Origin of the sequence: Desulfobotulus alkaliphilus (assembly GCF_007830435.1) — a bacterium.
Lineage (GTDB): Bacteria > Desulfobacterota > Desulfobacteria > Desulfobacterales > ASO4-4 > Desulfobotulus > Desulfobotulus alkaliphilus.
This window is the reverse complement of record NZ_VLLC01000005.1, coordinates 83862-140821: the sequence shown is the minus strand read 5'-3', so window position 1 is coordinate 140821 and position 56960 is coordinate 83862. Positions and strand designations below refer to the sequence as shown.

The following is a 56960-nucleotide window of genomic DNA, read 5'->3' as shown; positions in this document are numbered from 1 at the left end:
TTTGTGTTTATTGACAGCCTTTCTCTGTCTGGGATAAGGTTCCAGCTTGTTTTTTACGCCAAGCAGGGAGAATGTCCATGGTGGTTTCACTGGAAAAAAACGGGCGGTCATTTTTAAAAGATCAGGCCTTTGCCTTTGATTTTGACGGGGTTGTGGCAGATACCATGAGCCTCTTTGCCTCCATCGGCAGGGAGGAATTCGGGTTGACGGATCTTTATCCTGAAAAAATAACGGATTATGATCTGACCCGATGCCTGGATGTGGAGCTGGATACCCTGATACAGATCATCACACGGGTGGTCAGTGCGGACTACAATCACCGCCTTGCCCCCCTGCCCGGTGCGAAAGACATCCTTCAGAAGCTGGCAGACAAAAGCGGCCCTTTGCTTTTTGTGACAGCCCGGCCCGATGGTGAATCCGTGAAGCACTGGCTGAAGGATACCTTACATATGGGTGAGGATATCTGTGAAGTCATCGCTACGGGAAGTTTTGATGCCAAAGCGGAAATTCTGCAAAACCGGGGAAAGAAGCTTTTTGTGGAAGACAGGCTGGAAACCTGTTTTCATCTGAAGGAGGCGGGCATTGAGCCGGTCCTTTTTATTCAGCCCTGGAACCGCAGGCCCCATGGCTTCCATGAGGTCAGGGGCTGGTCGGATCTGGCGGAATTTTTCGGTGTATGACCATGGCATTTGGAATTTTAAGGGAAATACTGCCTGTTTTTCTGGAAAGCCTGAAGGCTGAACGCAATGCAAGCAAGCATACCCTCAGTGCCTATGAAGGGGATATTTCGGATTTTCTGGATGTTCTGGAAAATAAAAGAAAAGCGCCCCTTGCCATTGCTGAGCTGGATAAAGACATGGTACGGCTCTGGCTGGCGGATCTGTTCCGTAGAAAAATGGCCAGAACCACCATCGGCAGAAGGCTTTCGGCACTGCGCAGTTTCTGTGCCTGGCTGATCCGGCAGAATCTGCGTGAAACGGATCCCACCGCAGGGATTTCTACCCCGAAAACGGAAAAGCATCTGCCCCGCTGGCTCACGGTGGATGAGACCTTTCAGCTGCTGGAGGGGCTTCCTGCCTCGGACTGGAAGGATCTCAGGAACCGGGCCCTCTTTGAAACCCTTTACAGCACAGGATTGAGGGTTTCGGAACTGGCGGGTCTGGATGCTCCGGATATTGATGAAGAGCGGCAACTGGTTCGGGTCCGCTCCGGTAAGGGGGAAAAGGACAGGCTGGTTCCCCTTGGTCTTCCTGCTTTGAAGGCCCTTGCAGATTACAGGGAAGCCCTTTCGGGCATGGCGGTTTTCCGCCTTCTTAATGATGAAAATGGGGCTTTATTCCGGAATACCCGCATGAAACGGCTTGGTGTCCGCAGCATCCGCAGCATTCTGGAAAAGGCGGCCCGAAGTGCGGGACTGGCTTCACGGGTGTCTCCCCATGACATCCGGCACAGTTTTGCCACACACATGCTGGACGGCGGGGCGGATCTCCGTTCCGTACAGGAGCTTTTAGGCCATGAAAGCCTTTCCACAACCCAGCGCTATACCCACATGACCTTGGACAGGATGATGGCGGTGTATGACAAGGCCCATCCGAGAAGCGGTGCAAAGGAGTGAATATGGAAAATTTTCACGGCACAACCATTATTGCCGTATGTCGGGACAATAAAACCGTTGTGGCCGGAGACGGTCAGGTCACCCTTGGCAGCGCAGTGGTGAAACACGGTGCCCGCAAGGTCCGAAGAATCTATAAAAATAAAATTGTTGTGGGCTTTGCCGGTGCCACTGCCGATGCCCTTACCCTTTCTGAAAAACTGGAGGCCAAACTGGAGGCCTTTGGCGGCAACCTCACACGGGCGGCCGTTGAGCTGGCCCGGGACTGGCGCACAGACCGTATGCTGCGCCGTCTGGAAGCCATGATGATTGCCGCTTCCGATGAAAGCATCTACCTTCTTTCCGGTACAGGGGATATCATTGAGCCGGACAGCGGCGTCATTGCCATCGGTTCCGGGTCCGTAGCGGCTCAGGCAGCCGGAGAAGCCCTTTTCAGGCATACGGAAAAAAGTGCCAGAGAGATTGCCGAAGGAGCCATGGAGATTGCATCCGGCCTTTGCGTCTATACCAACTCCCAGTTCACCATAGAGGAGATCGGATGAACGAGATTGCCCTCACAGAAGAAAAAAAAACTGCCATCACCGACACAGACAACCTGACACCGGCACGCATCGTTGAGGCGCTGGATGCCTATATCATTGGCCAGAAGGCAGCCAAGCGTTCCGTGGCCATTGCCATGCGCAACCGCTGGCGCAGGCAGCAGGTTCCCGAACACTTAAGGGATGAGATCGCACCTAAAAATATCATTCTCATTGGTCCTACGGGTGTGGGTAAAACAGAAATTTCCCGCAGATTGGCAAAACTTGCGGATGCCCCTTTTATCAAGGTGGAGGCCTCCAAGTTCACGGAGGTGGGCTATGTGGGCCGGGATGTGGAGTCCATGATCCGGGATCTGACGGAAATTGCCGTTGCCATGGTTAAGGCAAGGGAAGAAGAAGCGGTAGGGGAAAAGGCCCTGAGCCTTGCCGAAGAACGGGTGCTGGATGCCCTGCTGCCGCCGGGGCGGACCTCCAGTCCGGTGCTGGACGGCAGCATTGACATGGTGGGCTCCGGTGATGCGGGCAGTACGCGGGAAAAACTGCGTACCCTTCTGCGGAAAGGCAAGCTCGATAAGCGGGAAGTGGAAATAGAAATTACTGAAAAGCCCAAGGGCATGGTCATGGATATGTTTTCCGGCACCGGCATGGAGGATGTGGGCAATAATTTCAGGGATATGATGGCAGCCTTCATTCCCAAGCAGACCCGACGCAGGAAGATGACTGTGAAAGAAGCCCTTGAAACCATGGCCACGGAAGAGGCCCAGCGCCTTGTGGATATGGAAAGGGTGGGGCGTTCAGCGGTGAGCCTTGTGGAAAATTCAGGTATTGTCTTTCTGGATGAAATCGATAAAGTAGCTGCCCGCAGTGGCGGAAAGGGACCGGATGTGTCCCGTGAAGGGGTGCAGCGGGATCTCCTTCCCATTGTGGAGGGAAGCACGGTGAATACCAAGTACGGTCCGGTCAAAACCGACCATATTCTTTTCATCGCAGCGGGTGCTTTTCATATCTGCAGGCCTTCGGATCTCATTCCCGAGCTGCAGGGGCGTTTCCCCATACGGGTTACCCTGGACAGTCTTGAGAAAGAGGATTTTATCCGTATCCTGACGGAACCCCAGAACCGGCTTCCTTTGCAGTATGCGGCCCTTCTGGAGACGGAAGGCCTTTCCCTTGAGTTTACGGAAGATGCCATAGAAGAAATTGCTGCCATCGCAGAGGACGTGAACCGCAGAACGGAGAATATCGGAGCCCGAAGGCTGCATACCCTGATGGAACGCCTCCTTGAAGATCCCCTTTTTGATGGTCCCGATGTCAAGGAAAAGAATATTTTTGTAGATGCTGCCTATGTGCGGGAAAAACTGTCGGAGCTGAAATCCGATGAGGATCTGAGCCGTTTTATTCTCTGATTCTTCTGTTCCCTGGGGCAGATTTTTATCCGATACCTTATAATAAGCGAAAAAAACACCATGCCATCACAGAACGTAGCCGACATTCTCATTGAGGCCCTACCCTATATCCGCCAGTTTGCTGGAAGCACCATTGTTGTGAAATATGGTGGCCATGCCATGGTGGATGAGCAGCTTAAAATGGATTTTGCCAGAGACATCACCCTGCTCAAGTACATAGGCATCAACCCTGTGGTGGTGCATGGCGGTGGTCCCCAGATCAATGAGGTCATGGATCGCATGGGTATAAAAACCCAGTTTGTAAGGGGCATGCGCCTGACGGATGCAGAGACCATGGATGTGGTGGAAATGGTTCTGGGGGGCAAGGTCAATAAATCCATTGTGGCCCAGATAGCCCAGGCAGGTGGCCGGGCCGTGGGGATTACGGGCAAGGACGGAGGCATGGTCTCTGCACGGAAAATGACCATCATGAAGGAGGGGGCAGGGGACGCACCGCCTGAAATCATTGATCCGGGCCTTGTGGGAGAAGTGACCCATGTCAATCCGGATATCCTGAAAACCCTCACGGACAGGGGCTTCATTCCTGTGGTGGCACCCGTTGGCGTTGGAGAAAACGGAGAAACCTATAACATCAATGCCGATGTGGTGGCCTGTCGCATTGCAGCGGCTCTGGGGGCTTTCCGGCTGATTCTTCTCACCGATGTGGATGGTGTGCTGGACAGGGATAAAAAGCTCATCCATTCCATAGATACGGGTGAGGTACGGCGTATGATCAGTGATGAAAGCATTGTGGGAGGGATGATTCCCAAGCTTGAGTATGCCCTTTCCGCCCTTTCCGGTGGTGTGGGTAAATGTCATATCATCAATGGAACCCGGCGGCACTCCCTGCTGCTGGAACTCTTTACGGACCAGGGAATTGGAACGGAAGTGCTTCTATGACGGATAATCTGCAACAAAGGGCCGATGCGGTCATGGCCCATACCTATGCCCGCTACCCCCTGACCCTTGTGAAGGGGGAGGGAACAAGGCTCTGGGATGAAACGGGCCGTGAGTATATTGATTTCATCAGTGGCATTGCCGTCTGCAGCCTTGGGCACAGCCATCCTGCTCTGGCAAAGGCTATGGCAGCCCAGGCCGCAGAACTTGTGCATGTGTCCAACCTTTTTTATACGGAGCCTCAGGTAAAGCTGGCCGAATGGCTGACCGCCAGAAGCTTTGCAGACAAGGTCTTTTTCTGCAACTCCGGTGCCGAGGCCAATGAGGCGGCCATCAAGCTGGCCCGCAGATATGGTCACCAGCACAAAGGGGCAGACTGCCACCGCATCATCGCCATGGAAAAGTCCTTCCATGGCCGCACCATGGCCACCCTTTCAGCCACAGGTCAGGAAAAAATCCGGGAGGGTTTTGCCCCTGTCCTTGAAGGTTTTGACCATGTGCCCTATGGCGACCTCACAACCCTTAAAAAGGTGATCACGGATCAGACCTGTGCCATCATGCTGGAACCTGTTCAGGGAGAAGGCGGGGTACGTGTTCCGGAGGCGGGTTACCTTGAGGCTGTTCGCCGTATCTGTGATGAAATGGGGCTTCTTCTGATATTTGATGAAATCCAGACGGGTATCGGCCGCACGGGAACCCTTTTTGCCTATGAGCACAGCGGTGTCAGACCCCATATCATGACCCTTGCCAAAGCCCTTGGCAACGGCTTGCCCATTGGTGCCATGCTGGCCGAAGACAGGGTAATGGCAAGTTTCACGCCCGGCTCCCATGCCAGTACCTTCGGGGGAACCCCCCTTGTGACTGCCGGTGCGCTGGCCGTACTGGAGACGCTGGAAAAGGAGAATCTGGTACAGCGTTGTTTTGAGACGGGGCAGTATTTTAAGAAAAAACTGGAAGGCCTGCTTTCTTTGCCCGTGGCAAAGGAGGTCCGGGGGCTGGGTCTTCTTCTGGGCATTGAGCTTGCGTGTGAGGGAACGCCTCTGGTGAAAGCCATGATGGAAAAAGGTTTTATCATCAATTGCGTACAGGGGAACACCCTTCGCTTTGCCCCCCCCTTTATCATTACAAGGGAAGAAATTGATGAAATGACAGAAACTCTGGCGGCGCTGCTGTCCGGGCTTTGATATTTCAATATTTTTGTAACTGTTCAGCACAGTTTTCCAAGTACCATACCTGTAAAACAGATGCACAGGCCCCAGGCTATTTGCCCGTGACGCACTCCGGCACTCAAGCCTGAAAAGGCTGCATCGTTTACATAATGAGCTTTGGTTTTAGAGCTTGAGTGCCGGACAAAGCTCTGATCCGAAACGATTGCAATGTCACTTGCAAATAGCCTCGCAGCCTTGCAACAGTACGAAACTGCTGCAATTACAGGATTGGCAGTTCGAAATAAATTGTTCTGAATAATTACCTTATTTTTTAATATTCGGCAGCACGCATCATCACTGTGCTGCTTTTCTGGGGAGGAAGAGAGCTGGTGAAAAAGGATCTGCTGCATCTTGGAGAACTGAGCCGGGAAGATTTCCGCATGCTCATGGACAGGGCACTGGCAATGAAGGCCCGCAGGCGTCTGGGAATCGTGGACAGGCCCTTTGCGGGTAAGGTAATGGGGATGGTCTTTGACAAGGCTTCCACCCGGACAAGGGTTTCCTTTGAATCTGCCTGGGCCCGTCTGGGGGGGCATCCCATGTTCCTGTCCACTGGAGCTACACAGATGAGCAGGTCTGAACCGGTAAAGGATACGGCACGGGTTCTGTCCCGATATATTGATGTTCTGGTGATCCGGACCTATGCCCAGGATCTCATTGAAGAGTTTGCCAAATGGTCTTCCATTCCCGTGATCAACGCCCTGAGCGACCGGTTCCATCCCTGCCAGATTTTAAGCGATCTGCTGACGGTGGTGGAGATGAAGGGGGGCTTTGATAAACTTAACGATCTGAAATTTGCCTGGGTGGGTGACGGCAACAACGTGGCCCAGTCCTGGATCAATGCCGCAGGGGTTTTGGGGTTTTCTCTGATGCTTGCCTGCCCTGAGGGCTATGATCCGGATGGCGATGTGCTTGCACTGGCGGAAGAAAGATCCCCCGGCCGGGTGAAGGTGGTGCGGAGCCCGGAGGAGGCCATGGCGGATGCGGATGTGGTTTACACGGATGTCTGGGCCAGCATGGGGCAGGAAGAAGAGCAGAAAAAACGGGAAAAGGATTTTAAGGGCTTCTGTGTGGATGAGGCAGGCATGAAACTGGCGGCAAAGGATGCCCTTGTACTGCATTGTCTGCCTGCCCACAGGGGGGAGGAAATTACGGACGGGGTGATGGAATCCCATCCTGAACTCTGGGATCAGGCGGAAAACAAGATGCACATGCATGCGGCTCTGCTGGATTGCTTAGTAAATAAATAAGTAACTGTTCAGCACAGCTTTCCAGGTACCATAGCTACCATACAGATGCACAGGCCCCAGGCTATTTGCCCGTGACGCAATCTTATTCGGGAGCTTCTTGCCCTGTGCGGAAGCGGCAAAAACTCCCCGCCACAGGCAGGATAAGCTTTTTGATTACCATGGCAGGCTTAAGCACGCTGCCTTTGTGGCGGCTCAGACAGTTTGCCGCTTCTTATTAGCACTCCGGCACTCAAGCCTGAAAAAGCTTATTGCTATTTATTGTAGGCATTGAGTTTATGGCTTGAGTGCCGGACAAAGCTCTGATCCGAAACGATTGCAATGTCACTTGCAAATAGCCACGGAGCCTTGCAACAGTACGAAGCTGCTGCAACTACAGCATTGGCAGTTCGGAATAAACCGTGCTGAATAATTACATAAATAAGGCCATTTTAAGAAAAAATTTCTTTTCTCCCCCTCTCCCTCCGGGAGAGGGCCGGGGTGAGGGATCTGTTTTCGGTTGTTTGAATACCAAAAGTGGCCCAATGATAACTTAATGAACCATCAGGCATCCAAGGGGCCTGTATCCGATGGGGGGAAACAATTGATGAGCGATGTTAAGAAGGTGGTGCTTGCCTATTCCGGTGGTCTGGATACTTCCGTTATCCTCAAATGGCTGATTGAAAGCTATGGATGTGAGGTCATCGCATTTTCTGCGGATGTGGGGCAGGAGGAAGAACTGGATTTCATTGAGCCGAAGGCGCTGAAAACCGGTGCATCCAAAGTCTACATTGATGATCTGCGGGAAGAGTTTGTACGGGATTATGTATTCCCTGCATTCCGGGCCAACGCCATGTATGAGGGGGAATATCTTCTGGGAACCTCCCTGGCCCGGCCCCTCATTGCCAAGCGGCAGATGGAAATTGCCAAACTGGAAGGGGCGGATGCCGTCAGCCACGGTGCCACGGGTAAGGGCAATGATCAGGTGCGTTTTGAGCTGAGCTATTTTTCCATTGATCCCCACATCCGCATCATTGCTCCCTGGCGGGAATGGGATCTCACGTCCCGCACGGCCCTTATGGCCTTTGCCGCAAAGCATGATATCGAAGTACCCAATACCCCTAAAAAACCCTACAGCACAGACCGAAACATGCTGCATATCAGCTATGAGGGCGGCGTGCTGGAAGATCCTTGGCAGGAAGCCACGGATGATATGTACACCATGAGTGTGGCTCCGGAAAAGGCACCCGATACCCCTGAAACCATAGAAATCACCTTCCGTGCCGGAAATCCAGTGGCCGTTAATGGCGAGGAGCTGAGTCCCGCCCGCATGCTGAAAACCCTCAATACTCTGGGGGGACGCAACGGTATCGGCCGCATTGACCTTGTGGAAAACCGATTTGTGGGTATGAAGTCCAGGGGCGTTTATGAAACACCCGGCGGCACGGTGCTGCGCAAGGCCCACATGGCCATGGAATCCATTACGCTGGACAGGGAAGTGGCCCATCTGCGTGACAGCCTCATCCCCAAATATGCGGAGCTGGTTTATAATGGTTTCTGGTTCTCTCCGGAGATGCGCCTTTTACAGCACATGATTGACGAAACCCAGACCGTGGTCAATGGTGTGGTTCGGCTTAAACTCTACAAGGGCCAATGCTATGTGCTGGGTCGGAAGTCCGATAATTCCATTTATTCCGAAGCCTTTGCCACCTTTGAAGATGACCGCGTATACCAGCAGCGGGATGCGGAAGGCTTTATCCGGCTCAATGCCCTTCGCCTTCGCATCCAGCGGCTGATGCAGAAATAGGGCCAATCCCAGGAATAACGATACCTTTTGTTCCCCTCTCCCTCCGGGTGCTGGCGGAGGCTCCCGAAGCGAGGGGTGGGGCGGTCCGGTTTTTGTCTACATTTAATTTCGGAAGCAGCGTAAGGAAAAATAATCATGGCGGAAAAATTATGGGACGGGCGTTTTGATATCCCCACGGACAAGAGCGTGGAGCGCTTTACCTCATCCATTGCCACGGACTCCCGTATGTTCCGGGAAGATATAGAAGGCTCCATTGCCCACTCTCGCATGCTGGTGGCGGCAGGTATCCTTTCTTCCGAAGAAGCCGATGCCATTGAAAAGGGCTTAAGGGAAATTGAGAAGGACATTGCAGAGGGCCGTTTTGTGCATGATGACAGTTTAGAAGATATCCATATGCACATAGAGTCGGCCCTTACGGAAAAAATAGGGGATACGGCAAGAAAGCTCCACACGGCCCGCAGCCGTAATGATCAGGTGGCACTGGATGTGAGGCTCTGGCTGCGCAGGGAAACAGAAGAAATCATAGCAGGGCTGCATGCCCTGCGCAGGGCCTTTGTGGATCTGGCCGAAGCCCACATGGGAGTTCCCATGCCGGGCTATACCCATTTGCAGCGGGCACAGCCCGTGCTTTTTTCCCATCACATGATGGCCTATTATGAGATGTTCACAAGGGATGCGGAACGCTTCAAAGATGCCCTGAAGCGCATCAATGTTCTGCCGCTGGGGGCTGCCGCACTGGCAGGAACCCCCCACCCCATAGACCGGGAGATGACCCGCCGTCTTCTGAATTTCCCTATGGTTTCTGCCAACAGCATGGATACGGTGGCAGACCGTGACTTTGTGGCAGAGTTTTTATCCTGCGCCTCCATCTGCATGATGCATTTTTCAAGGATTTCCGAAGAACTGATTCTCTGGTCCTCTTCGGAATTCGCCTTTATTCAGCTTTCCGATGCCTTTACCACGGGCTCTTCCATCATGCCCCAGAAGAAGAACCCGGATATTCCTGAGCTGGTGCGGGGCAAGACGGGCAGGGTTTACGGTCATCTGATGAATATCCTTACCCTCATGAAATCCCTGCCCATGGCCTATAACCGGGATATGCAGGAAGACAAGTTCCCCCTCTTTGACGGTGTGGATACCCTCAAGTCCGTTGTGGATATTTATATCCGTATGCTGCCCAACATGAAAGTGCTTTCAGAGAGGATGCGGACCTCCTGTGAAAAGGGCTTTTTGAATGCAACGGACATGGCGGATTACCTTGTGGAAAAGGGGCTGCCCTTCAGAAAATGCCACAGCGTTGTGGGCAAGGCCGTGGCCTACGCCCTTTCCCTTGGAAAGGAACTGCAGGATCTTAGCTTTGAAGAGCTGAAGGGATTTTCTGATCTTGTGGAAGACGATCTTTTTGAGGCGCTTTCCGTAGAAAGCATGATCAACCGGAGAACATCTGCCGGTGGAACGGCAAGGGAAAATGTACAAAAGGCCGTGGATACAGCCAGAGAGGTTCTGGCGAAGGAGCAGGTGTAAGGATAAAGCTCAGGCTTGAGCGGTGGATACATGCCACAAGCTCAAGCCTGGGCGGGAAGCCAGATAAGGACACTTTTTTTCCACAGGGTTTGTTCTGCGATGGCCGTGCAGACGTCGTTGTGATGCATGCTGTATAGCCATGGAGGTTCATGGTGCTGTCATTCTCCTTACCCCATCACGAAAAGCTCTGAAGCTTGGAGACTGATTTGCTTGTATATCAAGTAGCGGACTGAGCTTTTTTGCCCAAATTCTTTTCTGTTCAAGAATTCTGACAGATCGCTTGCCGTGCTGTCCTAATTCAGTCAAGCCGCCAGGGTGAATCGCCTCTGCAAGCTTTTCCCATGTGCCACACTGGGAATCCTGAACATAGGCGTCCAGTACCTCTTGCCGGGCATCGGGGTATGCTTGCCTGATTGCCTGCTGATCGCCAAGAAACCAGGCTTCAAGTTCTTCGATGGCAATACGAAAGAGTGCCTTTGGCTGCTGTTGGCAATAGTTCAGAAGCCCAACCAGGTCTTTTTTAAATGAGACACAATCAGGCCTCTCATCGAGGTCCACCAGCACAACAACAACTACATCGTCACGACCTTCATCACCATAGGCACGAAGTTTTGATGGCAGGTTATGCAAGAGAGTCTGGTCGTGTTTATTGGGTCTGGAACCCGGATCATCGGGAATCCGGCCGATTCCCCGATGCTTATGGATTCTCCATGTGTGGGGTTGGCCATAATCACCAAGGACCCGATTCATCAGAATGGAGAGGGCAGTCAACTCCGCCTGTCCTTCAACAAGAAATTCAAAGTGCATGGCTACCTCGCATCCAGATAATCACTGTACCACAAGGATCCGAGTGGCTGTCCCTCATTGACCATGTTTTGAACAAACGGAATTTCATTTGCCCTTTTTACCGTAGAGAATCCATCACTTCCTTTTTCAAGAACCCATACCTCGTTTGGTTCTAAGGCATCAACAAAATAGGGCTGGTGCGTGGTAATAAAAATCTGCGATGCCCGTTTCCTGCCAGTAGCATGTTCACGAAACTCACTTGCCAATGTTTCAAGCAGTTTATGGTAAAGGCCGTTTTCCGGCTCTTCGATGCAAATGAACGGTACTGGTTCTGGATCATTCAACAGCAGCAGATAGCTGAACATTTTGAGGGTGCCATCTGACATCTGTTGTTGTGTGAATGGTCTGGCAAAGCCTTTATCTTTGAAAAGCAGATAAAGATTATTTGTTATTGTGTCCCGATAGGGTTCGATGGTGCCGATGCCAGGTATTTTTGCTGATATTTCATCGAGAATGCGCCTGAAAATGATGGGATGATTCCGCTCCATGTATTGCACGACATTGCCAATATTGTCGCCATGCAGGTTCAGATGTTTCTGGATACCCGCCTGTGGGATTTGCCTTGCGGCATCGGGCGTGAAATAGCTTAAGTACCAGCTTTGAATAAAATCCTTGAATTTTTTGATCCGAGGATTTTCCTTAATGTGTTCAGCAAGGGTCACGATACCTAACTTACGTGGGTCCAGTTCTTCCTCGCGCCTCGCAAAATCATCACCTTCCAGGCTTTCATCTCCAACCCAAACACTTCCTTTGCCATATTCAAGATGGAGAAAGGATAAAGGTCTGCCCTTGGATTGGTTCTTTCGTCTCTGCCTCAGGCGCTCTGAAACCACAACGGGTAATCCGCTTTTATCATCTTTTCCGATGGATACTTCGTAGGTGATGGGTCGGTCATTTTTTGATTCACGATAGTATATTGTAAATGAGATCGGCCCATCAATGCCTGCTGAAACCAGCTTATCGAAGCCTCCACGCTTTCTTGCGTTACAGGCCGTTTCCAGATCGGTTTCCATACAGTCTGCCAATAAGCCGAAAGCATCGAAAATCGAGCTTTTACCGACACCATTTTTCCCAATGACAACAGTTAAGGGTGTCAGGGGCTGCGTGTTTCGTAATGCCTGATCTGTGCCTACCCGTCCCATTGCAATGTCACGCAATGAACGATAATTTTGAATCTTTAAACCTTCAATAAGCGCCATTATTCGTCTCCTGCCCTTGTTACTGTCTGGTCGCACCACAGAGGAGCCAGTTTTTTTATGAGAAAATAGCCATACTTCTTTGAAGCCAGCTGGTACAGACTTCAAGTCTGAAGGCCTTTTTTAAGAGCCTTACCTCGTTTTTTTTATGGATGCCTGAAACCTTTTTTGAAAAAGAATAAGTGTGTAAAGAAATAAAATCAATATTTTTTATGGGAGAGGATCGGGTAATACTGTTTTATGGGGCATTTTCTGAACAGCAACCCACGCCGTGTTACGGCGCTTTGTCATAAAGTAACTTTTGAAGTTACTCAGAAGATAAGGGGGTGGAATCGAAGCTTTACCGGAAGTGACGAAAACCGAAGGGCTGGCCATTGTGATAGCTTGATTTTGAAGTCCCCATGATAAGTTTCGGGTTCTGTGTGCTGTCCATCGGCGGGTTTATTTTGTTCGGTCAGCATGGTGGGTGGTTCTGTTGGCAGGCGCAGAAAGCCCCTTTTCTTTCAGGAAGGAAAAGGGTAAATAAAGAACATCATAGTTTGTTTTTTTGTGTTCTTTTCAAAAGCTCAAAAAAACACTTCTGATTTGATTTTTTTAAGTGTTTGTTTTTATGTGGTGCCTGGAGCGGGAATCGAACCCGCACAGCCTTTCGACCGAGGGATTTTAAGTCCCTTGCGTCTACCAGTTCCGCCATCCAGGCACTGCAGATGAAAGTTCAGGTTTTATAGGCCTTTGATTGGCTTTTGTCAATCTTTCGGAACAGGTCTTTTTTATTTTTATGGAGAAGAAGTAAAATGTTTTTTTCAGAAAACAGCATGTCCGTTGCAGACCGCATCCATCCGGATGACCGTCTTGTCTTTGAGAATACAACGGATGGCATCATTGTTCTTCAGGATGGCTTTCTCCGTTATGTTAATGCCATTGGTGTCCGCATCATGGGCTATACCCACGAAGAGCTTGTGGATCATCACTTCCGGGAGTTTGTGCATCCGGAAGATCTTCCCATGGTGGAGATGCGTTATGCCCAGCGCATGAACTATGAGCCTGTTCCAGATGTCTATCCTTTCCGTCTCATTAAAAAATCCGGAGAAGCCAACTGGTTTGAAATTCATGCCATAGAAATCAACTGGAAGGGGCAGAGGGCAAGCCTTACTTTTTTCCATAATATTCAGCGACGCATGATGGCAGAGCAGGCCCTGAGCCAGAGCGAGGCGAAAACCCGCGCCCTTCTTAATGCCGTGCCGGATATGATGCTCCTCCTTGCTCCCGATGGTTTGTGCCTGCATTACAAGCCCTTTGAGGATCAGCGGTGTGCCAACAGGATCTGTACCCTTGAGGGTCAAAACGTAAGGGATATTTTTCCGCAGATGATTATCAGTGCCTGCATGCAGGCCATTCACCGGACGATTTCCACCCGTGAGATGCAGATTTTTGAGTTCCCCTTTGATTCAGAAAGGGGGCGTATGTATTATGAGGCCCGGGTGGTGGCTTTTGTTGAAGATGAAGTTATTGTTATTGTAAGAGATATTTCTGACAGAAAACGTATCGAAGAAAATCTGATGCAGCGGGAAGCCGATCTGCGTAAGGAAAATATCAGGCTTCGTTCCAGCATTCGGGATCGCTATGGTTTTCATAATATTATTGGTAAAAGTCCTGCCATGCAAAGGGTCTATGATACCATTCTTCAAGCGGCAGCTTCCAGTGCCCATGTGATGATCTATGGAGAGTCCGGAACGGGTAAGGAACTGGTGGCAAGGGCCATACATGATCTCAGCGATCGTGCCAGAGAGCCTTTTATACCGGTTAACTGCGGTGCCATTCCTCCGGGGCTTATGGAAAGTGAATTTTTTGGTTATAAAAAAGGTGCTTTTTCCGGTGCGGTTTCCGACAGAAAAGGATATCTGGATCTGGTCTGCGGTGGCAGCCTGTTCATGGATGAAATTGGTGAAATTGATACCAACCTCCAGGTAAAACTTCTCCGGGCCATAGAAGGCGGGGGCTTTATTCCCGTCGGGGGGAGTGAGCTGCATCAGCCGGATCTTCGTATCATTGGCGCCACAAACCGCAATCTCATGGAGCTTGTCAAGCGGCGTATGATGCGGGAAGATTTTTTTTACCGTATCAATATCATCCCCGTTCATCTGCCACCCCTGAGGGAAAGGGGGGAGGATCTGACTCTGCTCATCTATCACTTTATGGAGCAGTTTACAGAAGATGGCCGTGTGCCGGTACTTCCTCCCAACATCATGGCCATGCTTCAGTCTTACGCCTGGCCGGGCAATATCAGGGAGTTGCAGAATGTCATTCAGCGCTATGTGACCATGGGCCGTATTGAACTGTCCGGTAAGATGGATATGGATGAGGTGGATATGGACTTCATGCCCGAGATGGATAGCACCAGCCACTTTCCTGATCTGAAAGAGGCCCTGAACAGTTTTGAAAAAATTTATATTGAAAAGGTCTTGAAAAAGAATCGTTGGAAAAAGGCGGAAACGGCAAAAGCCCTTGGTATTCACAGGAAAACCCTTTTCAGGAAAATGAAGGAACTGGGTATAGAGTCCTGATGCAGGATTTTATGTAAGTATGGGGGGCCTGTGCATCTGCCTTGAGAGGTGTGGTTTTTAAAAAAATGTTCTGAATAATTAGAAAAAGCATAAACATGTGGAGCATAAATGAGGATTTTTGTGGCAGAAGGCTATATTCAGGCGCTCTTGTTTGCTCTCTACCCGGATGGCCGGGTTCTGGCCCTGGACGGGGGATGCCACTGCGATGTTCCGGCCATGGAAAGCATGCTGGAAAAAGAGCTTGGCAGACAGTGGACGGACGTTAAGCTACAGCTGGTTTCCCATATCCATCCGGACCATGCGGGTGCAGCACCTGTTTTAAAACGAAAGTACGGTCTTCTTATGGCGGCCCCGGAAGGAATCAACCGGTGGTATGCAGGGGCAGGTGGGTTTTTGCAGCATAAGATTGATATATCTCTGGGATACTTTGTTGTTTATGCCATGAAAAAGCGCTGGAAAAATATTTACTATCGGCGCAAAGTCTGCATGGATCATGTGTTGAAGGATGGAGACCTTCTTCCGGGATTTCCGGACTGGCAGGCACTTTCAGCTCCGGGGCATACCAATCATGATATGGTATTTTACCATGCCCAGAGCAAGACCCTGTATGCTGCTGACGTTATATTATATGTAAACAGACGTTTTCAGCTTCCCTTTCCTGTATCGATTCCCCATGAAATGGAAGAAAGCCTTCTGCGCATACGCAATCTGGATGTGGAAAGACTGATACTGGCCCATGGGGGAGTTTTGCAGGTTGAAGGTATGGCAGAAATTGTTGATGGCCTGCTGGCCCTGCTTGCCCGAACCCGGCTCAGTCCCCTGCTGAGACGAATCCGGCCCCTGACCCGCTTTTCTCCCGCATTAAAAGATTATCCGGTATAAGCCTCTGTGCAGGTAATTGGGCACCCGTAAAGGGTGCCCCTACACAATACAGGGTCGTAAAAACCATTCGTAGGGGCAGGCCTTGCGCCTGCCCGTGTTAAAGCTCGCACCATAGGCCTGGCAACACCCTGATCAGCAAACTGTGGCTGAGTCAGGGTAGTAATCAGAAAAAAGAATGGCCTTTTATATCAAGCAAAAAGCAGCAGATTTTATTTCAGCCAGCCCTTAACCTGTTCTTCATTTTCTTTAATAAAACGTTTGGCATTTTCATAGCGGTCAGCACCCCTCTCCTGATCCCAGGCCATGACCATCTGAAGCTGTCCTGCATCTTTCCATGCAAAGTTTTTTAGGAAATTATAAACTTCAGGCATGTCTTTTTTCAGATCTTTGCGGACAAGGGTATGGATAAACTCCTCTCCCCCGAGAATGCCTTTGGGGTCATCAAGGTATTTGAGATCCCAGGCGCCAAACATCCAGTGAGGAGACCAGGCCGTTACCACCACCCACTCATTGCGGCGGATGGCCGTATCCAGAGCTGCCGTCATGGTGGCGCCACTGCCTTCCATGAGCTGCATTTTATTGAGTCCGTAATCTTTCATGGCCTGTTCGGAAAGGCGCATGAGCCCGGCACCGGGATCAATGCCCACAACCCGGTTTTTGAATTTTGCCGCATGGTCGTTGATTTCTTCAATGGAATCAATGTTCACATAGGATGGCACCGCCCATCCCAGCTTGGCACCGCCCACAATGGGTCCGAGATCTTCCACCCGGTTTTTGACCCTCTCATAGTAATCCTCATGGGTCACGGGAAGCCATGCCGTTACCATGCCATCCACATTGCCCGTAGCAAGGGCCTGAAACATGGCTGCGGCGGCCACGGGAAGAATTTCCACCTCATATCCCATTTTTTCCTGAAGAACAGCCTGAACAAGGTGGGTGCTGGCTGCGGAACAGTCCCACTCGACATAGGCAAGACGTACTTTTTTCTGGGCAAGGGCTGTGCCGGATCCCAGAATCATCAGGGTCATGAATGCTGTAAAAAGGGAAAGGAAAACGGATCTTTTCATCATAAAACTCCTTTACAAGTTATTGTTTTTTGGATCCAAGGTGCTGAAGCACCCGGTCCAGAATAATGGCCACTATGACAATGGCGATACCGGCTTCAAAGCCGCTGCCCATCTGCAGGCGCTGGATGGCCCGCCAGACTTCACCCCCAAGCCCCCTTGCACCGATCATGGCGGCAATGACCACCATGGAAAGGGCCAGCATGACCGTCTGGTTCACTCCAGCCATGATGGTGGGGGTTGCCATGGGAAGCTGGAGCTTGAAAAGCTTCTGCCACCTGCTGGATCCGAAGGCATCGGCACACTCCACAAGATCTTTTGGTACCTGCTGAATACCGAGGCAGGTCAGCCGGATGGCCGGTGGCATGGAAAAGATCACCGTAGCAAAGATGGCGGCAACCTTGCCAAGGCCGAAAAAGGGGATGGCCGGGATGAGATAGACAAAGGCGGGCATGGTCTGCATGACATCCAGTACCGGCTGCACCACCCTGTTCACCCTGCTGCTCAGGGCTGCAACTATACCGATGGGTATGCCGATGACAAGGGCGGTCAGTGTGGCGATGAGTACCAGTGTAATGGTACTTACGGTGGCATCCCACAACTGCATGTTCCAGATGAGCAGAAGACCTGCAAGGGAAAACAGTGAAAGCCCCCTTTTCCGGGTCAGCCAGAAGACCAGTGCCGCCACGATAACAATGAAGAGCAGGGGGTGCAGGAGCATCAGGGTGTTTTCCATGAAAGAAATGACACCTTCCATGATGCGGGTAAAGGCAATGGTCAAAAAAGAAAAATTTTCAACAAAAAAATTGATGGAAGCTTCAATGGCTTCTCCAAGGGGAATTCTAGGCATTGTCACTGCTCCTTCCCCTTTCGGACAGGGCTGCCAGCAGGGAGCCGCGTATAATGATGCCCTTCATTTTTCCATTTTCCAGTACAGGCAGGGGGTAGGGGATGTCTGCCAGTATGGGAATCAGGTCGGCTGCGGGCGTGTCCGGTGTGACATGGATAAAATCCTTTTGCATGATGGAAAAAAGATCCTTCTCGCCCCGCTGTGCGGCTTCCGAGGCAGCATCCGCAGAAACCAGTCCGATCACCTGCTTTTTTTTGTCATGGACAAATATCTGGGAAAAGCCTTCCTTCTGCATAAAGCGCAGGGCAGATTTTGGGCCGTGGACCTCCGGGGATGCCATGGCCTTGGGTTTAATCATAACGGACTCGGCGGTAAGAACCTTGCTGATATCCACATTTTCCACAAAACGGGCCACATACTCCGTTGCCGGATTTGTGAGGATTTCTTCGGCCGTACCACTTTGAACGATGGCCCCATCTTTCATCAGGATAATCCTGTCCCCGAGCTTTAAGGCCTCATCCAGATCATGGCTGATGAATACGATGGTTTTCTGAAGCTGTTGCTGCAATCCGATGAGCTCATCCTGCATGTCTGAACGGATCAGGGGGTCCAGAGCACTGAAAGCCTCATCCATGAGAAGGATGTCCGGATCCATGGCCAGTGCCCTTGCAAGGCCCACGCGCTGCTGCATGCCGCCGGAAAGATTGTGGGGATAGTGGTTTTCCCAGCCTTTCAGCCCTACCTGTTCAAGAGCTGTGAAGGCTTTCTGACGCCTTTCTTCGGGGGCCATCCCCTGAATTTCAAGGCCGTATTCAGCATTCTGGCAGACCGTTCTGTGGGGAAAGAGGGCAAAATTCTGAAAAACCATGCCAAGCTTGGTAAGCCTGACCCTGCGGAGTTCATTGGGGGAAAGGGTGGTGATATCTTCATCATCGATGAAAATTTTTCCCTCTGTAGGGTCGATGAGGCGGTTAAGGCAACGGACAAGGGTGGATTTTCCACTGCCGGAAAGACCCATGATAACGATGATTTCCCCTTCCATTACCGTAAAGCTGGCATTGGAAACGCCAATGCCACACTTGGTTTTTTTTAAGATGTTTTCTTTGTTTTCCCCCTTTTCAAGCAATTGCTGTGCTTCGGGAATACGTGATTTCGGGCCGAAAATTTTGGTGAGATTTTCTACCCGTATTTTGATTTTATTTTCTGATTCCATTGATCATCCTGTCGTTTTGGAAAATACCATACTCCGTGAAGTATTTTCCTTCATAGCCTTATACATACTGAACAAAGGATAATATATGCACAAACTGAGGTTTGTGTCAAATTTTTGGCGTTATTATTTTTCGAGTCGTATTTTTATCTTTTTGATTATTAAGTGTTTTTTTACTTTGGGTGCCGGTGGGAGAACATTTGAAATACGAATATAAAGGGATCTGTGGTTTTTTTGTTTATTGTATGCAATGGATCTGGCTGTCTGCCATCTGCCGCAGACGCTTTCAACGGCCTTTAAAAGGCAAAGGGTGGCCCCTGCGCTTTTCCTGTATGGTAAAAATGGCTGCTTGCATAAAATCCATAAAATCTGATACTCGATATGGAATTATTTTTCAGATTACCAGGCAGATTCAATCCTTATTATCTGATCCTTATCCTGCCATGAAAGGGTTCCCGGTAGCTGAAAGATACAACATACTCCCATTGCTCCGGACACACAGGCCCCTAAGCTATTTGCCGTGACGCAAACGATTGTAATGTCACCTTGCAAATAGCCAAGGGGCCTTCCAAGGGTACCAAGCTGATGAAAATGCAGTCTTGGCAATTCGAAATAAAATGTGCTGAACAATCACTCTGATTATAATATGACAGGAGAAAGAGCGTGTTTAAGGAAATTTATAATAAGTGGATGCACCGGTATTTTTCCGATGAAGAAGCCATTATTTTTACCCTGCTGCTTTTGGTCTTTTTTCTGGTAATCATTTTTTTCAGCCGCATGCTTGCCCCTTTTCTTGTATCTGTAGTTATGACCTTTCTGCTGCAAAGCGTTGTGAATACCTTGCAGCGTTTCCGCATGCCCCGTCTGCCTGCAGTAATTATTGCATTCAGCCTTTTTATGGGGGTTTTGCTGGGCGTTCTTTTCTGGCTGTTGCCTCTGATCTGGCAGCAGATACTGAGTCTGGCCCGGGAATTGCCCGGTATGGTCAGGGCTGCCCAGGTCTGGTTTGTGGAAATGCAGGCGGCCTATCCCCAGTTTTTATCCCAGCAGCATATCGATCAGATCTTTACTGAGGCCAGTGGAGAACTTCGCAAGCTGGGCCAGTGGCTGGTGGGACTTTCCCTTTCCAGTATTCCGAGTCTTGTGGCTTGGCTGATCTACCTGATTCTTGTGCCTATTCTGGTTTTTTTCATGCTGAAGGATCAGGAAAAGCTGGTTGCCTATGTTTCTTCCCTCATGCCTGAAAAACGGAGCCTTCTCAGCAGGGTCTGGAACGAAATGGATGATCAGATTACAAACTATATCAGGGGTAAGGCCATAGAAATTCTGATAGTGGCCGGTGTGACATGGGCCTGCTTTGTCTGGCTGGGGCTGGGGTATGCGGAACTCCTTGCCCTGCTTGTGGGATTTTCTGTCCTTGTACCTTATATAGGTGCTGCCGTTGTGACCATTCCGGTTGCACTGATTGCGCTTTTTCAGTTTGGCATCAGTTCGGATTTTTTGTGGGTCATGGCCGTTTATGGCTTGATACAGCTCCTTGATGGCAACGTGCTGGTTCCCCTTCTTTTCTCCGAGGCCGTGAATCTTCATCCCGTATCCATTATTCTGGCAGTGCTGGTTTTTGGCGGACTCTGGGGATTCTGGGGAGTATTTTTTGCCATCCCCCTTGCAACCCTGCTGAAGGCTATTTTCCATGCCTGGCCCAAGCTCCATACAGAAGATCCTGCGTGAAAAGATATCGGTGTTTGCGCCATGGGCTCAGGCTGAACGCTTGTGATCCCCGTGCCATGGATCTGTTTGACTTTGGGATATGCAGATTGCACTGGGATCCGTTTATTTTTAAAAATGTATAAAGGGAGTGCAGAACAATGAATGAAAGGAAAGGGGGGCCCCGGTGGCTGGAATTTCTTTCCGGTTTTTTCCGCATAAGCACAAGGCAAGGGAAAAAGACGCCAGAAGAGTTTAACGGGCAGCGTATTGAAGAGCTTGCGGATCTTCAGGAAAAAGGGGACGGGCGGCTTGTGGAAGAAATGTTTGCCGCAGGGCCGGGGATGTCTTCATGGGCCATGAAACTGCAGCAGCGCTTCCTTGAGGTTCTTGAGGAAAAGGAAACCTATATTGCAGATAAAGGAGCGCTGCCCTATCCCGAGGCATGGATACGGCTGGCTTTTAAGTTTCAGGCCCTTCGCTGTATCCGTGCAGGACAGGAAGAGCTGATTCCTGCCATCAGAAACGGGCTGGATCACCTTGCCTGCTTTCAGAATGTAAGCCCTGCGGACAGGGAAGCTATCATGACTGTGGAGCGGTACAGGGATGAAATCCGAAGCACGGGCGTATCTCCGGGGGAAGAGGATGCCGTTTTTCTGTCCGATGGCACTTCCCTGAAGGAGGTGCTCAAGGGCTATTCAAAGGCCCTGCCCGTTTTTAACCGTTATCATGATGCCATAGAAGAAAGAAAAAAAATCTGTTCCATGGAGCTGGATGGTTTTATGGTGCAGGTAAAAAAACATGCTGGCAGTGCAGCAGATATGGGATAGCAGGGGGCTTTTGCTCAATGCTTTCATGATGAAAGAGGGGGCAGGTATGGACCGATGCAATTTCTGTGGCCGGTATTCAGCGGCATCAAGCTGTGCTGAAAGCCGTATTCGTATTCATGGGGTGCATTATCTGCCGGTTCCTTACAGCCCACGGAAAAAGACGGTTTTCGAGCAGGATGGTCTGCCATCCCGCTGTCCCTGCTGCGGTGTGATGCCTGGTGGTCTTCATCATGTGGGGTGTTTTCTTGAAATATGCCCCTGTTGTCAGGGATACTGGCTTTCCTGTCGCTGTTTCGGCATTAAGGTCAGGGTGGATCATGGTGATCCTGTTTCAGGCTGCCGCATCATTCCCTTTCCCGCTGCCTTTATGGCACCGGATGCTTCCGGAGAGGTATAATCATGGAGTGGATCGTTCTTTTTGTTTTATTTTTTCTTGTGTTTTTCGGGGTACGAAGGCTGGCTGACCGTAAAAAAAAAGGTGCTGCACATTTTATCTGCACACAATGCGGAGAAAATGACTGTATCTGCCATGAAGAGAACAGGGATCAGGAAAACCCGGACAGGGAGGACGCATGAGACTTTTTTTCCGGGCGGTTCTGATCCTCTTTTTGGCCGGACTTGTCTCCTGTGGTGGTGAAAGGGAGGAAGACCCGAGATTGCTTCTCATTGGAAGCTGGCGGATTTCCCATATGAATGTCCATACCATTCTCACCTTAAGGAATAATGGATCATGGCAGTCCGAGGACAGAATGGAAGGACAGCATACCAAAATTATAGAAAAAAGAGGGCAGAGTACGGGGCGCTGGAAAATGGAATCCAGAGACCGTCTGGTTTTTTCCGTTGAAACAGCAGAGGAAGCAGGTATGTGGCCAGCTGGCTCCCTGCAGACCTTTGACATAGAAACCCTTGAGCCGGGAAAGCTTGTCTTAAGGCATCCGGAAACAGGAAGAACATCGGAGTGGAGCAAGGTGAGGGCCCAACGTCCTGTAGCTGGTGAAATACTGGCCCATCAGGTGGTGAGAATGGAACCTATTATTGTCAATATTGCCCGCACCAGAGTACTGGAAAGGCAACGTTTTCTTTGTATGGAGATGGAGTTTGTCCTGGGGCTTGAATATCCGGTAAGCAGTCCGGAAGAGATACCGCCACCGCCGCCCCTGCATCCTGAAGTTCGTGAAACCATTCTTTTTTATCTCTCCAGTCTGGAATACCGTGATATGAATTCATTTGACAGGGTAAAGGAATTTCGCCTTCACCTTCGGAATATGCTGGCTCCGTACTTTGATAACCGTCTGGAAGAAATAGAAATCAGAAATATCATTGTGGCATCCAGTGAAGAAAGCCTTGAAGAGTTTATCCTTGGCTATCCGGAGCTGCGCCACGAGTTTGGTGTCATGCCCCCGCAGAGGCCCGTCCCGCAACAAACGGAAGCTTCAGTATCGGAGTGAAAACCGCTGAACTGCCCTATGGCAGTGGCAAGAGGCCTGTTCAGGAATTACGGGGAGAGGGCGGTGTCTGTTCCGTTATCTTCCTTTTTTTTGCTTTAATATCAAGAACATTGTTCTCGTCCCTTCGCTGGGGATTGTTTGGAAAAATATTGATGAAAGTATGCAGATTGACCTTAAAATATTTGCATGCTAAAGGATACAATTTTTTAAGTTGCCATATTTGATATGGTCGCTGGTTTTCAGAACTTAACCTTTATTCATACTTAAGGATTTCAGTCTGTAGCATTCCGAATGAAAGGATAAAAATAAAGACTTTTTGCTTAAAGAGTGCGTATATGCTGAATATCTGCAATTCTAACCCCATAAAGAGACTTGAAAAATGATCGCACAACTGAATGTTTTTTTTAAACTGACGGAAAATCGGACCTCTTTTCGTCAGGAAATTATGGCAGGCCTTACAACTTTTCTTACCATGGCCTATATTATTTTTGTAAACCCCAATATCTTGGGGGATGCAGGGATGGACAAGGGCGCACTGATTACCGCCACCATTCTGGCTGCAGCCTTTGCAACCATCCTTGTGGGTCTCTGGGCCAATGTCCCCTTTGCCATGGCACCGGGTATGGGGCTGAATGCTTTTTTTGCCTATACCCTTGTGTTGGGACAGGGAATGGCATGGCAGACGGCGCTGGGGGTTGTTTTTATTTCCGGTATCTTTTTTCTTGTTCTCACCCTTCTGGGGGTGCGTAAATGGATTATTGCAGCCATCCCCATGGAACTGCGTCTGGGAACGGCTGCGGGTATCGGACTTTTCATCACATTTATTGGTTTCAAAACCCTTGGTCTGTTTGTGCCCCATCCCGCCACTATGGTCACGCTTGGTACCCTGACAACTCCCGTTGCACTCGGTCTTGTGGGGCTTGCCCTCATTGCGGTTTTTGAGGTGATGAAGATTCGTGGGTCTATTCTTGTGGGTATTATTGTGACCACCATTCTTGGTATGATATTCGGCCTTGTGGGAGTTCCTGACGGCTTTTTTTCAACGCCTCCTTCCATCGCTCCTATTTTTATGGAACTGGATATCCTTTCTGCATTGAAATGGGGCTTTGCAGGGGCTATTTTTTCATTTATGTTTGTGGATCTTTTTGATTCAGTAGGCACTGTTGTAGCCTGTTCCTATGAAGCGGATATGGTGGATAAGGATGGCAATATCCGTTCCATTGACAGGGTGCTGGAAGCCGATGCCGTGGCAACCGTAGCCGGTGCACTTATGGGAACCAGTACCACCACCACCTACATTGAGTCTGGCTCCGGTATTGCACAGGGCGGCCGCACAGGACTTACGGCATTGAGTACGGGGTTCTTTTTCCTTGCGGCCCTTCTGTTCACGCCTTTTATTGCTGTGGTGCCTGCCTTTGCAACGGCCCCTGCCCTGATTGTTGTGGGCGTTTTCATGTTTAAAAATGTTCAGAAAATTGATTTCCAGAATTTTGAAGTGGCCCTGCCCGCATTTCTTACCATCATACTCATGCCCCTGACCTTCAGCATCAGCATGGGGCTTTGTGTAGGGTTTCTTTCTTTTATTCTTGTCTCTTCATTTTCCGGTAATATCCGTAAGATTCATCCGGTTATGTGGATCATCGGTGTCTTTTCCATGATCGAGCTCCTGCTCAAGGCGCTGTAAAAAGCTTGTAATTATTCAAGCATGGGTTTTCTGACTTTTTCAGCCTTAAAATCTTTAGAAAAAGTCAACGGGCAAGGTGTTTTTTACGGCTTTCTTTCTTCCCTTCGGCACTCAGGCCAACAAGCTTACAGCACATGGAACAGCTCCGGTTTGTGACCTGTGTGCCGGGGTTCCTCAGGCTTCGAGAGCCTCAGCCACCGCCTGGAGGGAGAAGGGAAGCCTGCTGAATCATTACAAGGCTGACGCTTTTTTCACGTTATAATTATTTCCCGGATACAGGAGGCACATGGAAACATTCCATGAAAAGCAGTATATATCCGCAGGCCAGATGGAGCAGGATTGCTGGGCTTTTGCCAAGGACCTTTTTCGAAAGGGACTGGATTTTGACCATTTTGTCGGTGTAACCCGTGGCGGGGCCCAGGTTTCCATTTATATGCAGGAAGTTTTTATGGTGTTGACGGGAAAGCCCAAAGATTATGCCACCATTCAGGCACGTTCCTACTCGGGTTTTTTTGAGGCCGAAGAAGAAGTCTTTGTGGACAATGTGGGTGCGGTGATACGTCATCTAAAACCCGGAACCCGCATCCTTGTGGTGGATGACATCTTTGACCGGGGCAGAACCTTGCTTGCGGTACACGATGCCATTGTTGCAGCACTTCCCTATCCGGATGTACACCTTTCCCTGGCAGCCCTTTATTATAAGCCTGAAAATACTCAGGTTCATATCCGGCCGGACTACTTCTACCGGATTTTTGGACCAGAGGACTGGATTGTTCTTCCCCATGAGCTGGAAGGTCTGAGCCGGGAGGAGATGGCACAAAAGGGTTTTGTATGGCCTTGATTTAATTAAAAAAACATGATATCAAAATTTTGCTTGCCACCTATGGCAGGCATTGACTGACAGAGCTGGGTCAGGCCGTTAAAGGAAGAGGTGAAAGGGACGCATGAGTTTTTCTATCGTCATTCCGGCTTACAATGAAGAGGACCGTATTCAGAAAACACTGCATGAAACTGCCGCGTGGCTGGAAAAGAATGCCATGGACGCAGAAATTCTTGTGGTAAGTGACGGCAGCCGGGATGGAACCCGTCAGGTGGTGGAAACTTTTAAAGGCCCTGCCAGCCTTACCATACGCTGCCTTGAATATTTTCCCAACAGAGGCAAGGGCTACGCGGTACGTTATGGTATGCTCCGTGCCATGGGCGAGAGGATTTTGTTCATGGATGCGGATTATTCTGTACCCGCATCGTTCATTCCCAGAGCAATGGAGGAAATGGACCGTGGTGCGGATATTGCCATGGCATCCAGGGCCATACCCGGTGCAGATATCAGCCGTCACCAGAAACCCCTGCGGGAGATGGCGGGAAAATTCTATACCCTGATTCAGAATTTTTATCTGGGAATGGATTACCCGGATACCCAGTGTGGTTTCAAAATATTTTCGAGGAAGGCGTCGCAGAATCTTTTCTCCCGACAGCAGTTGCACAGCGTAATTTTTGATCCGGAAATTCTTTATCTTGCCCGTCGGTTGAACTACAGGGTGGCGCAGTTTCCCGTTACATGGACCCATCAGGAAAATTCCAGAATTAAATACGACACACTTGGAAAAACACTGGCGGTTTTCCGTGAACTATTCAAAATCCGGGGGCTGCATAAAAAACTTGGTCGCCATGATATCGGCTGAAGGTGCAGGTAATGCGGTTTGATTTAAAAAGTGGCCTTGCAGGGGCTGCAAGGTCACTTTCCTGCATGGGCCTCAGATGGAAAAATTATTTCAGGGGTGGAACAGACAGGGATTTTGAGGAGGATCAGGCACCTCTTGTGAGGGATAGAACCAGCCTGCTCCTTGTGCTTGCTGCACTGCTTTTTCCTTTTTTTACCGTTACGGACTGGGCCTATTATCCCGATAAAATATGGGCACTTACCCCTTTGCGTTTTGGGACGGGTCTCATCTGCCTGATGCTTTTCTGGGTAAACCGCCGCATTGATCTTGGTTTTCAAAGTGCAAGGCTGGCCTTTGCCGGTTTTTATGTCTGCGCCTTTGCAATGATCCTTATTGTTGTTGTTACGGATGGTTACCGGACTTCCTATTATGCCGGTTTTCTTATGGTCATTGTGGCATTTTCTTCCATTATGGCGCTGCCCTCGCGCATGATGCTGCCCCATATTTTTATCCCCTATTTTGTTTATTTTCTGGTCATTCTCCGGAAAAGCGGGTCGGAACAGGTATCGCTTTTTTTCCTCAGTCATATACTGGTTCTTGTGACCCTTGGGATCTGCCTCATGGCTGCTGAGACCAATCACCGCCTGCGCATGAAAGAGTATAAGGCAAGAAAAACCCTTGAAGAAACCAAGATGAAACTGCAGAAACAGGCACGGGAACTGGCCGAAAGGGTGGCTGAATCCCGCATGCGCTACCGCCAGCTTGTGGAGCGAATGAATGACTGTCTGGGGGTTTCCGGCCCTGATGGTGAAATTGTTTATGTCAATGATCGCATGTGTGAACTTCTGGGGCTTTCGAGGGAAGAAATGCTGGGCCGTCATTTTTCTGAGTTCATGGATGGTCTTGCAAAGGTCCGGGCGGAAAAGGAATTTGAAAAAAGAAAAGCCGGACAGCGCAGTGCCTATGAGGCCTGTCTGCAGGATCATTCCGGGAGCAGTATACCTGTGATTATTTCTGCCGAAGCCCTGCTGGATGAAAAGGGGCTTTTTCAGGGTAGCTTTGCTGTTATTACAGATATTTCAAGCCAGAAGCGTGCGGAGCGGCGCATTGCCCAGTTGACCCATGAACTGCTGCGTGCCCTTGAGAATGAAAGGCACAGGATAGCAAGGGATCTGCATGACCATGTGGCCCAGGATCTTTCATCCCTGCGCATTGCCTTTGAGGATATGGCCATGCAGCTTGAATCCGGATCCCCCATCCGCCGTCAGACCTCACACCTGTCACGAAGGCTGCAGGATGCCATAAAGGATTTAAGGGAAATTGCCTATGCCCTTCGTCCGCCAGATCTCGATACCCTTGGACTTTCCCGGACCATTTATCGTTATTGCCAGGAATTCACGGATCACACGGGCATTCCCGTGCATTTTGTTACGGCGGGTATGGAGGGGTCGGCCAGGGATTTTGACAGAGAAATCAACCTCTACCGCCTTGTACAGGAGGCCTTGGGGAATATCCGTAAACATGCAGGGGCTACCCGGGTGGATATCCGGCTGATTGCTTCCCATCCGGATATTATTCTGCGTATCCGTGACAATGGGATGGGCTTTGATGCGGAAAGGCAGGAGGGCTCCGTATCGCCGGAACGGGGCATGGGCCTGAAGGGCATGGCGGAACGCGTGGCCCTCCTTGGAGGGCGCTTTGAGATACGTTCCCGGCCCGGTGAAGGCTGCTGTATTTCGGTATGGATTCCCATGGAAGTTGAAGGTGGAAACGGTTCTGCTTTAAATGCTGTTCCGGACCTACTGGATGGGCAGGCGGGCTGAATCCGGCGCAGCAGGTATTTTGAAGACCTGCTGAAACCTTTGAGGTTCGCTGCGCTATCCCCTTGCCCGTACATCATCGGGCCTTGAGGGCTGCCACCGGAGCCCCCCTTTAAAGCCATAGCATCGGTAAATAAAGAGTTCCCGGACTTTCTCTCCCCGCCGCATCACAGAAAACACCTCAGGCTCGTCCACATGCTCAAAAACTTCCAGAAGCCTTTGCCTGAAATCCGGATGCCTTGACACGCCGATGGCGTTTTTTCCCAGAATATCCGCATCTTTCCACCAGTAATCATAGACATTGGGCCTGTGCCAGCGGTTGATGGAAACGGTACGGGGCTGGCCCGGCATATAAAAGGCCAGCTCGCTTGCAATCTGATACCTGAAACCAAAGAAAAAGGTGTCCTGATCCACGGGCATTTCTTCTGCCATGGCCGCAACCCGTTGGCCAAGGTCATCCCAGCCGCTGCTTTCAATGGCAGACCTGTCCTTATCCGGGGGGATGGGCAGAATAGGGTAGAGTACGTGGACGAGGAGGAGGCCCGTGAGCAGCAGCCCGGACCCGATGGCCCATGGCCATATTTTACGTCCCTTTTTGAAGATGGGGGCCTCAGGAACCCTTGCTCCGTGGCTGAAAAAAGCGGCTGCCAGTACAGCGGCCCCCAGATAGCCCGCCGCAGGCCAGTTGCCGTAAATGCGGGTTTTCAGGCTGAGAAGGGCAAAAAACAGAATCATGGGCAGGGAGGTGGCCAGAAGATAATGGCGTATCCATGGTTTTCCCGGTGCATCGTTACGAAAGGCTGCAAACCAGGCCATGATGACAAGGAGGAATATCAGGGGGGTGATCAGCCCGATTTCCGAGCCCAGATACTCAAAAAAATATTTAAGGGTAAAAACCGTTTCCGAACCGGCCCCTCCCAGATGGGCCACATGGCGCAGGGAATTCCAGTTGTGGGAATGATTCCAGAAAATAACGGGCATGAACATCAGGCTGCCGAGGATGACCGCCACCCATGGCCGGATGCCTGTAAGGCGTTTTCTGTGGATTTTTGATCCAAGGCCGTAGGCAAGGGCAAAAAAACCGAAGAGTACCATGGTGAATTTGGATAAAAGACCGAATCCGAACCAGAATCCGCCCCAGAGCCACTGGGACCAGCTGTTTTCTTCATAAGCCCTTGCCACATGATAGGTGGCACCGGCCCAGGCAGCCGCCTGTATGCCGTCTGAGGTGGCGAGGATACCCCCCACCTGAAAGAGCAGGACGGACTGGGTGATTAAAGCGGTTCCCAGGGCTGCCTCTTCTCCGAACCAGCGTCTCGCGGTAAGTACCATATACAGACCGGCAAGGGCCATGCCAAGGATGGAGGGCATGCGTACGGCCCTTTCCGTATGCCCCATGATTTCACAGAAAAAACGGATCAGCCATCCGATCATGGGCGCCTGATCATGGTAGCCCCAGTCCAGATGCCTTCCCCACTGCCAGTAGTTGGTTTCATCGGGGACCAGCATGAATGCACCGGCATGGAAAAAACGCAACAGTGTAAAAAGGGTAATAATCCACAGGGCCAGAGTAAAGGGGCGCATACGTGTCAGGGGCATGGGATTGATCACCGGAGTCTGGGGGTTGTTGTCGGGTAGGGGGGGCTGCCGACAGCAGAGGAAACTTCTTTTCCATCTGCTGCCGGATAATGCAAACAGGGCCGTTTTTCAGGATTCCGGACCGTTAATGGCATCCCGGAGCTTACCGGAACATTTAAAGGTGACAACCCTTCGGGGACGAAGAATCAGATCACTACCCGTGGCCGGGTTGCGTCCCCTGCGGGCTCTTTTTTCCTTGACGCAGAATTTTCCGAAACCGGAAATCAGTACGTCATTGCCTTCTGCCAACTGGTCTTTCATGATCATCAGCAGGGTTTCAACAATGTCCACGGATTGTTTTTTGTTGAAGCCTGTAATGCTGATTCTTTCCACGATGTCATTTTTGGTCAGCGCCATTGCAACTCCTGAAGTCTTTTTTCGTGTTTTTCCCCACAGGGCTTTACGTTCAGAGGGGGTAGTTCTGTTCGTGATAGATACGGTCAAAGTAGTAACCGTAATATTCTTCGTCGGGTTCCTTTTTTTCTTCCGGTCCTTGGCTGCGGGAAGACAGCCACAGCGTTTTTGCATAAATATACAGCTCACGGGTCAGCAGGCTGGGGTCACTGACCACTTCCCGGTTGCTGCCAACAAAACTGCCTGCACCTTCAACGGCAGCCTTCAGACAGCGGATACATTCTGTGTCATCGCATCCCTGCTCCCGGGCCGTATGATACAGTGTGTCAATGATCTTTTTAGCTACACCCTCAATACCGTCAATGCAGTTCATCAGATTTCCCTCACTTGTGAAACGGGCTTCAGGCAGAAATCCTCTGCATAAAAAAGTTTACATATATGGCAGTTAGATACAAGTCAAGGCAACATATTTTTCCGGAGGGAGAAAGGGACCGCTGGATCTGACTGTCTCCTCGGGTGTTTTTTTCAGTTGTCCTCTCCGGGGATTCGTTTATGATGAGCCCGTTTTTATTTCAGAGGGGTCTTTTCGGCTTCCTGATATTGTCCCCGTTACAGGGAAATGTGAAAAGCGTATGGTGTCCTGATCGGCAGCAAACGATGAAGGAACCATAAAAAAGGGATTTTCCGGCAAGCGAAAAATCCCGTTCCATTCAGATGGAGCCGACGAGCAGAGTCGAACTGCTGACTTGCTGATTACGAATCAGCTACTCTACCAACTGAGTTACGCCGGCAACAAACGCGAAAATTAATACAGGTACCATGGCGCAAAATCAAGAGAAAAAAAAACTGGCCCGGCTGAAAAGCCTCCTTGCTTCCGGAAACGCTTCCATCGCTTGTGGCAGTATTCCTGATACAGCCCGCTCCTTTGTGGTTTCCCTTCTTGCGGCAGCGGAAAAAAGACCACTTCTTCTGGTTGTTCCCGGCCAGAAAGAGGCAGAAGAGCTTCTGGAAAGGCTGCATTTTTTCCGGGATGGGGACGGGCCTTCTGCAGACATCTTTCCCGCTTACCATGTGCTGCCCTATCAGGCCATGGCCTGCCATGGGGAAACCGCAGCCCGCAGAATACGTTTTCTTTATACCTGCATTACCGGAGAACTTCCGCCTGTCCTGATTGTGTCAGCAGATACCCTTTCCCAGCGGGTGATACCACCGGAAACCCTTGTGGCCTTCAGCCGGGTGATCTCCTCCGGGGAAAGCCTTGACAGGGATGTGCTGGTGTCGATGATGATTGCCGCAGGGTATCAGCGAACGACCCTTGTGGAAGAACCCGGAGATTTTGCCTTGCGTGGTGGGATTCTGGATTTTTACTCTCCCGGACATGATGATCCTGTGCGCATTGAATTTTTTGGGGATCAGGTGGAGTCCATCCGTTTTTTTTCCGCAGCAACCCAGCGCAAGCTTAGGGATACGGATACGGTGGTGCTGCTGCCCGCAAGGGAAATGATCCTTGCCCCCTCCACGGTGGAAGCCATGCTGGGCCGGGTTCGCAGACAAGCCGCAGAAGCAGGCTTTGGTGTCAGCAAGGTTCGTGAAATTGTGGAGCGCATACGGGAGGAAGGGATTCATCCTGCCATAGAGGGACAGCTTTCCCTTGTTTACGATGCGCCCGGTTTTCTCATGGACTACCTTTCCCCGGAGACACTGACCATAACGGATCAGCCGGAAGCATGCAGGAGCCTTGTGGAGCGTCAGGCCCAGAGAACGGACAAGGCCCGCAAAGAAGCCCTGTCCGCCCGGCGCCTTGCCGTATCGCTGGGGGATCTTTATGTGGACTGGGAGTATATCCACAGGCGCATGGCCTCGGCAAGGTGTGTGCTGTTCCGGGAGACCCTTCCCCTTAACGGGGAAGGTCTGGATTTTGATGTTCAGGAAAACATGGCCATCCGGGGCGAGCTGGCCGGTCTCCGGGGAGGCATGCAGCCCCTCCTGCCCCTTGTGAACTGGCTGCAGACCCGGGTGAGGGAAGGCTGCCGGACCTGTATTGTCTGTGCCACCTCTTCCCAGATCAGCCGGGTGAAGGATCTTCTGTCTGCCTATGGGGTATCCGTGGCTACAGCCCTTTCATTTAAGGAAATTTACGGGGCCAGACGTCCGGGTATATGGCTTTGTGAGGGCCGTATCCGCACAGGGTTTGTCTGGGAGGAAGAGGGACTGGCCCTCATCAGCGAAGATGAGATTTTCGGGGCCAAACAACGCAGAAGAAAGACCCGCAAGGGGGGGGTGAAAGATCGTTTTCTGAATCTTGGGGAGCTGCGTGAAGGGGATGTGGTTGTCCATGCGGACCATGGTCTGGGGCGTTTTGAGGGCCTTGAGAAACTGCGGCTGAATGGTGTTCTGAGTGATTTTATCCTGCTGACCTACAAAGATGGTGATCGTCTCTATCTGCCCGTGGACCGCATGGGAATTCTCCATAAATATGTAGGGGTGGACGGGCTTGAGCCTGTGCTGGACAAGATGGGGGGCAAGGGCTGGGACAAGGCCCGTGAAAAGGCCAAAGCTTCTGTCGAAAAAATGGCAGGAGAGCTTCTGGCCCTTTATGCCGCCCGCAAGGTGCATACCCGCAAGGCCTTTTCTTTGCCGGACAATCGGTTTCAGGATTTTGAGGCGGCCTTTCCCTATGAGGAAACACCGGATCAGCTCAAGGTCATCGGTGATGTGCTGGAGGACATGGCCGCAGCTTCACCCATGGACAGGCTGGTCTGCGGAGACGTGGGCTACGGGAAAACGGAAGTTGCGCTGCGGGCGGCCTTTCAGGCCGTCATGGACGGACGGCAGGTGGCTGTGCTGGTTCCCACCACGATTCTGGCGGAGCAGCACTACAGAACCTTTACCCAGCGTTTTGAAAATTATGCTGTCCGCCTTGCGGCCCTGGACCGCTTCCGCAGTCCGAAGGAGCAGCGCCGGATTATTTCGGAAATGGGGGATGGCCGTCTGGATATTGTCATCGGTACCCACAGGCTCCTGCAGAAGGATGTGCAGTTTAAGGATCTTGGACTGGTCATCATTGATGAGGAGCAGCGTTTCGGAGTCCGGCACAAAGAGATCTTGAAAAAGATGCGGGAAACCGTGGATGTGCTGGCCCTGACCGCCACACCCATTCCCCGTACCCTGCACATGTCTTTAATGGGCATGCGGGATATCAGTGTGATTGCCACGCCACCGGAAGAGCGTCAGGCCATTATCTCCTATATATCCGAGTATGATGAAAGTGTGATCCGGGAATCCGTGAGCCGGGAGATGGAAAGGGGAGGGCAGGTCTTTTTTGTCCACAATAATATCCATAGCATTGAAGGACAGGCGGCCCGTCTGCGGGAGCTTCTGCCCGATGTCCGCATCGGGGTTGCCCATGGCAGGATGAAGGAAGAGGATCTTGAAAACCAGATGCTGGCCTTTATCCGTAAGGAACTGGATCTGCTTGTCTGCACCACCATCATTGAATCCGGCCTTGATATCCCTTCGGCCAACACCATGATTGTCAACCGGGCGGATCGTTTCGGGCTTTCCCAGCTTTATCAGTTGCGGGGGCGTATTGGCAGGGGAGAGGTGCAGGCCTATGCCTATCTCTTTGTGCCCGAGGAAAGCCGCCTTTCAAAGGATGCCATGCGCAGGCTGAAAGTGCTCATGGAGCACTCTGATCTGGGTTCGGGTTTTCAGATAGCCATGAGCGATCTTCAGATCCGGGGCGGGGGGGCTGCCCTTGGTGCCAGCCAGTCCGGCCACATTGCAGCCGTTGGCTATGATATGTTCCTGCAGCTCATGGAAAACGCCGTTTCAGAGCTTAAGGGAGAGCCGGTGCTGGACCCCCTGGAGCCGGAGATCAACCTTTCCATGAATGCCTATATCCCCGAATCCTGTGTTCCGGACATTGATCAGCGCATTGCCATTTACCGCAGGCTTTCCCGCATGGTATCCATCGGGGAGATCAAGGCTTTCCGTGAGGAGCTGACGGAGCGTTACGGTGCCCTTCCGGTGGAGGCGGGGAATATCCTTTTAAAAATCATGCTGAAGGTTCTTTGTGTGAAGGCCGGTGTCCGTCGTTTAGACCTCACGGACCGCCATCTGGTGCTGGTTTTTTCTGAAGTTCATCAGAAAAGACCCCTTGCCATTGCTGAAGTGATGGATGTTTTTCCCCAGCCCATGGCCTTTCTTTCCGATGGCAGTCTGAAGGTGGAACTGCTCAAGGATCGCAGGCAGCCTCCCATGGTTCAGGCCAGAAACATCTTGAAAGAAATTCTGGCTCGTGTTAACGGCTGAAGGGTTGCATACAGTATTTTTTTCCAGATGGAAAAAATCTTTGATCCCGCCAGAGAGGACCATGAAGCCCTTTTCCGGAAACACTCCCCTTTTGTATTTTTATACTGTACTTACGGGTCTGATACTTATGATTTCGGGCTGCACCTTTATGCAGCCCGAAGATGACACATGGGTGCTTGAACTTGGTGAAAAAAGAATCAGTCTCGGGGAGTATAAAGATGCCTATGAGATGGCCAAGTCTGGCTATGAACACAATCTGCTTCAGGAACAGCTTGTTCGCAGGGTCCTGCATTATCGTGTACTGAAGGATTTGGCAGAAAGCCTTGTTCTGGAAGTGGTCGCCATGGAAGTCGGAATAGAAATTTCAGAAGCCTCCCTTGCAAAGTCTGCGGAAAAAATCCGCTCCATGTATCCGGAAGGGGTTTTTGAAAGCATGCTTTCCGAAAATGTGGTTTCTGAAAGGGCATGGATGCAGGGACTCAAACGCAGGCTGCTTACGGAAAAGCTTGTGGACAGGATCATGGAACGAGAAATTGCCATTACTCCGGAAGCCATGAAAGACGCCCTGCTGGCATACAGCAGAGTTGTTGGCAAAAAACCGGAGGAGGTGGACTTTAATGCAGAACTGACAGAAAAGCTGATCTCCCGTTTCCGCAGACAGGAATCGGAAAAACTCTATGGTAAATGGCTGCAGGAGAAGAAAGAAAGCATGCCCGTGCAGGTTCACACGGAGCTTCTTTACAGGGTTTTTCCGGAAATCCGTCCCCTGTTGGCCGGGCTGGGTGAGGAAGAAGGGGGAGTTTTGTTACTGCCCCCGGATTCGGCCCCTGACGTGGATCTGTATGAGGAAACAGGCTTGTAATTATGATAAAGCACTCTGGAAAAATTATTGTTTTTTTGTTGTTATGCTGTCTCATCCCTTCTGTTTTTGCACAGAAAATTGTGGACAGGATTCTGGTTCTGGTGAATGATCGCATCATTACCAAGGTGGCCTTTGAAGAGGCCTTTTTTCCCGTACGGGAAAGGATTGAAGCTGCTGGTTACGGTCCGGAAGAAACTGCTGCCCTCATTGAACGCTACCGTTCAGAGATGCTGAATCAGATGATTGATCAGACTATCACGGATATTGCCGTGGAAGAGATGGGCATTGAGATTTCGGAGAAGGAAGTGGATGAGGCCGTTGAGCAGTTTCGTCTTTCCAACGATCTTTCTGAAGAAGCCTTTGAAAGGGCCCTTGCAGCCGAAGGTATGACGCTTGATCAGTACAGGACACAGGTCCGGGATCAGATGCTGCGTTCCCGCCTTGTCAATTTTCAGGTGCGTTCACGGATTGTCATTACCAGAGAACAGGTTGAAGCCTATTACAACAAGAATGCCAGAGACTTCGGAGCTGTCGAACGTTATCGCCTTGCCCATATTCTTCTTCCCTTTCCTTCGGGCATGACAGCGGAACAGGAAAAGGCGCTCCAGGTAAGGGCGGAAAGTATCGTGCAACGCCTCAGGTCCGGCAAAAATTTTGCTGAACTGGCGGCGGAAGAAAGCCGTTCCCTCATTGCCGGTCCCGACGGAGAGCTTGGGTGGTTTGATGCGGAATCTCTGTCTCCTGTCATTCGTGAAGCCACTGTTATTCTTGAAGAAGGTGAGGTATCCAGGCCCGTGCGAACCCCTCAGGGTATTCAGATTTTCAGATTATTGGAAAAGGGGATGCAGGACCCAAGGCCTCTGGATGAGGTGTTTGATGAAATAGAAAGTAAACTCTATGACCGAGAGGTGAACAGGAGATTCCAGACCTGGGTCACAGAATTGCGGGAAAAAGTCCACGTCCGGATACTGGACTGACTTCTGAAGGGATAGGCAAGCTATGGGAGAAGAATCCCTGGGAAGGGAAGAGAGTTTCGGCACCTACCTTCAGAATGGACGCCTCAGATCCGGGCTTTTTCTGCATGATCTGGAAGCGGCACTCTGTGTGGGCAGGGAAACGCTGAGGCTTCTGGAAGAAGAGGATCATGCCGCACTTCCTGAACCAGTTTTTGTCAGGGGTTTTGTTCGTAACTATGCCATGGAAGTGGGACTGAATTCGGATCATGCTGCGTTTTTATACAAGGAATCCCGTAAGCAATGGGACGCCGAGGCCGAAGAAGCAAGGAGGCGGGCTGTAAGAAGACAACGAATCCGCCGCTGGCTGCGTGGCAGTTTCTTTTTTGTTTTTCTGGTTTTTCTGATGAGCTGGATGGGCATATGGTTTGCTGGGTTTATTTCCGGTGAAGAAGAGGAAAGGGATGGGGTTCTCATGTCAGTTGTTGCATCAACCCCTGACTTTGATTCCCTTGAAAAAGCTGAAATAAGCGGTTATCATCTTGAAATTATGGCAATTGAGTCTACATGGTTGAGAGTCATTGTTGATGATCAGGAATCCCTTTCTTTTTCTGTGGAGCCGGGAGATATCCTTGAATTTGATGCGGAAAAAGCGTATAATATCCTAATTGGAAGTGCCACAGGGGTACGGCTGCGCCTGAACGGAAAGGCCATGTCCCTTTCCGGCGCAGGCGGGCAGGCGGTGAATCTGCACATCCCGTAAACAAGCCTGCCCCGTAAGCTGATTTTTTCGACCCGCCGATATCCCGGCTGCATCCTACCCCAAGGGCAGTTGCGGCATCGAACGGGTCGTTTTGCGTTCTGGCGAGAGGCCGGGAGACCGGGAGAATTATGTTTCATGACCGTCATACCATCCTTGTGGAGAGTATCAAGCGCCTTTTACGGCGCAATGCCCTTCCCCATCTGAAAAAAATTGTCCGGAAGACCCATGCGGCGGATCTGGCAGATGTTTTCCGTCAGATCGGTCTTGCCGAGCAGAAGCGGCTTTTTAGCCTGATGAATGATGTGGAGCAGCAGGGGCTTTTACTCTCGGAGCTGGAAGAAAGCATTTTTCTGGAGTTTATCCGTGAAATGTCCGTGGATGACATTGTGCGCATCCTCGATGAAATGCCCAATGACGATGTTGCTGACCTCATTGGCCTGATGCCGCCGGAAACGGGAACGGCTGTTTTGGAAAAAATGGAGAAGGAAGGTTCCGAAGAGGTGGAGGGCCTTCTGCGTTACAGTGATGATACGGCCGGTGGTATCATGACGCCTGATTTTGTGGCGCTTTCCCAGGATGATACGGCAAAGGAAGCCATTGAGTCCTTGCAGAAAGAACACCGGGATGTGGAGATGCCCTTTTATCTCTACGTGGTGGATGACCTGAAACGCCTTGTGGGTGTCATATCCCTGCGTCAGCTGGTGGTGGTCAAGCCGGAAACCCGTCTTAGGGATATCATGAACCCGGAGCTGGTTTCCGTGCAGACCTCCATGGATCAGGAGGAAGTGGCAAAAATTGTTGCCCGCTATGACATTCTCGCCGTACCCGTTGTGGATGAAACAGGGGTTCTGGAAGGTATTGTCACCGTGGATGACGTTATTGACATTTTCCGTATGGAAGCTACGGAAGATATACTGAAAATGGCCGGTGTGGGAGAGATGTTCGTGGAAACCCAGACCATTCTGGGGGGCATCCGCATCCGCCTGCCTTGGCTTTTTGCCTCCTGCCTCGGCGGTATTCTGGCCTTTTATGTCATTTCCGGTTTTGAGGATACCCTTGCCAAATATGCCTACCTTGCGGCATTTATGCCCGTTATTGCAGGGATGGGTGGTAACGTAGGTACTCAGTCTTCTACCATTGTGGTCCGGGGTCTTGCCACGGGCAGACTGTCTTTGGGGGATTTTTGGAAGGTAATCGGCAAGGAGCTTCTGGTGGGATTGTTTCTGGGTATTGTTTATGGAACACTGATTGGTCTTGTGGCAGAACTCCAGTACAGTATTTTCATGCTGAATATTGTTGTTGCCCTTGCCATGATTTCTTCCATGACCATAGCCGCCTCCATGGGTGCCCTTGTACCCATGGGTCTTGCACGAATGAAAATTGATCCGGCTGTGGCAACGGGGCCCTTTGTGACGACCAGTACGGATGTGATTACGGCTTTTCTTTATTTTACCATTGCCACAAAGCTGCTGAATATGTAATCCATGGAGTACTGTCCTGTGACCCCTGAGAAATCTGCCATTGTCATGCGCCATGTGGAGTATGGTGATTATGATGTGATTCTGACGCTCTTTTCCCGTTCAAAGGGAAAGATTTCTGTCATTGCCAAAAATGCACGTAAAAGCAGACGGCGCTTTTCAGGCAGGCTGGAGCTTTTTTCCGTTTTGCATCCGGACTGCAGCCAGCCAAAAGCCGGTGGCATCCCCGTACTGCGGGAAGTGGATCTTCTGGAGCCTTTTGAAAATCTGCGTTCGGATTTCATCCGCATGGGCTATGCCGCTTACTGGTGTGAAATCCTGTGCTTTTGGCTGGAAGAAGGGGCAGCCCAGCCGGAGGTCTATGATCTTCTTGAAACCATGCTCCGGGAGCTGCATATTGGGAAGGTAAGACCTGAAATTTTAAGCCTTTTGCTTCAGCTCCGCTTTCTGACCCTTGCGGGACTGGCACCCGGACTTGACACCTGCGGCGGATGCGGGGCAGCACTGGTTGAGGTAAGGGCCGGTCGTATCCGTTTTGATTATGGCAGGAGTCACATTCTCTGCGGCACCTGTTCTCCTCTGGCAAAGGTCTCTGCCATGGCTCCGGGTACGGTGAAAACCCTTTGCTGGCTTCAGAGGAGGAAATATCAGGGCGCAGGAAGGATGCAGTTTTCAGGCGATGCCGCCCGGGAGGGGCTTTTTTTTCTGGAGTCCTTTCTTTCCTTTCATATGGGAAGGGATTTTCGTTCCCTTAAGTTTCTGCGCAGTGTACGAAGCTCAGGGACATTGGCGGCGCAAACCCTTTCTTTTCCTGTTCGCCGCTTAAAAGCCTGAGCTAATCATCTGTACTTCAAAAATGACTGCGTGGAGTGTAAACCAAAGGGGGTGGGATTGGATTACTGGATACCAGAAAAAGAAATTTTGGCCTCTGCACCCTGCCGCATAGATTTTGGGGGAACGCTGGATCTGCCTCTGTTTTATTACAGCCTGGGGCCAGCTTTGGCCTGCACACTGAATATTGCCCTCAATCTCAGGACCACGGTAAAGATAAAACCCTATAAAAAAGGAAGGGTCCGTGTTGTTTCAAGGGGATTCTCCTTTGCAGAATTTCCCTGTGGCAGGGCACCCTACAGACATCCGCTGGGTCTGGTTTTTGCCATCCTTGATGCCTTCGGGGCAAGGGATATCTTTGTGGAAATCCATTCCGCATCTCCGCCCAGAAGTGCCCTTGGTGGATCTTCCGTTATGGCCGTGGCACTGATTGCCCTGCTCATGAAGATAAAAGGGAAAAATGCCGGGGTGAATAAAAAAGATGTGGTTATTCTGGCAAAAAACATGGAGTCTGCCGTGGCTGGTGTTCCCTGCGGTATGCAGGATCATCTGGCTGCGGCCTTTGGCGGGATGAATCTCTGGCACTGGGATGGTGGCAACCTGAAACAGCCCTGGAAACAGTCTCCCCTGATGGCGGGTAAGGAAAACGGAAACCTTTCTTCCCGTATGCTGGTGGCCTACGGGGGGGAACCCCATGATTCTTTAGATGTGAACGGACGCTGGGTGCAGGGATTTGCCGAAGGTAAAACCCGGATGGAATGGGAAGACATTGCCATGCTTACCCGGCGTTTTGGTGAAGCGCTGGCGGCAATGGATCTGGAGACAGCCATTGCCTGCATGGAGGAGGAGCTTGCCATCCGTTTACGCCTGACTCCGGATGTACTGGACCCTGCGGGTATGCGCCTTGCCTCGGCAGCGGGCAACCTTGGCTGTGGTGTCCGTTTTGCCGGTGCCGGAGGAGGGGGATGTATCTGGGCGCTGGGGCCTGAGGATAAGATAGACGTTTTAAGAAACCACTGGCAGCGGCTGATGGAAACCATGCCCGGTGCCTTTATTCTGGATGCCGTTCCTGAAAAGGACGGTGTGCTGTTTGATGTCTGAGGGCGGGAATCGCGCCTGATCAGAAAATGTTTTGTACAGTTCTTCTTTTAAGGATATTTTAAAAACCCTTTAAGCTGATAAGGATGAAGGATATGCGGTTTCAGGATCTTATTTTTACCCTGCAGAAATTCTGGGCAGACAGGGGATGTGTTCAGGCCCAGCCCTATGACCTTGAGGTGGGTGCAGGCACCTTTCATCCCACCACCCTGCTCAAAGCCCTTGGACCGGAACCCTGGAGTGTTGCCTATGCCCAGCCCTGCCGCAGACCCACGGACGGCCGGTACGGGGAAAACCCCAACCGCATGCAGCACTACTATCAGTTTCAGGTCATTATAAAACCCTCTCCGCCGGATGTGCAGGATATGTATCTGGAGAGCCTTAAGGCCATTGGCGTGGACCCTCTGGCCCATGATATCCGCTTTGTGGAAGATGACTGGGAGTCGCCCACCCTTGGTGCTTCGGGGCTGGGCTGGGAAGTCTGGCTGGATGGGATGGAAATTACCCAGTTTACCTATTTTCAGATGACCGGATCCATAGAGGTGAAGCCCGTGAGCGTGGAGCTGACCTACGGGCTGGAACGCATTGCCATGTATCTGCAGGGTGTGGACAGTGTATATGACCTCAAGTGGAATGATACGGTGACCTACGGGGATATCTTCCATCAGCAGGAAGTGGAGCAGAGCCGCTACAACTTTGAAGAAGCCAATGTTCCCCTGCTTTTTGACCTTTTTGCAAAGTATGAATCCGAAGCAAAGCGGCTCATTGAAAAGGATCTGGTGCTGCCCGCCTATGAGTTTGGTCTGAAATGTTCCCATACCTTCAACCTTCTGGATGCAAGGGGAGCCATCAGTGTGACGGAAAGAACCGGGTATATTGCAAGAATCAGAAATATTGCCAGAGCCTGTTCCGAAGCCTATCTGCTCCAGCGGGAAGCCATGGGCTTTCCCCTTCTGAAAAAATAAGCCGGATATTTACACCATGTACATCCGGGGGGAATGCCCCGTAGCCATAAGGACACCATTATGACAAGTCTTCTTTTTGAAATTGGAACCGAAGAAATACCGGCAGGATACATTGACCCTGCCATTGCGGCCCTTGCCGTATTTCTGAAAAAAGAGCTGACCGCAGCCCGTGTTGACTTTGGAGAGGTCACGAGCTTTGCCACCCCAAGGCGGCTTTGTGTGCGCATTGCGGATGTGGCTGCCATGCAGCGGCCCGAAACCACGGAGCTGATGGGACCACCGGAAAAGGCTGCCTTTGATGCGGAAGGCAAGCCCGGCATACCTGCTGTGAAATTTGCGGAAAAGGCCGGAATCCCCTTAGAAGAGATTGAAATCCGGGAAACCCCCAAGGGCCGCTATCTTTTTGCAAAGGTTGAAGAAAAGGTACTGCCTGTGGCGGAGCTTCTCTGCCATATGCTGCCTGCGGCGGTCCGTGCCCTGACCTTTCCCAAGACCATGCGCTGGGCAGATACGGAGCTGGCCTTTGCAAGGCCCATCCAGCGGTTTGTTGCCCTTTTTGGTGAGGCCCTCATTCCCTTTGAAGTGGAGGGTATTGTTTCTGACCGCCTGAGCAGCGGCCACCGTTTCCATCATCCTGAGCCCGTAAGTATTCAAACCCCTGAGCAGTATGAAGGTCTTCTGAAGGATGCCGGTGTCATTGCCGATGTTCAGGAGAGAAAAGCCGCCGTGGCCCGTTCCGTTGAGGAAGTGGCAAAAAGCTCCGGCGGCAGGGTGCTTGCGGATGAAGAGCTGTTAAACATTGTCACCCACCTTGTGGAAGCGCCCTATCCTGTCATGGGCAGTTTTGATCCGGCCTTTCTGGAAGTACCCAGAGAAGTCCTCATCACATCCATGAGGGAACATCAGAAATATTTTGCCGTTGAAGATGAAAAGGGAAATCTTCTGCCCCTTTTCATTGCCGTTAACAATACCTCCCCCAAGGATATGGATCTGGTACGTCAGGGTCATCAGCGGGTACTGAGGGCACGGCTTTCCGATGCCAGATTTTTCTGGGAAACGGATAAGAAAGCCACCTTTGACCAGTGGAATGAAAAGCTGGATCAGGTACTTTTTCAGGCAAAGCTTGGCACCATGGGGGAGAAGGTGGCAAGAATCCGGAGCCTTTGTGCCGGCATGGGTACGGGCCTCGGGCTGGATGGGGACATGATGGCGGATCTGGACCGGGCAGCCAGCCTCTGCAAGGCGGACCTTGCTTCCCAGATGGTTTATGAATTTCCTGAGGTCCAGGGCATCATGGGCAGAGCCTATGCCCTTTTCCATGGAGAAAAGGAGCGGGTGGCCCTTGCCATTGAAGATCATTACAAGCCCCTTGGCAGCGGTGGAAAGCTTCCGGAGGATCTCTGCGGCATTGTGCTGTCCATGGCGGATAAGCTGGATACCCTCTGCGGCTGTTTTGCCGTGGGCCTGAGGCCCACAGGTGCGGCAGATCCCTTTGCCCTGCGCCGGGCAACCCTTGGGATTCTTCAGATGCTTCTGGACAGAAATTTAGGCCTCTCCCTTCGGGATCTGGTGTCCCTTGCCCTGAAAACCCTTGGGGATAAGAAGAGCGAAGATGGCGATGAAACGGTGCAGGCGGTCTGTGACTTTATGGTGACCCGCCTTGCCAACCTGCTGGCGGAAAAAGGACTTTCAAGGGAAAGCATTGCCGCTGTTATTGCCGTTGAAAGCAACCATGTGCCCGAGGTGCTGCGCCGGGTGGAAGCTCTGGACCGCATCAAGGATCAGCCGGATTTTCTCGCCCTTGCCGGTGCCTTTAAAAGGGCTTCCAATCTTTTGAAAAAAGCCGGGGATGTAAAACCGGCAGTGGATGCATCCCTGTTTGTGGAACCGGCGGAAAAAGCCCTGTATGAAGCCTTTGAACTTTGTGTCCAGACCGTTGACGGGCATATGGCATCCTCTGATCTGGATGCTGCCCTTGCAAGCATTGCCACCCTGCGTCAGCCCGTGGATGCTTTTTTTGATGCGGTGATGGTCATGGCGGAGGATGAAGGGGTAAAGAACAACCGCTTGGGGCTTTTGGCTTCCATTGCGGCCCTCTTTGGAAGAATTGCGGATTTTTCACGGCTGGCTTAGCAGAAACAATATATATCGACTGAAGACAGATAAGGAGGCAGGAATGGCTGGTGGTTTTGATCCATCAAAGGATAAGGTTTTACAATCATGGAGAAGTGAGGAAACGGGCCTTGTGGTGGCCATTCACAGCTATGACGGCGGTGAGGCCAAGCTGCAGATCGGGCCGAGAATGCTGAAAAAAAAGGATGGCTCAGACAGAGCGCCGGTGAAGGCGGGCAGGCTGACCATCGAGGATGTGCAGTGGATCTATGATAACATTGATGACATCAAAGATGGTCTGGAAGAGCATAACAACCCCATGGATTGATGCGCAGCAGGGAAGGGCAGGGGATTCATGGAAAAACCCGTGGAAGAAAATGAAGGGCAGTGCAGCGAAAAGGAAAGGCAGCGGGCGGCCCTTCTCCGGAAGGATCTTTCCCGGCACAGCTACCGCTATTACGTGCTGGATGATCCGGAAATTACCGATGCCGCCTATGATGCCCTTTTCCGGGAGCTTCAGGAACTGGAAAAGCGTTTTCCCGAACTGAAAACACAGGATTCTCCCACCTTGAAGGTGGGAGGGCCGCCGCTTTCGGGTTTTCCTCCGGTTTTCCATCGTCTTCCCATGCTCAGCCTTGAAAATGCCTTTGATGAGGGGGAGTTTTCTGCCTTTTTGCAGCGCATCCGGAAAAGCGTGGCAGGGGAGCTGGTTTTTTCCGTAGAGCCCAAGTTTGATGGCATTGCCGTTTCCCTGCGCTATGAAAAGGGTGTTCTTACGGAGGCGGCCACACGGGGCGATGGCCTTGTGGGTGAAGGTGTCACGGAAAATGTGAGAACCATTGCCAACCTTCCCCTGCGCCTGAGGGTGGAAGATCCGCCTGCGGTGCTGGAAGTGAGGGGCGAGGTACTCATGGACCGCAAAGGCTTTAAAGCCCTGAATCTAATTCGGGAAAAAGCCGGAGAAGCGCCCTTTGCCAACCCAAGAAATGCGGCTTCCGGCTCCCTGCGCCAGCTGGATTCCCGCATTACGGCCACACGGCCTTTACGCTTTTTTGCCCATGGTATGGGAGAGGTGGAAGGCCTTTTTCTTTCTTCCATGGCAGAATTGTTTGCCTTTCTCAGAACTGCTGGTTTTGCCCTGAGTCCTCTGGCACAGAGCGGTGTGCCTCCTGAAAAAATTCCGCAGATTTATGGGGAAATGGTGCAGCAAAGGGAGGCTCTCGACTACGAGGTGGATGGTATGGTGATCAAGGTGGAAGATTTTGATCTACAGACCCGCCTCGGTATGACATCCCGCACGCCAAGGTGGGCGCTGGCATGGAAGTTTCCTGCCATGGAAGCCCGTACCCGGCTTGAAAGGATAGAGGTGCAGGTGGGGCGCACCGGCGTTCTCACACCCGTAGCCATTCTCACACCTGTGGAAGTGGGTGGGGTGACGGTGAGCCGGGCCACACTGCACAACATGGATGAAATCCTTCGCAAGGATATCCGCATCGGAGATCAGGTTTTTATTCAGCGGGCAGGGGATGTTATCCCTAAGGTTGTGAAGGTCATTGAGCACCTGAGGGATGGTTCGGAAATAATTTTTCAGATGCCGGATCACTGTCCCGTATGTGGCAGCCTCTTGGTGCAGGAGGAGGGGGAGGTGGCTGTGCGCTGCGTATCCGCCACCTGTCCTGCCCAGCTTAAGGAAAAAATCCGCCATTTTGCTTCCAAGTCTGCTCTGGATATGGATGGCATGGGTGAAAAGCTTGTAAACCAGCTTGTGGACCGGGGGCTTGTAAAGGGCTTTTCAGATCTTTTTTATCTGGATGTGCCGGCCCTTGCTGCCATGGATCGCATGGGTGAAAAATCCGCAGCAAATCTTGTGAAGACCATCCATGACCGGAAAAAAATCCCTTTTTATCGCCTGCTGTACGGTCTGGGCATCCGCCATGTGGGGGTTCACACGGCAAAAATTCTTGGCCGTCACTTCCCTGGTTTTGAAAAGCTGATGGCGGCTGATGGAGAAAGCCTGGCTTCCGTGGAAGGCATTGGTCCTGTACTCGCAGACTCCATTCGGGATTATTTTCTCCGTCCGGAAAACAGGCAAGCCCTGCAAGCTCTTTTTGATGCAGGGCTTGAAGTGGAAGCGGTGGAGGAAAAGATCGGCGGGTACCGGCCCCTTGATGGGAAAACCTTTGTCATAACAGGGGTGCTTCCTGTGCTTTCCAGAAAAGAGGCCCAGGATCTCATTGCCGCAGCAGGCGGCAGGGTAACGGGCAGTGTCAGTGCTAAAACCCATTATGTGGTGGCAGGGGAAAAGGCGGGAAGCAAGTATGAAAAAGCCCTCTCCCTGAATGTTCCCATTCTGGATGAAGAGGGCTTAAAAAAGCTTTTGGCATCAGATATGTGATTGTTTGAAGCATTCACAGGGGCAGGCCTTTAAGCCTGCCCGCATTAAAGCTCGCACCATAATCTGACCAGCAAGCTGTGGCTGAGTCCGGTAGACATCAGGTTATTTTATGGGACGCTGTATAATCGTTTCTTCCCGTCCGGGGCCTACGGAAATAATATTGATGGGCACACCGGCAAGGGCTTCAACCCGTTCAAGGTATTTTTTTGCATTTTCAGGCAGCCCTTCATACTCCTTCACCTTTGAGATGTCTTCTTTCCATCCCGGCAGGGTTTCGTACACGGGCACACAGCGGTCCAGCTCCTTGAGGGCCGTGGGAACGTGGCTGATGGTCTTGCCGTCCAGGGAATAGCCTGTGCATATTTTCAGTTCAGGCAGCTCTCCCAGTACGTCCAGCTTGGTGATCACAAGCCCCGTCAGGGCGTTGAGGCGGGCCGCATTGTTGAGGATGACCATGTCCAGCCATCCGCAGCGCCTTGTCCGTCCTGTGGTGGCACCGAATTCCGCCCCTTTTTTCTGAATAAACTGTCCTGTTTCATCCAGAAGCTCCGTGGGAAAAGGTCCGGCACCGACGCGGGTGGTATAGGCTTTGACAATCCCCAGAATATCCGTGATGCGGCCCGGTCCCACACCGGAACCGGCACAGGCGTTGCCGGAGACGGTATTGGAGGAGGTCACAAAGGGATAGGTTCCGTGGTCAATGTCCAGATGGGTGCCCTGGGCACCTTCAAAGAGTACGAAGCGTCCCTGCTCCATGGTCTGATCCAGCTCCACGGATACGTTGGCGATGTAGGGCGCAAGGCGACGGGCATAGTCCGTATATTCCTTATGGATGGCTTCTTCGGAAAGTCCCTCTGCGTCAAAGAAGTTTACCAGCATGTGGTTTTTTTCCTTCATGTTGACGCTTAAACGCTCTGCAAAAACTTCAGGGTCCAGAAGTTCCACAAAGCGGATACCCCGGCGTGAGGCTTTGTCTTCGTAGCAGGGACCGATACCCCGTCCGGTGGTTCCGATTTTTCTTTTACCGTCGTTTGCTTCACGGGCATTGTCCAGGGCCTTGTGATAGGGGAAAATCACATGGGCTTTTTCACTGATGCGCAGGTTGTGGGGACCGATATCAACACCTTTTCCTGCCAGATAATCCATTTCTTCCAGCAGTACGGCAGGATCTACCACCACACCATTGCCGATGTAGCAGGTTTTTCCCTGAAGAATACCGGAAGGTACCAGATGACTGATAAATTTTTCTCCGGCCACCACCATGGTGTGTCCTGCATTGTTGCCGCCCTGAAAGCGGACAACACTGTCTGCGTGCTCCGAGAGAAGGTCCACAATTTTTCCCTTGCCTTCATCTCCCCACTGGGTTCCCACAATTACGATATTGCCCACGTTTGACTCCTTATTTTTTTTCCGGAAAAGATCCAGAAAAAAACCGGAATGCCGGTGAAGCGTTTCCGGTCGAAGAGGGTTTTTACCTGTATGTTTCAACGAAAAAACAGGGTTACGCCTGCTGTTTTTTTCTTTCCTTGGCAAGGGCTCTTTTTTCACGGAAAAAAAGCTGGATCATTTCCCTGCAGGGCTGCTCCAGTACACCGCCCTTTACATCCAGCCGGTGATTCAGGCGGATGTCATTTGAAAAATCATAAAGGGAGCCCGCAGCACCCCATTTCATATCCGCCGCACCATAAACAAGCCGTGCTATGCGTGCATGGACGATGGCCCCCATGCACATGATGCAGGGTTCCATGGTGACATATAATGTAGTATCCGGCAGTCTGTAATTTCCCATGCATTCCGCAGCCTTTCGGAGAGCAAGGATTTCCGCATGGGCTGTCGGGTCACAATTACCGATGGTCCGGTTCCAGGCGGTGGCCAGCACCGTACCTGTTTTTTGAACAATCACTGCACCTATCGGAACTTCATCCATTTGTCCAGCCTTTTTAGCAGCATCCAGGGCAAGCTGCATGTAGTATTCATCTTCCATAAAAAAAATTGTATACGCAGATTTTATGTTTGACAAGCTGCAAAGCTTACTCTATAAGTCGTCTCAGTTTTGAGCGCCCGTAGCTCAGCTGGATAGAGTACCGGACTACGAATCCGTAGGTCGCACGTTCGAATCGTGCCGGGCGCGCCATAAAAATCAAGGGTTTACAGCATATAGCTGTAAGCCTTTTTTGTTTTATGGAAAATGGAACACCAAAAGAACACCAAAAAATAAAGCTTGGTGTTCCGGGTTCCTGGGTGAAGGGACGCTGGCAAAACGATTTTCAGGAAGATGTGCCGTGTCTTCATCTCCTCCAAAAAAGTCATTCCGGGGAGCGGTCGCAGAACCTGCACACAGAACCTGCAAGGCATTATTTTGTATATTTATAAAAAACAAGGCTTTACATAAAACCAGAAATTACCATGCAGGTTCTATAAAAAAGAAAGAAATCAGAACCTGCACCTTTTTTGCTATATAAACAAAACCTTATGCCGTTTTGCAGGTTCTGCGGGTTCTGGAAGGGGGACTCAGCCCTTATATACATGTGTGTGTGTGTGTGCGTTAATCGTGTTTTTTTATTTCCGTGCGATAGGTTGTTTTTTAGAACCTGCAGAACCTGCAAAACACAATAATATATTGATTTATAAGAAAAAAGCTTGAAGGTTCTGTTCTTTTTATTTTTTGCAGAACCTGCACCTAAAATATAAATATCTGATTTTTTAAACAAAAAAATGCAGGTTCTAAAACGGCACTTTCACCGCCAGAACCTGCACTTGTATTTTTAGGGTTTCAAATCAAGTGAACGCTATTGCCAGCCCTTCAATTTCCGTTACTTCCGGTAAAACTTCTGGGATTGTCCGCTTGTCCGTTCTGCATACGCCCCACAAGACAGTCTTGCTCCGGTCCCGGCCCACTTCCTTCAGCACCAGCCCTCCCATGACCCGGTCCTTTCTGGCCGAAAAAAGATTCCCCAAGCTTCGTGCGTTCTGCACGGGCTTTCCCATGGCTTCTTCGAAAGCTTCCATAAAAGCCCTGTCTGATCCGATGCCCTCCCACAGATTCCGGCACACAAAGGGCTTCCCGCCACATTCTTTGGCCTGATAATCGGCGATCCTCTCAAGAACCTCTTCCCAAGCGTTCTTGTCCGGTGCCTGGGACGCACTTGTGTAAAAGGCTCCTAACACATCAATCCCGGTCACACCAAAGACCACCTGCCGCACAAGGGCATCCCACATGGGATACGCACTGAATTTTTTGGGTGTCAGCGTCTTCCCGTTTTTCAAGATGTGGTCCTTCACAAGTGAAAACACATCACACAGAATGCTCATCCGCTGGATCTTTATTTCTTTCACGGGATCAAAGTCAAAATCCCGCTCCGCTGGCCGTTCCGTTTTTGGATCAATCCGGCACACCATCACACGGCGCACTGCCATGTCGCCTTTAAGTCGAATATTGTTTCCTGTCAGGCAAAACAGGCTTTTGTTTTTCACCGTCCGTGTCCGGCTGGCACCCAAGATCCGATCCGTTATACAGGGGGCTGTGAATACGCTATTCAGCGTGGGGCTACCAAAGCCCCCCTCGATATTGTCAAAAGCAATGCACCGCCTCCCCTCCAAAAGCAGGGCGAAGACTCGTTTTCCCATCTCATCATCGGGGGCAGATCCCGGAATCAGCCCCGCAATGTCGCCTTCAATAAAAACGCCCAAACAACTCGCCAACAGGGTTTTTCCGCTGGCCGGGCAGGGCGCATCGAAAGCAAAGGCGGGTTTTGTGTCCAGGGCAGGGAGCATGGCACCAGAAATCATGCCCGCCAGCAGCACCGCCTTGTCTCGCTCGCCGCAAAAGGGAAAGCCCCTGAAAGGACGCATGATGCGTTCATACGCAGCCTGCACCTCAGCCCCGCTAAGTCGGCCCACATGCTCCGGCATCTTCGGCCATGCCTCGCCGTCAAAGTCCAAAAAAAGCCTTGTGTCGGGGTCGTATCCCGGCCTCTCCCGCACCCTGCCATCCGGCAACAGGACAGGGGCATTGTTGATTCCTTCGAGTCTTGGCAGGTCGGATTCATGCGCCACGGCCAAGATTTGCCGTAAAAATGGAGCAGGGGGATCAATGCGTTCACGTTTTTTTTTCGCTGACCGGAAAAAATAAATGTTTTTGCTGAGAAAATTTTGCAAATAGCTTTCGGTGACAACCCGTGCCTTTGCTCCGGCACCGCTGGAAAAGTCTATTGTGCAAAGCTCCCCAGCGGGGTTCAAATAAAGCCCGAAGTTCTTTTCAGTCAGAATTTTTAAGGTTGATGACACAGCCTCAGCCATTTGTCCCGGCAATATCTCAACTTCCGCAGCCTGTCCAATCAGCCGGAAACTTCGCCCCCCATGGGCGAAGCTGTGCAATGTGGCAGGCCCGTCAGACAAAAAAAGTTTGCCGCAGGTTTTCCCCCCTTGGTAGTCTGGTTCATGGGGGTCTTTTGTTTGCATTCCGTCAAACTTTTCCGGCTCCGCCAGCACTTCTCGAATTGTTACCCCCCGCCCGTTGTCCAGTATCAAAACATGGTGTGCAAGCAAGGCATCCCCATCCACAGCTTGAGTTTCAGACTTGCCCACACCCCAAACTTTTTTTTGTGTGCGCCTGTCCAGTTCAAGGCTTTGCCGCAGGGCTCCTTTTATGGATTCAAGCTGTTTCAATTCGGAACTTGTGAGATCTGGCAATGCTTGCCTTGTATTGAGCGGACCACCTTCAAGCACCAAAGGGGCAGGCCGATTCTGACGTATACCGTCACGACAATACGCCCCGGCCACAAAATCCAGACGCTCCGGCTGCCAAACTGACGCATCCACAAGGGATCTTTCAAGGAGGCTTCCAGACTTTGAAATCTCTATCCGCCCGTGTCCCGCAAGCCACAAGCGGTCAAAAAGCACCTGTCCGGCCCTGGGAATGTCGTTTGCATCCTCAACAAGCACCCAAACCCTTTGCCCCTTGGCTCCGGTGTATGGGGCACCATCCGGCAGGGCAATGTAGGAACTTGCACTGTACCACTGCACAAGCCCGGCCTCGCTCATGCCCGGCACAACCCCGAACAGGCTTTCCCGCAAGGTGTCCTGAGACAAGGCCCCTTGGCTTTCTGGGGGATCGTAGTCCATCATCATCAGCCCGCCACCCTCCGGCCACTGGAAGTTAGCAGCACACCGGGTAATCGTTCCTTCAGGGCAGCCTGCTTTTTCAAAGAGCTTTTTTGAAAGCACAGGCATTTCCACTTTCCCGGCAATCCGGGGTAAACCATAGCTCACTGCTTGATTGTGCTTCAGACTTGGAAGCCATCGGGCAAAATCTGTAAGGCTCCCGAATCTAACAACCGCAGCGACCCCCCTCGACAGGTTTCCCCCCGGTTCTTTGCTGAGCTGTCCGTCTCGAAATCCATACCCCTTTGTCAAAACCTTCGGGGATTGGGCAGAAAACAGGGTTACGGGAAAATCACCCATTACGCACCCCCTTCCTTTGTGCGGTCGGCCAACCACTGAATCAGGGATTCCTTCTCTACGGCCAACAGTCGCCCGATGCGGAAGGTTTCAGGCCCGGCACAGGCAGCTTTTCCGGTGATTAAATTCCGAAAATAAGCTCTTTTGTAGGGGAAGCCGGACAACATGCCCCGGTCTGCATCTTTGCAAAGGATCAGCTCCGGCCAGTTTTTGGCCGCTTTTCTCCAAAATTCCAGAGCTTCAAATTTTTCAGGTGTTCGCATGGTGGCACCCCCCCGCAAAGATTCCCGAAAAATCAGGGATCATATGCGGGGCAGGGCTTTTTCGTGAGGGAATGCTACGCTTGAAAATCGATCTGGGGGTGTTTGGCGGGGCTTCCAAAGTTTTTAAAAAAAAGTTTTCGGAAATTTCGCTAAGCAGGGCTTCGTTGCAAGCCTCTACCTCAAAGTCTGGGAGGGGGTGAATTTCTAAAAATTTGTGTGTTTGGGAGGGCTTGCGCAGGGTTTCTTCGACCGACTCATCCCACCCAATAGAAATGCTTTGTAAAACATTCTCCAACATAAATAACGTTCTCCGTTTTTTTTCAAACGGGAAAAAAACTTGCTATATCAATAAATCTTGATATATTATTTTTTATGCAAAAGTATTTTTCCCTTATGTGCCAAGCTCCCTTTGCGGAAGGGGGGCTTGGCTGCTTCATGCCTAAAAAAAACTGATGCGGTGAGCATCATTTTTAAAAACTTTTCAATGCTTGCCGAGACTGTTTTGTCTGTCAACGGGATTTTTTTTGCCTTTGTTTTTGGTAATACCAATTAAGAAACAAAGCTGCATGTTTGGAGTATTTTTGACTAAAGGAGCATAACAATTTCGACTTTTTTTTGAAAAAAAAATGCCCGGACAGAAGGTTTCACAGAAAATCCCCCCCTTGAACGGGCATGGCCGGACACGTTTTCAGGGTGCTTGTGTACTTCCGGCCCAGATTTCAAGAAGGGCCTTTCCAGCGTAGGTGTCTCCGCCTTTCGCCGCCTTAATCATCGCCCTGGTAACAGCATCAACTTCCTTTTCCAACTCCCGCAAGATCCGGCTGCGCCGGGAGGCAGGAGCCGGAAGTCGCCCCACTCGTTCTTTTATGCACATATATAAAATCCTTTCATTTTCAAGATTTTAGAGAAACAGAAATCCCATGGTTATCTGGATCATGCCCACCAGGGATGATGCACTTGCTCCTCCTCAAATTTTTTTTTTCAATGGCATCCAGCACGCTCAAAGCCGCACCTCGAAGGGCATCGACATCATCGGCCCATGGCTCAGAAATGATCTCCATGGACAACCCCTGCCTGATCCGGCTCAAGATGTTTTTGGAAACGGCCTCCACAAAATCTTCGGTTGCGGGATAGGTTGCCGCCGTAGGGAAGCCTAAAAGCATATCCCGCAATGCTTCCGCAGGTGTCACCTTCATGTACATGGCGGGGGCATCTTTTCCGCAAACTTTTTTGTAATGCTCTGGCAGTCCGTGTGCATCCAAAGAATCCAAAAACTGTCCTTCATCCTGATAATCAAACATAAAAACCCTCCTTTTATTGTGTAAAAACAAAAGGTCGGGCCTGTCTGGTCCTCATCCCTTTTAATTGGTAGCTTGGTTCTCCACCGAACCGCCGTCCAGCGGGAACCGGTTCAAATCCAGATCATCTCGGCATGGAGCCGCCAAAAGAGATCCCGGAGAAATGTTTCTGAAACCTCGCCATTCCCCACACTAAAAACTTCAATACCCTGCTGCATAAAAAACCTCCCTTTGGATAAAAAAAAGGGCCGATGCGGAATATCCCCTATGGATACTCACATCGGCCCTTATGGTGCTCGTATGCGCTATGATGTATCGACCACCCAAAGAAGATGGCCTATGTTGTGGTGATGTTAATTGCTTTTTTATATCATGTCAAATGCCGAACAAGGAATCCGTACTTTTTAATGCTTTTGAATTGCCTGTCCCGCCCTCCGGCATCAGCCCACCTTTTTCACTCTCCCCGCTGCCTCTCGCTGCGCACCTTGGAAGCACCTTGATATAAGCGGTTCCCCCGCTGATTTGCCGGAATTGCGCAATACCATGCGCAAGGGATACAAGCAGGAGTACACTACTATGCCCTGTCCCTGAAAAATCCCCCCGACACCCAGAACTCAGAATTCATATTCATAAAGTTTGGCAATTTCTTGTGGTTGAATGCCCAGGTATTTCAAGGTCAAGGCTTCGGAGCTGTGGCCATACCATTGGCAAAGGACCGGCAGACTAAAGCCAGCCAACCGCCGATGATATCCGGCACTTTTCCGCAAGGAATGGCTTCCATAGTTCAGCTCATTCAGACCAACGGCCCTACACCAGCCTGTTATCAATCTGCACAACCAGCTTGTACTCATGCGCCCACGCTGCCCGCTGAAAAGCGGGGTATCGTCTGAGGCATCTGGCCTTTCCGATAAAAATTCGTCCAAAAGTTTTCGGATATGGTTGTTTATGGTGATGCGCCGCTCCTTCCGGGTTTTCTTCTCCGTGACGGAAAAAGACTGGCCTGCTTCAATGCCCCTGACATCGCCCACATCCAACGCCAACAGATCCCCCCCTCGCAGTCCCCAAGATAGGCCGCATTCAAACAAGGCAAGGTCTCGCCTCGATTTCTTCTTGCGAAGCATGGCCCGGATCTCCTCAATTTTTGCCGGATCAGTTATCGGGTGAACAAATTTAGATCCCTTCCCGTTTATCTTCAATTTTTGCCTCCACAAGTAAAAATGTTTTCTGTGTTTCTGGTCTTCTCGATCCCCATTCACTCCCTAAAACTCGAACTCCCCCACTATTTTACGACCAGTTTTCTTTTCTGGCAAATATTTTTTCCGGAAATCAAAAATATTTTTAATTCAAAGGGCTTGAAGCTTCTCAGGAGCAAAAAAAAGGAGAAAACGAAGGTATCCGGCCAGACCTCAAAAAATATCACCCAGAAAGCCTGTTTGTGAGCTTTCAGGATATTATCTTTTATGGGAGCATACGGAGAAAAAGCCGGGGATCTACCCTTTCCTTCATGTCAAGCAGGAGGGGCGTTTATAAAACGGAAAAAAGGCTTGCAGATCCTGCGGAAAAATGCCAGTTTCATACTGCCATGGAAAAAGACCATGGTCGGGATTACCACCCCGCAGTTAAGCGCATGTGCGCCCATGTCAGAAATGAATGCTGGTGCATTTTTTATGGTTTCGTTCATTCTTTTTATGGCGGGGCTGTGTGGGCCTTTTTCGGAAGGGCCGGTCGCTTACCGGTTGTGGTAACTCGCACAGTCCCGCCGCCCTTTTTGGTGGTGGGGGAAACAATCCATCAGGAGGGCAAGGCATGAAAACAAAAAAAATCTTTGTAGACTACACCCATCCGGGAGACCTGGTTTCTCAGGCACAAAGCATTATCACGCTGATTGAAGCCCGTGCCGAAACAAAGCAAGACTGGATTGACAGTTACACCGACATTCAGGCCGCTTTTTCAACCATAAAAACGCTCCTTGAACTGAGCGAGTCGGCCATGATGCACCCCGAATGATTCCCAATACCGGGCAGACCTTCGGGCCTGCCCGTGAATATAATCCGCTAAACCCCTCTTACCGCCTTTGATATGGTTCTGCGGCTACACCCAAGTAGCCCTTCAATCTCAGAATAAGACAAACCCCGCTCCCGCAATACAAGGATCTGATTCCGCTTTTGTTCATCCTTCTTGCGCCCTGCGTACTTCCCCTGCTCCTTCGCCTTAGCAATACCTTCCTTCTGCCTTCTCCGGCGATCATCGAAGTCTTTTCTGGCAACCGCCGCCAAAACATCCAGCATCATCCCCGTTATGGCTGCCATGATGCGTTGCTGAAAATCATCCTCCGCAACAGAATCCTTTTTCTCCAGCACCGGGAAGGTGAAGGGCAGATCCAGCGCACACAGACGAATCCCTTTTCCCTCAATGATGGCCCGGAGCTTCTCCCATTCCGCAGATTTAAGCCTTGTGAGGCGGTCCACCTGTTCAAGAAGAAGGACATCTCCTTCCTGCATGAATGACAAGGCCCTCATCAATTCCGGCCTGTCCAGAGTTGCGCCCGAAGCATTTTCCACAAAATACCCTGAAATGGATGCCCCTTGCTCATGGCAAAAGGTATCCAGCATTGTTTTTGCTCTGGTTGCGTCCTGATCCGCTGTCGATGCCCGAAGATATGCAAACACCCGGCTCCCGTTCCCCATGATTCCCCCTTATTGTCTGGTTTATTTAGATCATGGTTTACATATACGGTTTACCTGATGCGGTGTCAAGGAAAAAGTAAACTTGTTTTTTATGGGATTTTTCCATGTGCAGCAATGGGCTTTTTTTGGTGTTCAAAGGGTATACTCAAAATAAACCATTTCCCACTGAAAAGACTTTTTGTGTAAAAACACAAAAATGATTTGATTTTTTACTTTTACGCCCTTATCATTTTTTAAAGAAAGGATTCTGGCACCCATGAAGAAAAGTGAACTGGTAAGACTCTTAAAAAAGGCAGGGTTCCAGCAAGAGCAAGGCGGCGTTCATGAAATCTGGACAAAGGAGGGTTTCCCCAGAATCCCAATCCCCAGAAATCCACGGGATATACCAAAGGGGACAGCGGAAAAGATCCTTAAAGCCGCTGGCATAAAATAGAAGGAGGCCACATGCAATACTATTATGCAGTTTTTGAAGTAGGCGAAGAAGGATTTACGGAAGTCTATTTCCCGGACATCCCCGGATGTGTCACCTTTGGAAAGGATTGGGATGAAGCTTTCAGGATGGCCACGGATGCCCTGGCTGCTTCCTTGGCTGGCCTGGACAAAAAACCCACGGCATCCCCAAGGGAAAATATCCTGTCCCAGACAAACGGGGGAGATGTTGTCCCGGTGATCTTGGATAGTAGGATAATGCGCTCCTATGAAAAATCGGTGCGGGTCAATGTCAGTATTCCCGAAAGCCTCTTGCGTGAAATTGACACTTTCAGGGGCAAGCATGGGAAAACCCGATCAGGTCTGCTTGCTGAAGCCATATCAACCTACTTGGAAGAAAACGCACAGGCTTAACCACGCTTACCCCCATGGAGCAGGTGTGGTCATGCTTACTTCCGGCCTTACAGCCAGCCCATCTTCTTCATGTATGCCTCGCCTGTCTTGAGCTTTTCCTTCGCCTCTGCCAGCAATTCCGCAAGCTCCCTCTCTTTATCCTTCGCCTTTGCCAATAGGGAATCAGGCTCTTGCTCTCGTGCTTTTTTCTCTTCATCGGATACTGCCATCGTGCCTCCTTATTTTTTCAATATTCACAACATTCGAGTATTCATCTTCCATGGCCTTCCCCAGACCTTGAACGGCACTCCTTAGGGTATTTTCGCCCAGATGGGCATACCGTGCAGTCATTTTAAAATCTGAATGCCCAAGGAGTTCCTTCACGGTGTAAAGGTCTGTCCCGTTCATTACAAGCCACGAAGCGTGTGTATGACGGAGGGTGTGAAACACCACTTTCGCTTTGGGGTCTGTGACACCTTCGTTAAAACCCAAGGCATTAACGGCCCGGTTGAAAGTGTCGGATACCTGTTTTATTTCAACCCCATTCCTACCGGGAAAAACTAAGCTGCCTGGCTCTGTGTCCGCAGAGTTCCGGCTTTGCAGCATTTCTTTTACCTGCGGGGTCATGTATGCCATCCTGTCCTTCCCGC

At 50.9% G+C, this 56960-nt stretch carries 54 protein-coding genes and 3 tRNA genes (1 of these 57 only partly in view); 36 read left to right on the top strand and 21 right to left on the bottom strand.

The features are described 5' to 3' along the window. Window positions 1-77: 77 nt before the first annotated feature. From LZ24_RS05005 to argH, 9 genes are all read left to right on the top strand, one after another. A complete protein-coding gene (locus LZ24_RS05005; RefSeq protein ID WP_186442938.1) occupies window positions 78-680 on the top strand; it encodes a 5' nucleotidase, NT5C type in 603 nt (200 codons plus the stop codon). Continuing rightward, window positions 677-1615, top strand: coding sequence for a tyrosine recombinase XerC (locus tag LZ24_RS05000; protein ID WP_246118519.1), 939 nt, complete (start codon window positions 677-679; stop codon window positions 1613-1615). The genes LZ24_RS05005 and LZ24_RS05000 overlap by 4 nt, the downstream gene beginning before the upstream one ends. Window positions 1616-1617: 2 nt before the next feature. Beyond that, the gene (hslV, locus tag LZ24_RS04995) at window positions 1618-2154 is read left to right on the top strand and encodes an ATP-dependent protease subunit HslV (protein ID WP_144682977.1); all 537 of its coding nucleotides are present in this window, start codon (window positions 1618-1620) and stop codon (window positions 2152-2154) included. Next, window positions 2151-3554, top strand: coding sequence for an ATP-dependent protease ATPase subunit HslU (hslU, locus tag LZ24_RS04990; RefSeq protein WP_144682975.1), 1404 nt, complete (start codon window positions 2151-2153; stop codon window positions 3552-3554). Before hslV ends, hslU begins: the two co-directional genes overlap by 4 nt. Window positions 3555-3614: 60 nt before the next feature. Continuing rightward, window positions 3615-4493 carry an acetylglutamate kinase gene (argB, locus tag LZ24_RS04985; RefSeq protein WP_144682973.1) on the top strand — a complete coding sequence of 293 codons (879 nt, stop codon included), beginning with the start codon at window positions 3615-3617 and terminating at the stop codon, window positions 4491-4493. Continuing rightward, entirely contained in the window at window positions 4490-5674 is a 1185-nt protein-coding gene (locus tag LZ24_RS04980) for an acetylornithine transaminase (RefSeq protein ID WP_144682971.1), read from the top strand. The genes argB and LZ24_RS04980 overlap by 4 nt, the downstream gene beginning before the upstream one ends. 353 nt (window positions 5675-6027) lie before the next feature. Continuing rightward, a complete protein-coding gene (gene argF, locus LZ24_RS04975; RefSeq protein ID WP_144682968.1) occupies window positions 6028-6948 on the top strand; it encodes an ornithine carbamoyltransferase in 921 nt (306 codons plus the stop codon). A 583-nt stretch (window positions 6949-7531) separates the two neighbouring features. Next, window positions 7532-8731 (top strand): argininosuccinate synthase, encoded by a 1200-nt coding sequence (locus tag LZ24_RS04970; RefSeq protein WP_144682966.1) that lies wholly within the window; start codon window positions 7532-7534, stop codon window positions 8729-8731. Window positions 8732-8866: 135 nt separating this feature from the next. Further along, window positions 8867-10255, top strand: coding sequence for an argininosuccinate lyase (gene argH / locus LZ24_RS04965; protein WP_144682964.1), 1389 nt, complete (start codon window positions 8867-8869; stop codon window positions 10253-10255). A 147-nt stretch (window positions 10256-10402) separates the two neighbouring features. Here the strand turns inward: argH and LZ24_RS04960 are convergent, their stop codons facing one another. From LZ24_RS04960 to LZ24_RS04950, 3 genes are all read right to left on the bottom strand, one after another. Continuing rightward, window positions 10403-11062, bottom strand: a complete 660-nt coding sequence (locus LZ24_RS04960; protein ID WP_144682962.1) for a DUF4276 family protein — start codon at window positions 11060-11062, stop codon at window positions 10403-10405. A gap of 2 nt (window positions 11063-11064) precedes the next feature. After that, window positions 11065-12300, bottom strand: a complete 1236-nt coding sequence (locus LZ24_RS04955) for an AAA family ATPase (protein WP_144682960.1) — start codon at window positions 12298-12300, stop codon at window positions 11065-11067. 610 nt (window positions 12301-12910) lie between these two features. Next, window positions 12911-12997 (bottom strand) — tRNA-Leu (locus tag LZ24_RS04950). A 94-nt stretch (window positions 12998-13091) separates the two neighbouring features. Here LZ24_RS04950 and LZ24_RS04945 point away from each other — a divergent pair. Both LZ24_RS04945 and LZ24_RS04940 read left to right on the top strand, forming a co-directional pair. Next, window positions 13092-14861, top strand: a complete 1770-nt coding sequence (locus tag LZ24_RS04945) for a sigma 54-interacting transcriptional regulator (protein WP_144682958.1) — start codon at window positions 13092-13094, stop codon at window positions 14859-14861. Between the two features lie 108 nt (window positions 14862-14969). Then, window positions 14970-15743 carry an MBL fold metallo-hydrolase gene (locus tag LZ24_RS04940; RefSeq protein ID WP_144682956.1) on the top strand — a complete coding sequence of 258 codons (774 nt, stop codon included), beginning with the start codon at window positions 14970-14972 and terminating at the stop codon, window positions 15741-15743. 209 nt (window positions 15744-15952) lie between these two features. On the opposite strand, the gene LZ24_RS04935 is transcribed toward LZ24_RS04940, so the two are convergent. From LZ24_RS04935 to LZ24_RS04925, 3 genes are read right to left on the bottom strand one after another with little or no spacing between them, the layout of a single operon-like run. Then, complete coding sequence (locus tag LZ24_RS04935; protein ID WP_246118518.1) at window positions 15953-16813, bottom strand: glycine betaine ABC transporter substrate-binding protein; 861 nt, start codon at window positions 16811-16813, stop codon at window positions 15953-15955. A gap of 16 nt (window positions 16814-16829) precedes the next feature. Continuing rightward, window positions 16830-17657 (bottom strand): ABC transporter permease, encoded by an 828-nt coding sequence (locus tag LZ24_RS04930; protein WP_144682954.1) that lies wholly within the window; start codon window positions 17655-17657, stop codon window positions 16830-16832. After that, window positions 17650-18870, bottom strand: a complete 1221-nt coding sequence (locus LZ24_RS04925; RefSeq protein ID WP_144682952.1) for a quaternary amine ABC transporter ATP-binding protein — start codon at window positions 18868-18870, stop codon at window positions 17650-17652. Before LZ24_RS04925 ends, LZ24_RS04930 begins: the two co-directional genes overlap by 8 nt. A gap of 660 nt (window positions 18871-19530) precedes the next feature. On the opposite strand from LZ24_RS04925, the gene LZ24_RS04920 reads away from it, so the two are divergent. From LZ24_RS04920 to LZ24_RS04885, 9 genes are all read left to right on the top strand, one after another. Then, on the top strand, window positions 19531-20598 hold the full coding sequence (locus tag LZ24_RS04920) for an AI-2E family transporter (RefSeq protein WP_222427534.1): 1068 nt from the start codon (window positions 19531-19533) through the stop codon (window positions 20596-20598). Between the two features lie 137 nt (window positions 20599-20735). Further along, complete coding sequence (locus LZ24_RS04915; protein ID WP_144682950.1) at window positions 20736-21404, top strand: hypothetical protein; 669 nt, start codon at window positions 20736-20738, stop codon at window positions 21402-21404. A gap of 46 nt (window positions 21405-21450) precedes the next feature. Next, entirely contained in the window at window positions 21451-21801 is a 351-nt protein-coding gene (locus LZ24_RS04910; RefSeq protein ID WP_144682948.1) for a hypothetical protein, read from the top strand. 2 nt (window positions 21802-21803) lie between these two features. Continuing rightward, complete coding sequence (locus LZ24_RS17150; RefSeq protein ID WP_186442937.1) at window positions 21804-21980, top strand: hypothetical protein; 177 nt, start codon at window positions 21804-21806, stop codon at window positions 21978-21980. Beyond that, window positions 21977-22852 carry a flagellar basal body-associated FliL family protein gene (locus tag LZ24_RS04905; protein ID WP_144682946.1) on the top strand — a complete coding sequence of 292 codons (876 nt, stop codon included), beginning with the start codon at window positions 21977-21979 and terminating at the stop codon, window positions 22850-22852. Before LZ24_RS17150 ends, LZ24_RS04905 begins: the two co-directional genes overlap by 4 nt. A 379-nt stretch (window positions 22853-23231) precedes the next feature. Continuing rightward, complete coding sequence (locus LZ24_RS04900) at window positions 23232-24536, top strand: NCS2 family permease (protein ID WP_144682944.1); 1305 nt, start codon at window positions 23232-23234, stop codon at window positions 24534-24536. A gap of 286 nt (window positions 24537-24822) precedes the next feature. Further along, a complete protein-coding gene (locus tag LZ24_RS04895) occupies window positions 24823-25377 on the top strand; it encodes a phosphoribosyltransferase (RefSeq protein ID WP_144682942.1) in 555 nt (184 codons plus the stop codon). A gap of 103 nt (window positions 25378-25480) precedes the next feature. Further along, window positions 25481-26218: a dolichyl-phosphate beta-glucosyltransferase gene (locus tag LZ24_RS04890; protein ID WP_144682940.1), complete on the top strand. Its 738-nt coding sequence runs from the start codon at window positions 25481-25483 to the stop codon at window positions 26216-26218. Window positions 26219-26229: 11 nt separating this feature from the next. Then, window positions 26230-28020, top strand: coding sequence for a PAS domain-containing sensor histidine kinase (locus LZ24_RS04885; protein WP_144682938.1), 1791 nt, complete (start codon window positions 26230-26232; stop codon window positions 28018-28020). Between the two features lie 54 nt (window positions 28021-28074). Here the strand turns inward: LZ24_RS04885 and LZ24_RS04880 are convergent, their stop codons facing one another. From LZ24_RS04880 to LZ24_RS04865, 4 genes are all read right to left on the bottom strand, one after another. Then, a complete protein-coding gene (locus tag LZ24_RS04880; protein WP_144682936.1) occupies window positions 28075-29616 on the bottom strand; it encodes a glycosyltransferase family 39 protein in 1542 nt (513 codons plus the stop codon). 108 nt (window positions 29617-29724) lie between these two features. After that, on the bottom strand, window positions 29725-30012 hold the full coding sequence (locus LZ24_RS04875; protein ID WP_144682934.1) for an integration host factor subunit alpha: 288 nt from the start codon (window positions 30010-30012) through the stop codon (window positions 29725-29727). 49 nt (window positions 30013-30061) lie between these two features. Then, window positions 30062-30382, bottom strand: a complete 321-nt coding sequence (locus LZ24_RS04870; protein WP_144682933.1) for a hypothetical protein — start codon at window positions 30380-30382, stop codon at window positions 30062-30064. Between the two features lie 342 nt (window positions 30383-30724). After that, a tRNA-Thr gene (locus tag LZ24_RS04865) sits at window positions 30725-30800 on the bottom strand. A 28-nt stretch (window positions 30801-30828) separates the two neighbouring features. Between LZ24_RS04865 and mfd the strand changes: the two genes are divergently transcribed. From mfd to ligA, 11 genes are all read left to right on the top strand, one after another. Beyond that, window positions 30829-34323, top strand: coding sequence for a transcription-repair coupling factor (mfd, locus tag LZ24_RS04860; protein WP_144682931.1), 3495 nt, complete (start codon window positions 30829-30831; stop codon window positions 34321-34323). Between the two features lie 61 nt (window positions 34324-34384). Further along, window positions 34385-35185, top strand: coding sequence for a SurA N-terminal domain-containing protein (locus LZ24_RS04855; protein WP_144682929.1), 801 nt, complete (start codon window positions 34385-34387; stop codon window positions 35183-35185). A 2-nt stretch (window positions 35186-35187) separates the two neighbouring features. Further along, window positions 35188-36162: a peptidylprolyl isomerase gene (locus tag LZ24_RS04850; RefSeq protein ID WP_144682927.1), complete on the top strand. Its 975-nt coding sequence runs from the start codon at window positions 35188-35190 to the stop codon at window positions 36160-36162. A 22-nt stretch (window positions 36163-36184) separates the two neighbouring features. Continuing rightward, the gene (locus LZ24_RS04845; RefSeq protein ID WP_144682925.1) at window positions 36185-36901 is read left to right on the top strand and encodes a helix-turn-helix domain-containing protein; all 717 of its coding nucleotides are present in this window, start codon (window positions 36185-36187) and stop codon (window positions 36899-36901) included. A gap of 128 nt (window positions 36902-37029) precedes the next feature. Further along, entirely contained in the window at window positions 37030-38382 is a 1353-nt protein-coding gene (gene mgtE, locus LZ24_RS04840) for a magnesium transporter (RefSeq protein ID WP_144682923.1), read from the top strand. Window positions 38383-38400: 18 nt separating this feature from the next. Further along, window positions 38401-39213: a DNA repair protein RecO gene (gene recO / locus LZ24_RS04835; RefSeq protein WP_186442936.1), complete on the top strand. Its 813-nt coding sequence runs from the start codon at window positions 38401-38403 to the stop codon at window positions 39211-39213. A gap of 57 nt (window positions 39214-39270) precedes the next feature. Then, window positions 39271-40311: a GHMP family kinase ATP-binding protein gene (locus LZ24_RS04830; protein ID WP_186442935.1), complete on the top strand. Its 1041-nt coding sequence runs from the start codon at window positions 39271-39273 to the stop codon at window positions 40309-40311. Between the two features lie 92 nt (window positions 40312-40403). Beyond that, window positions 40404-41273 carry a glycine--tRNA ligase subunit alpha gene (gene glyQ / locus LZ24_RS04825; RefSeq protein WP_144682917.1) on the top strand — a complete coding sequence of 290 codons (870 nt, stop codon included), beginning with the start codon at window positions 40404-40406 and terminating at the stop codon, window positions 41271-41273. A 60-nt stretch (window positions 41274-41333) separates the two neighbouring features. Beyond that, complete coding sequence (gene glyS, locus LZ24_RS04820; protein ID WP_186442934.1) at window positions 41334-43406, top strand: glycine--tRNA ligase subunit beta; 2073 nt, start codon at window positions 41334-41336, stop codon at window positions 43404-43406. Window positions 43407-43449: 43 nt separating this feature from the next. Next, the gene (locus LZ24_RS04815; RefSeq protein ID WP_144682913.1) at window positions 43450-43713 is read left to right on the top strand and encodes a hypothetical protein; all 264 of its coding nucleotides are present in this window, start codon (window positions 43450-43452) and stop codon (window positions 43711-43713) included. 27 nt (window positions 43714-43740) lie between these two features. Next, the gene (gene ligA, locus LZ24_RS04810; RefSeq protein WP_144682911.1) at window positions 43741-45780 is read left to right on the top strand and encodes an NAD-dependent DNA ligase LigA; all 2040 of its coding nucleotides are present in this window, start codon (window positions 43741-43743) and stop codon (window positions 45778-45780) included. Between the two features lie 102 nt (window positions 45781-45882). On the opposite strand, the gene LZ24_RS04805 is transcribed toward ligA, so the two are convergent. Then, complete coding sequence (locus LZ24_RS04805; protein WP_144682909.1) at window positions 45883-47169, bottom strand: adenylosuccinate synthase; 1287 nt, start codon at window positions 47167-47169, stop codon at window positions 45883-45885. Window positions 47170-47281: 112 nt separating this feature from the next. Continuing rightward, on the bottom strand, window positions 47282-47764 hold the full coding sequence (gene tadA / locus LZ24_RS04800; RefSeq protein WP_144682907.1) for a tRNA adenosine(34) deaminase TadA: 483 nt from the start codon (window positions 47762-47764) through the stop codon (window positions 47282-47284). A 73-nt stretch (window positions 47765-47837) separates the two neighbouring features. Between tadA and LZ24_RS04795 the strand changes: the two genes are divergently transcribed. Then, window positions 47838-47914: transfer RNA gene (locus LZ24_RS04795), tRNA-Arg, on the top strand. A 644-nt stretch (window positions 47915-48558) separates the two neighbouring features. On the opposite strand, the gene LZ24_RS04790 is transcribed toward LZ24_RS04795, so the two are convergent. From LZ24_RS04790 to LZ24_RS04770, 6 genes are all read right to left on the bottom strand, one after another. Beyond that, complete coding sequence (locus LZ24_RS04790) at window positions 48559-51012, bottom strand: hypothetical protein (protein WP_144682905.1); 2454 nt, start codon at window positions 51010-51012, stop codon at window positions 48559-48561. 230 nt (window positions 51013-51242) lie between these two features. Then, window positions 51243-51503 (bottom strand): hypothetical protein, encoded by a 261-nt coding sequence (locus tag LZ24_RS04785; RefSeq protein WP_144682903.1) that lies wholly within the window; start codon window positions 51501-51503, stop codon window positions 51243-51245. Then, on the bottom strand, window positions 51490-51801 hold the full coding sequence (locus tag LZ24_RS04780) for a hypothetical protein (RefSeq protein ID WP_144682901.1): 312 nt from the start codon (window positions 51799-51801) through the stop codon (window positions 51490-51492). Before LZ24_RS04780 ends, LZ24_RS04785 begins: the two co-directional genes overlap by 14 nt. Window positions 51802-52191: 390 nt before the next feature. Then, window positions 52192-52377: a hypothetical protein gene (locus LZ24_RS17525; protein ID WP_222427533.1), complete on the bottom strand. Its 186-nt coding sequence runs from the start codon at window positions 52375-52377 to the stop codon at window positions 52192-52194. 19 nt (window positions 52378-52396) lie between these two features. Next, entirely contained in the window at window positions 52397-52804 is a 408-nt protein-coding gene (locus LZ24_RS04775; RefSeq protein ID WP_144682899.1) for a hypothetical protein, read from the bottom strand. Between the two features lie 611 nt (window positions 52805-53415). After that, on the bottom strand, window positions 53416-54057 hold the full coding sequence (locus LZ24_RS04770) for a tyrosine-type recombinase/integrase (RefSeq protein WP_281282270.1): 642 nt from the start codon (window positions 54055-54057) through the stop codon (window positions 53416-53418). A gap of 204 nt (window positions 54058-54261) precedes the next feature. Here LZ24_RS04770 and LZ24_RS04765 point away from each other — a divergent pair, with 204 nt between their 5' ends. After that, complete coding sequence (locus LZ24_RS04765; protein WP_144682895.1) at window positions 54262-54546, top strand: hypothetical protein; 285 nt, start codon at window positions 54262-54264, stop codon at window positions 54544-54546. A gap of 61 nt (window positions 54547-54607) precedes the next feature. Further along, complete coding sequence (locus LZ24_RS04760) at window positions 54608-54808, top strand: hypothetical protein (RefSeq protein ID WP_144682893.1); 201 nt, start codon at window positions 54608-54610, stop codon at window positions 54806-54808. A gap of 47 nt (window positions 54809-54855) precedes the next feature. Here LZ24_RS04760 and LZ24_RS04755 read toward each other — a convergent pair whose 3' ends face one another. Continuing rightward, entirely contained in the window at window positions 54856-55488 is a 633-nt protein-coding gene (locus LZ24_RS04755; protein ID WP_144682891.1) for a recombinase family protein, read from the bottom strand. A gap of 256 nt (window positions 55489-55744) precedes the next feature. On the opposite strand from LZ24_RS04755, the gene LZ24_RS18035 reads away from it, so the two are divergent. Next, on the top strand, window positions 55745-55921 hold the full coding sequence (locus LZ24_RS18035; protein ID WP_144682890.1) for a type II toxin-antitoxin system HicA family toxin: 177 nt from the start codon (window positions 55745-55747) through the stop codon (window positions 55919-55921). A gap of 11 nt (window positions 55922-55932) precedes the next feature. Beyond that, window positions 55933-56331 (top strand): type II toxin-antitoxin system HicB family antitoxin, encoded by a 399-nt coding sequence (locus tag LZ24_RS04745; RefSeq protein ID WP_144682888.1) that lies wholly within the window; start codon window positions 55933-55935, stop codon window positions 56329-56331. 47 nt (window positions 56332-56378) lie between these two features. Here LZ24_RS04745 and LZ24_RS17145 read toward each other — a convergent pair whose 3' ends face one another. Next, window positions 56379-56540: a hypothetical protein gene (locus tag LZ24_RS17145; RefSeq protein WP_186442933.1), complete on the bottom strand. Its 162-nt coding sequence runs from the start codon at window positions 56538-56540 to the stop codon at window positions 56379-56381. Further along, window positions 56524-56960, bottom strand: the 3' portion of a protein-coding gene (locus tag LZ24_RS04740) for a tyrosine-type recombinase/integrase (RefSeq protein ID WP_144682885.1). Its footprint extends 796 nt past the window's final position; the window shows 437 of its 1233 coding nt (coding positions 797-1233); its start codon lies beyond the right edge, outside the window — the gene reads right to left on this strand; the stop codon is at window positions 56524-56526. Before LZ24_RS04740 ends, LZ24_RS17145 begins: the two co-directional genes overlap by 17 nt.

Excerpts from the sequence above, each read along its gene's own strand:
- mfd (WP_144682931.1), top strand. The coding sequence starts at position 30,829 with ATGGCGCAAAATCAAGAGAAAAAAAAACTGGCCCGGCTGAAAAGCCTC.
- LZ24_RS04895 (WP_144682942.1), top strand. The coding sequence starts at position 24,823 with ATGGAAACATTCCATGAAAAGCAGTATATATCCGCAGGCCAGATGGAG.
- LZ24_RS04945 (WP_144682958.1), top strand. The coding sequence starts at position 13,092 with ATGTTTTTTTCAGAAAACAGCATGTCCGTTGCAGACCGCATCCATCCG.
- LZ24_RS04890 (WP_144682940.1), top strand. The coding sequence starts at position 25,481 with ATGAGTTTTTCTATCGTCATTCCGGCTTACAATGAAGAGGACCGTATT.
- LZ24_RS04915 (WP_144682950.1), top strand. The coding sequence starts at position 20,736 with ATGAATGAAAGGAAAGGGGGGCCCCGGTGGCTGGAATTTCTTTCCGGT.
- argH (WP_144682964.1), top strand. The coding sequence starts at position 8,867 with ATGGCGGAAAAATTATGGGACGGGCGTTTTGATATCCCCACGGACAAG.
- LZ24_RS04960 (WP_144682962.1), bottom strand. The coding sequence starts at position 11,062 with ATGCACTTTGAATTTCTTGTTGAAGGACAGGCGGAGTTGACTGCCCTC.
- LZ24_RS04745 (WP_144682888.1), top strand. The coding sequence starts at position 55,933 with ATGCAATACTATTATGCAGTTTTTGAAGTAGGCGAAGAAGGATTTACG.
- hslV (WP_144682977.1), top strand. The coding sequence starts at position 1,618 with ATGGAAAATTTTCACGGCACAACCATTATTGCCGTATGTCGGGACAAT.
- LZ24_RS04850 (WP_144682927.1), top strand. The coding sequence starts at position 35,188 with ATGATAAAGCACTCTGGAAAAATTATTGTTTTTTTGTTGTTATGCTGT.
- argB (WP_144682973.1), top strand. The coding sequence starts at position 3,615 with ATGCCATCACAGAACGTAGCCGACATTCTCATTGAGGCCCTACCCTAT.
- tadA (WP_144682907.1), bottom strand. The coding sequence starts at position 47,764 with ATGGAAGATGAATACTACATGCAGCTTGCCCTGGATGCTGCTAAAAAG.
- glyQ (WP_144682917.1), top strand. The coding sequence starts at position 40,404 with ATGCGGTTTCAGGATCTTATTTTTACCCTGCAGAAATTCTGGGCAGAC.
- LZ24_RS04880 (WP_144682936.1), bottom strand. The coding sequence starts at position 29,616 with ATGCCCCTGACACGTATGCGCCCCTTTACTCTGGCCCTGTGGATTATT.
- LZ24_RS04955 (WP_144682960.1), bottom strand. The coding sequence starts at position 12,300 with ATGGCGCTTATTGAAGGTTTAAAGATTCAAAATTATCGTTCATTGCGT.
- LZ24_RS04970 (WP_144682966.1), top strand. The coding sequence starts at position 7,532 with ATGAGCGATGTTAAGAAGGTGGTGCTTGCCTATTCCGGTGGTCTGGAT.
- LZ24_RS04875 (WP_144682934.1), bottom strand. The coding sequence starts at position 30,012 with ATGGCGCTGACCAAAAATGACATCGTGGAAAGAATCAGCATTACAGGC.
- LZ24_RS05005 (WP_186442938.1), top strand. The coding sequence starts at position 78 with ATGGTGGTTTCACTGGAAAAAAACGGGCGGTCATTTTTAAAAGATCAG.
- LZ24_RS04765 (WP_144682895.1), top strand. The coding sequence starts at position 54,262 with ATGGGAGCATACGGAGAAAAAGCCGGGGATCTACCCTTTCCTTCATGT.
- LZ24_RS04980 (WP_144682971.1), top strand. The coding sequence starts at position 4,490 with ATGACGGATAATCTGCAACAAAGGGCCGATGCGGTCATGGCCCATACC.
- LZ24_RS05000 (WP_246118519.1), top strand. The coding sequence starts at position 677 with ATGACCATGGCATTTGGAATTTTAAGGGAAATACTGCCTGTTTTTCTG.
- LZ24_RS04930 (WP_144682954.1), bottom strand. The coding sequence starts at position 17,657 with ATGCCTAGAATTCCCCTTGGAGAAGCCATTGAAGCTTCCATCAATTTT.
- glyS (WP_186442934.1), top strand. The coding sequence starts at position 41,334 with ATGACAAGTCTTCTTTTTGAAATTGGAACCGAAGAAATACCGGCAGGA.
- LZ24_RS04940 (WP_144682956.1), top strand. The coding sequence starts at position 14,970 with ATGAGGATTTTTGTGGCAGAAGGCTATATTCAGGCGCTCTTGTTTGCT.
- mgtE (WP_144682923.1), top strand. The coding sequence starts at position 37,030 with ATGTTTCATGACCGTCATACCATCCTTGTGGAGAGTATCAAGCGCCTT.
- LZ24_RS04900 (WP_144682944.1), top strand. The coding sequence starts at position 23,232 with ATGATCGCACAACTGAATGTTTTTTTTAAACTGACGGAAAATCGGACC.
- LZ24_RS04925 (WP_144682952.1), bottom strand. The coding sequence starts at position 18,870 with ATGGAATCAGAAAATAAAATCAAAATACGGGTAGAAAATCTCACCAAA.
- LZ24_RS04760 (WP_144682893.1), top strand. The coding sequence starts at position 54,608 with ATGAAAACAAAAAAAATCTTTGTAGACTACACCCATCCGGGAGACCTG.
- LZ24_RS17145 (WP_186442933.1), bottom strand. The coding sequence starts at position 56,540 with ATGGCAGTATCCGATGAAGAGAAAAAAGCACGAGAGCAAGAGCCTGAT.
- LZ24_RS04815 (WP_144682913.1), top strand. The coding sequence starts at position 43,450 with ATGGCTGGTGGTTTTGATCCATCAAAGGATAAGGTTTTACAATCATGG.
- LZ24_RS04870 (WP_144682933.1), bottom strand. The coding sequence starts at position 30,382 with ATGAACTGCATTGACGGTATTGAGGGTGTAGCTAAAAAGATCATTGAC.
- hslU (WP_144682975.1), top strand. The coding sequence starts at position 2,151 with ATGAACGAGATTGCCCTCACAGAAGAAAAAAAAACTGCCATCACCGAC.
- LZ24_RS04780 (WP_144682901.1), bottom strand. The coding sequence starts at position 51,801 with ATGTTGGAGAATGTTTTACAAAGCATTTCTATTGGGTGGGATGAGTCG.
- LZ24_RS04785 (WP_144682903.1), bottom strand. The coding sequence starts at position 51,503 with ATGCGAACACCTGAAAAATTTGAAGCTCTGGAATTTTGGAGAAAAGCG.
- LZ24_RS04755 (WP_144682891.1), bottom strand. The coding sequence starts at position 55,488 with ATGGGGAACGGGAGCCGGGTGTTTGCATATCTTCGGGCATCGACAGCG.
- LZ24_RS04775 (WP_144682899.1), bottom strand. The coding sequence starts at position 52,804 with ATGTTTGATTATCAGGATGAAGGACAGTTTTTGGATTCTTTGGATGCA.
- LZ24_RS17150 (WP_186442937.1), top strand. The coding sequence starts at position 21,804 with ATGGAGTGGATCGTTCTTTTTGTTTTATTTTTTCTTGTGTTTTTCGGG.
- LZ24_RS04845 (WP_144682925.1), top strand. The coding sequence starts at position 36,185 with ATGGGAGAAGAATCCCTGGGAAGGGAAGAGAGTTTCGGCACCTACCTT.
- LZ24_RS18035 (WP_144682890.1), top strand. The coding sequence starts at position 55,745 with ATGAAGAAAAGTGAACTGGTAAGACTCTTAAAAAAGGCAGGGTTCCAG.
- LZ24_RS17525 (WP_222427533.1), bottom strand. The coding sequence starts at position 52,377 with ATGTGCATAAAAGAACGAGTGGGGCGACTTCCGGCTCCTGCCTCCCGG.
- LZ24_RS04905 (WP_144682946.1), top strand. The coding sequence starts at position 21,977 with ATGAGACTTTTTTTCCGGGCGGTTCTGATCCTCTTTTTGGCCGGACTT.
- LZ24_RS04790 (WP_144682905.1), bottom strand. The coding sequence starts at position 51,012 with ATGCCTGTGCTTTCAAAAAAGCTCTTTGAAAAAGCAGGCTGCCCTGAA.
- ligA (WP_144682911.1), top strand. The coding sequence starts at position 43,741 with ATGGAAAAACCCGTGGAAGAAAATGAAGGGCAGTGCAGCGAAAAGGAA.
- LZ24_RS04910 (WP_144682948.1), top strand. The coding sequence starts at position 21,451 with ATGGACCGATGCAATTTCTGTGGCCGGTATTCAGCGGCATCAAGCTGT.
- LZ24_RS04885 (WP_144682938.1), top strand. The coding sequence starts at position 26,230 with ATGCGGTTTGATTTAAAAAGTGGCCTTGCAGGGGCTGCAAGGTCACTT.
- LZ24_RS04855 (WP_144682929.1), top strand. The coding sequence starts at position 34,385 with ATGAAGCCCTTTTCCGGAAACACTCCCCTTTTGTATTTTTATACTGTA.
- LZ24_RS04935 (WP_246118518.1), bottom strand. The coding sequence starts at position 16,813 with ATGATGAAAAGATCCGTTTTCCTTTCCCTTTTTACAGCATTCATGACC.